Genomic DNA, 57,671 nt, shown 5'->3' on the forward strand with positions numbered 1-57,671 from the left:
TTTGTGGCACCATATAACGTGGTAACTGCTTTATTAATGCTTCACGTATAATTTCTTTTTCTAAATCTCCTTCAACAACAACAAGAGCACACAACATCTCACTTTCATGCTCAAGAGACTTATAATCAAAGACTACGGTTCGCACTACCCCTTCAATTCCACGAATAGCTGTCTCTATCTCTTCCAACTCAATACGGTGACCAGAAATTTTCACCTGATTATCTTTTCTTCCCATAAATTCGATTGTTCTGTCAGTTTTAAGTACACCCAGATCACCCGTTCTAAAAAAATCCCCTTCGCCAGGAATAGAACTAGATAAAGGAATAAACTTTTCCTTAGTCATATTCTCTTTGTTCAAATATCCTCTAGCAACACCAAAACCTGCAATTACAATTTCTCCTGGGACATACGGCGGTAAAGGTCGGAGCTTTTTATCTACCACATAGATGCATTCCCCGATTAATGGTTTCCCAATTGGTATTGGCCCTACTTCATGACTGTCAACATCGAAAAGTGCAGACCAAATCGTTGTCTCCGTTGGTCCATATGCGTTGATAATCCTAGCATCGGTACGTTTGCGAAGCTGATGAAATAATTCCACGGGAAAAGATTCCCCACCGACAATAATTGTCTTTAAAGATTTCAAAAAATGATTAGAAGCTGCTTCATCTAAGATATGTTTCAGACGAGATGGTGTAGTTTGAAACATAGTAACAGGTCTAATCTGTTGTTCATGTTGCCGAAAAATCTCTTTTCTCTGAGTAATAATAATCTTCAATTGATTTAATCTTTCCAGACTCTCCTTGACTCGGACAGAATCAATTCCAAAATCTATTAAGCTGGCAATTTCGTTAATTCCAACTTCATACAATTCATTCACCATGACTTGACAAGTTTCTATGGTCCCAAACATAGCAGATGTATTCCAATATCTCTCGAAAGCAAGTTCAAAAATATCATCTTCTGATTCTATGTCAATTTCTTCATTTATCTGATCGATAAATCTTTGAATCAGTCCGGCACTTGAACGCAAATAGTTACAGAATGGACCTTTTACAACATCTCTAACCTCATCAATATTTTCACCCAAGTAGGTATGGATCATTAAAGTTACTTTACCGTGAGTTGAAGGATAACCACTATCATTCAAAGCCTTTCTATAAATTGAAATATTGCTTTTTAATGTTTCCAGATCTTGCCCTAATAAATGTGTAAGTACGTTTGCACCAATTTTACCTGCTTTCTCAAACGTCTCAGGATTACCAGCTGACGTTACCCAGATTGGTATATTTTGAATAGGTTTTGGATATGAACGTAGTGATGTTGTTAGACCCATTCCATTTCTTCTTTCCACCTCTCCTCCCTTCCACAACGTTTGTACTTCTTCGATCTGTTTATACATGATATCTTCTTTTTCATGAAAACGATCTGGTGCCAAACTAAAATCTTGTACATGCCAGCCGGATGCGAAGGATACTCCAGCACGTCCGTGCGAAAGATTATCAATCATAGCCCAATCTTCAGCTATGCGTAAGCTATCATGTAAAGGCGATACCACGCTTCCAGCCCGAATCTTAACATTTTTTGTTATTGAAGATAGAGCAGCACCTGTAACTGCAGGATTAGGATAGATTCCGCCGAATTCATGAAAATGGCGCTCCGGAGTCCACACTGCTTCAAAACCATTTTCGTCCGCGAAAATCGCAGAATCAAGAAGCAAATTATAAATCTCATTAGTACCGTTCTCTCGACTATCATTTCCGAAAAAATATAAACTGAAACTGAGTTCATCTGACGATTGTAAGTATCCGCGATGAGCATCTAATTGTTCCTGATTTTCTGCTTGTAATACAACTTGAATACCATTACACAGGGTCCAGAGCAATTCCAAAATGGATATATCAAAAGAAACCGTTGTAATGGATAGCAGCGCCTCTTTTGATGAAGGTTTTATATGCTCGTTTAGACTATTAAAGAAATGAACGACGTTTCGATGTTCAATCATTACTCCTTTGGGTTGACCTGTCGAACCCGAAGTATAAATCACATAGGCGAGTGAATTCGCATCATGATTTCTCATCGGAATCTTAGAGTGCGCTTTCTCGAAATCCCACCCCGTCAAAGCAATTAATTTTAATGAAAGCTTATAATCTTCCGGAATTTCTTCAACAATCAGTGCGATCATGTCGCTATCTTCTATTAAATAACGAATGCGCTCTTCAGGTAATTCCGGATCTATTGGTATATATGCAGCACCTGACTTCAAAACACCTAGGATTGCTATAATTAATTCCAATGAACGAGGTAGACAAATTCCAATTTTATCATCCTGTTGAACCTTCAAGTGGGTGGTCAGATAGTTGGAAAACGAGTCTACCTTCTTCTGGAGGTCTCCATAAGTGATAAAATCATCTCTAAATACCACTGCCACTTCATCATGGAACTTAAGAGCCATTTTATCAAAAATCATATCAATTGTAGCTTCTTGACCCTCATCAATAATTTGAAAAGGTCTTTCTAAGGAATAGTACACTTTGGAAATTTCCTCAATGGGCAAGAGTGAAATCTCTTCCAACTTAACTGTTGGATTACTAACTATTCGATTTAACATACATACAAATTGACGTGAGAATTCTTCGATAAAGTCTTTATCGAAGATTCCAGAATTATAGCTAAAAGTAAACTCCAAATTATTTTCCATCGGGGTCACTGTTAGAGTCATATCATATGGTGTTGTCTCATGCACTTCATAATTTATGACTGAAATATTATAATTCTTTTCCAGTCTTGCAATATCCATTGGATAGTTTTCAATCACAACCAGTGTATCGAATAGACGGTCTATCTTCCCTAAACCTGCATATTCATGTATTTTAGTTAGCGGCGTATGCTCAAACTCAACGATCTCATGAAACCGGGTACCACATTGCTTGATTACTTCTTCTATGGTCTTTTGGTCATCAAAATTAAATCTAAATGGAATTGTATTAATGAACAGTCCCATTGCTTCTTCAATTTTTTCTAGTGCTATACTCCTACCTGACACAGCAATACCGAATAATACATCTTCACTCTGACTATAGTTTTGCAACAATATCCCCCATGCCGTGTAAACTGCCATGGCCAACGTGGATTTATGGGTATTAATTGCATTCACTAGTAGCTTTGTATCACTTTCTCCGACGAGGAGTTTATGACTTAAAAATGAAGTGGAACTTGAATTATACTTTTTAAATAAAGATGATTTTGTATACCCACTTAAGAAACGTTCCCAGTATTTCTTCTCAGCCTCTGTGTTTGTATTTCTTAAAAAATTTATAAATTGGCTATATTTAATGACTTCATGATTACTTTTGATATCTTTGGAAAAAATTAAGTTTTGATAGCTTTTTAACCAACGTTCCATAAAAATCATATTAGACCATCCATCCATCAACATGTGATGAAATGCAATGATGATATGCCATTCACTCTTCTGGACTTTTAATAACCCTACATGAAAGGGATGATTCTGCAGATCAATTTTACTACGTAACAACTCTAGCTGGTCAGATATATCATATGTTTGTTCGCTTTTAGATTTGCTTGAAACTAAGTCAACAAAATGAAAAGGTACTTTATGTTCCTTTAAAATAATTCGAACAGGCCTTTCGATGTTTTCCCACCGGAAAATAGTCCGTAATGTTTCGTTGTTACATGTTGTATTATCTAGCGCTTGCTTCAATAATTCCTCATTTAAGTTTGCTTGAATGTGATAATGGTAGACCACATGATGTTGCTCTTGGTTAATCATATGTTCAAAGAGCATCCCCTCCTGCAAAGGAGACAAATCAGTGACGGCTTCTACATTTTGCTTAGCAATTGTCATATTCATGTCGATGTACCTGAGTTGACCCTCACCCTAGGCTGAATTAGCCTTGAATCGGCACTATTTCTACTATCTCTAGATTTGCGGATATCCCGAGTTATATTAATACGTTTTAGCCAGCGGTCTTTCCCCTCATATTTGGCTGTGAATGGCTTTCTGCCATGAACAGCACGGAAATTATCAACAAAAAGGACTTCTCCTGGCTGTAGCGAAATATCGATAATAGCTTTGTCTATTTGACTTACAATATGTTCTAAGGCTTTTTTGGCTTCATCATCCTCTTCATCTACTACCCCCATAAAGAAAGGATCAAGTCGTATATATGGCGATTCATAATCACCAAATAGCACAGACAAATTTTTCTTTTGGGAATATACGGACTCTAACTGTTCAAATATCTCTAAATTACTATGTCCAGTATTATTTTTACTGAGGTGTGACTCGTCAGGTAAAATATAAAACCTAGGTTCAAACAAAATATCTTTATATCGTGTATCTAAATGAACCATGTCTATGGAAGCATATGTTGTAGCAATTGCATCAGGGTTACGCAGACAGAGCAATCCCAGATAGTCAGCTCGATAATCATGGAAAGCTTCCTCGGTGTGCCACCAAAGCAGGCTGTTACTTCCCGAACCCAGTTGTTCGTTCTCATCTCCTTTAACAGGGAGTATGTTGTGAATATAGAACCCCTTCTGCTGAGTGCTCCAACCAAAGAGGTCGCCTAAAAGTGAACCGCATAATGAAAAAAAGATCTCTTCTTTTTTAGTAAGTATCGAGTCGGGTCTTTCCATCCAATGAGTAGGAGTAAAGCCAATACCATCTTCATCTACTGGAAAACCTGAAATGACTAAGTGAGCTTTGTCTTCTAAATACTTGAACTCGACCAATTTTCTCTTTAAGCTGCTAGGCAAGCCATGTCCTAAAAAAGAAGCATCAATTAAGTAGCGATCTGTTTCTAAATCATAGTTAGACGATATACTCCCAATCAATTCCATAATTTCTTTTACCTCGTCATGTGACAAAACATATTTGTTGACCATAACAGATCTCCTTTCTCATGTTTTATTTGTTTATCTGCTGTTTCCATGTGGCTGAGCCATCGCGACCACGATTTTCCTATTTCCTTTATATGTATTTCTGCCATGGGCCATTAACATATTATCCAGCATTAAGACATCCCCCTCTTCCCAAGGAAACGCTTTGCTTAACTCTTTATACCGATCTTGTATTTCATCAATTATAGAGTCAGGTATGATACTACCGTCACCGAAGTAAGTATTTCGCGGAAGATTTTCGTACCCTCTTTCCTCGATAAGCCATTCTCTTGCTTCTATAGGAAGGCTAGAGACATGAAACAAATTTGCTTGATTAAACCAAACTGTTTCCTTGGTAACAGGATGGACAGCCACTGCTTCTCTTATGGTTCGTGTACGCAAATGATCCTTCGAAATCCATTCATATTCGATTTCATTGTTTGTACAATATCTCTCAACCTGCTTGGGGTCTTCTGTTTGAAAAACATTTTGCCACGACAGATCGAGGACACCGTCATAATTTCTTACATACATCACCTTTTTATCAATAAATTCTTTCTTTAATGTTGAATCTAGTGTTCGAAACATTTCTCTACTGTCAGCAATCGGGGTTTCACCACCCTGCTCAGCGTTTAGTTGACATGAAAACCATATTTTCATAGGCCAAACTTTGGAATAAGAGCTTTCATTGTGCATAGGAATACATTGGTCTTTTGGGTATTCAGTTGAAGTATAAATATTGTCTTGAACTTCCGTTCTTGGAGTTGATCTTTCACTGTACTTAAGCAATTCTGAACTAAATATGCTCGTGACTTTTCCAAACTCAGCTATACTTGATTTATCGTATCCCCGAAGCAAAATGCTACCTTTCTTTAATAATAATTCTTCAAGCTTTAATTTATTTGTTGATAGCCATTGATTCAGTTTGATCCCGTTTTCTATGGGGCTAAAAGTACATATAGATTCAGCTATTTCGCTTGTAATTGAGTCTTTTATTTTAATCATTTGTAAATTCCTCCTAGTATTTTTCGTCATATCCTAGATTTCATATGCTTTTCTGAGGGAAAGAGTATGGAAAACGAAAGATAAATCATTAAAACGCTTAGAGCAACAACCAATGCGATGGCTCCAATAGTCAAACTTGATGGTGCCCAGACCCACAGAAATGTCCATGAATAGCCTTGATAGATTTTTGGTAAGAAATAAGTCGCAAATACAATCAACGCAAAACTAGTTATAATTAGTAATAGTTTAATCCAACCCGCAGGCGAAGGAACTTGGAACACTCTTTGTTTCTGATTGTACATTCTAACTAAAAGAAAACTTACAATAACTACAGAGCACGTGCTAATTAAAATAATCCCTTGCATTATCTTGTGTAATATCGTGAACATACCAGTTCTTGACGGTTCAGGGCTGTTTCCTAATAACAACTGTTCGATACCCATTGCCATAGAAAAAGCTGCTTCCGTATTCATATTTGCCATTACCGTAACCCCTAATTTCTTACCCTTGTTAATCAATACGTAGGATGAAAAACCGGGATTTGCTCCAGAATGTTCAAGTTGCTCACCTTCAAAACTGTAAACTTCCCATCCACTTGCATAATAAGGATCACCTTTGAATTGTACAATTGATTTATCCGGAATATGAGATTGCTCAATAATTCCCTTAAATTCAGAAATTGATATCAGATCAAGTTGAATTTTCATCCATCGGATCATATCCTCAGCATTAGAAACAATATATCCAGCCGGTGTGTTCCCGCGATATGTTGGTCCGTTATATAAGATTGTGCCGAAGAGCCCTAGTTTATGACCTGGAGATTGATTTTCTGCTTTTGGAATCTTGGCTAACGGAAAGGTGTTGTACAAACCTAAAGGTTTGAATACATTTTCAATCATATAGTCTTCATAACTCATTCCTGAAACCTCTTGAACAATCAATCCGATGATATCGTAATTTAATGTTGCATACTCATAGTTTTCTCCCGGATTGTGGACTAATTCTATCGGAATCACACTCCTTACCGTCTCTTTTAAAGCATCCGGACCAGTGCTAACAGGGATTTGAGTAATTGAATTGTTAGCTATTCCACTTGAATGATAGAGCAGCTGCTGGATTTTGATATCTTTTTCCACAGCTTGCAAGTGGGCTTGGAACCACGGCAGATACGATTTAATGTTTTCATTTAAGTTAAGCTTTCCTTGTTTAGCTAATTGCAACAATGCAATGCCAGTAAAGGCTTTAGAATTGGAACCCAATTCAAAAAATGTCTGTTTATCAATTGGAAGGTCTTGGTTACCATTGTCTCTAACTCCATATCCTCTGCTGTATTCAAATTGATCGTGAACAACTGCTATTGATATTCCTGGAATATTTGATTCTTTCAATTCTTCTGTAATATAAGAATTGATTGCATCTTCGAGATTTCTTGGACTGGAACTAGCAAACCCTACACTATTTAAGAGAAAAAAGAACACTAGTGTTAACATCCAACTTTTAGATCGACTTTTCATAATAAACCTCTCTCATAAAATTAGGAGAATAATATATCCATATCTTCTTGATTCAACTTATGTTCTGTGAGATCTACAATATCTTCACTACTTGCTGTTACACCAATTTGGGAAATTTCGGTTAACTTACAATTAAAAACTCTAAAAAATTGATCTATTGTCTCCTTGGAAAAAAGTTCTCGATTATATGTTAGATTTACAACAAACCGCCTTTTTTCTATATAAATGTTTATGTCCATTAGACAATTCAAGTCGTTGGAGGGACAGACGTCAGGACTATAGTTCATATTTGAGATTGAAAAGAACGTGTTTTCTAATCCATTATCCATTTCCCCCAAATAATTCAGCCTGATTAACTTATTTTCATCCACTCCACTCAAATTTTGTAAATAATATTGCATACCATATCCTATACCATTGAGAGGAATTGTTCTTAATTGTTTAGATACTGAAACAACCTGTTCTTCCAGAACATCTGATTCAATTGAGAAACTTGCTGGATAAATACTCGTGAACCAGCCAACAGTATGAGAAATATCAAATGTCTCGTCGAACTGTTCTCTACCATGCCCTTCTAACAATAACGATACATATTTTTCTTGCGACATCTCTACAAGCGTCAATACAATCGCTGCTACAACAAGCTCCTTTGACTCTGTCTTCATACCCTCGTTAACCTTCGTTAGAATACGTCCCGTTACATCTGCCTCAATTATTTGTTGTTCAAGCACTAAAGATGAAGGGGTTAAAGTATTATATTTCTTTTGTTCGCTTATCTTTACATAGTGGATTTCTGATACTACATTTGCCCAGTACTTTTTATCTGCATGTAAAGAGGCACTTTGAGCATATTTTAACAATTCAGTTATCCATAGTTTATAAGAACTACTTTTTGAAGCTTCGTGAATTTGATGTTGAATTATACCGCTAAGGAACAGATTTAAATCCTCTAAAATAATCCTCCAAGAAACACCATCCATAATTAAATGGTGAGCAATCAAGGAAATCAGCGCGCCATCAGAAGTATCATAATATATTGGATAAAATAGCGATGTTCCGCTCATGGAAATATTCTTTTTTACTTGCTTGTCAACTTGATAGATTTCCTCAGCGATTTCGCTCATGTTCTTTTCTCTCAAATCAACATACTTGATCGTAGAACGTACTGATTTGTCTTGATACTTTAATAACAATCTTTTTTCATCAAAAGTAATTCTTAAAGAGTCATGAGAATCTATTAAATAAGACATTGCAAGACATAACTGTTCATAAGTAATTTCCCGTTTAAGTTTTAAATGAACTGATTGCAAATAATGATTTTTATTTTTCAAATTCCTTTTCAAAAACCAGTTAATGATTGGAGAGTTTGGTATATAGCCTTCGGAAAAAATAGGATCTTCGATTCTTGTCGTAGGTTGATTCTTTGTAACCATGCCAGAAAACTCTCTAATAATAGGAAAAAGCAGTATATCCCTTGCTTTAAGTTCTATTCCCTGCAATTTTAATATTGAGGAAATCTGTATTGCTTTAATTGAATCTCCACCTATAAAAAAGAAATTGTCATTTAAAGAAATTTCCTCTACTCTGAGCACTTCTTTTACAGCCAAAAGAACTTCGTTCACTGTAAATGAGTTAAAGTTTTCTTCTTCCGGTATCAGAAACACAGGTTCCGGCAATTTTAAGCGGTCTATTTTCCCATTCAAAGTAACTGGAAATTGGTCTAAAATTTCAAAATGAGAAGGAACCATATAATTTGGCAACAGGAGTGAAAGGGATTTCTTCATTTGCATTACAGAAATCTCCTCCGATAGTTCCACGTAAGCAATTAACATATCCATCCCATTAGGAGCTGAGTATTTTACAACTACAGAGTCTCGCACTCCAGCGAGCTTGCAAAGTACATTTTCAATTTCTAAAGTTTCAATTCGATATCCATTGATCTTGATCTGGTCGTCAGCTCTGCCTACATAAAACATGTTTCCTTTTTCATCGAGATATGCTATGTCTCCCGTTTTATACATAAGACTATCATGTATGAAGGGATTTTCCACAAACTTCTCCTGAGTCATATCTCTACGATTAAGATATCCTCTGGCCACTCCAGCACCAGATATATACAGCTCTCCTTTGGACATAAATGGAACTGTATGTAAATTCTCATCTAAAACATAGACTTTCATATTTTGTATAGGTCTACCTATACTTACAGAACCAGAGGGATGATTAACTTCGTCTTCCTTATACAAATGAATCATGCATCCTACCACTGTTTCGGTAGGTCCATATTCATTGAATATCTGAATCATTCCCTTATAGTGTTCCAATGCATCCTGTGCAAGCTGAGCCTTTAAATCTTCTCCGCCAACAATCAAAGTATTCACGGAGCTGTTTGAGATCTTATTTTCAATCATCAACTTTAGATGTGACGGAGTTAGTTTAATTACTGTTGAATAGTTCTCAGTGAGAATTTTATCGAGCACGAATTCATCAGATGACTCAGGGTATATCATAGCCTTGCTTCCACAAACCAAAGGTGTAAATATGGATGTCAGGGTTAGATCAAATGAGAAGGACGAATATACCGGGAAGACCTCACGACCTTTTACATAAGTTGAACATGCCCAAGAAATATAATTTAGTAATCCGCCATGTTCAATCATGACTCCTTTGGGAGATCCCGTTGAGCCTGATGTATAAATAATATAAGCAAGTTGACTTTTTTCTGGTAAGCATTCTAAATTTTCAATGTCTTTAGTAAAGAAATCTTCTGAACTAATTTTAATAATTTCAATTTCATTCTCATAAATCGAAATATTGTCTAAATTAGTAATAATAGCGTTAACATTACTATCTTTAATCATGAACTTTATTCTTTCCGAGGGTAGCCCTGGATCTATTGGCAAAAAGGCCGCTCCAGCTTTTAGCACCGCCCACATGGCCATAATGGCTTCTAGAGAATGAACAGCATTTATAGCTATAATATCCTCTGGCCCTAATCCTTTACGTTGCAATAAACGGGCCAAGGCATTCGATCTTTGATTCAGCTCATCATATGTCCAAAACTCTCCATCCTTTTCCAAAGCAATTTGGTCAGGCTCAAGTGCTGCTTGTCTATAAAATAATTCTACTATACTGCTGCTTTTTTCAGTTATATCTTCTGTTCTATTCCATTCGTACAGTATTTTATCTTCATATTTCGGTTCTACTAATCTGACATCCTTGACGATTTTATCTGGCTCAAGTGTAATTTGATCTATCAAGTAATTGAACGTTTGCTCTAACTGTTGTATTTGAAAAGCAGTATAATCTCTAATTTTATATTCAAAATCAAGTCGAATGCTTCCATCCTCGTACCAATCTTTAACAAAAACTTGCAATGAATAAATTTGGTGCCCTGAGAAAAAATCCAAAGTTTCTATATCTATATCATGGCAACGCTCGGGGAGTGCAGCGTTACTATAATTGATGCAGTATTGAAATAGTTGGTCTAATCCCTGCTTCTTTAACATGATATCATCGACCAAAGTATCATAAGGATACTTTTGATGTGAATAATATTGTGATAGTTCTTTATTAACTTGAAGCATAAATTCCATGTTCGTTAACTCTTGACTCACATTTATTTTAAGAGGCATCGTGCTTGTAAACATACCAAAAGTAGCTTTTTCTTTATGTCCAAAGCGATTGAAAATGGGTGTTCCTACTACTATCTCATCACTTTTATTCATTTTTGATAAATATATGAACATAACCGATGTAAAAAAAGCAGCAATTGTAATTGAATACTCCTGTGTGTAGTTTCTTATACGTTGAGAACGTTCTGGAATTATTATGGATGTCAGCCTCTTTGCTTCAGTCCTGTCACTGCTTTTAGAATATGTAATATGTGACAAATCTGAAAAACGCTCTAACCAAAATTCTTTATCTTTAAGAAACCTTGATGAGTTCTCATATTTTCTTTCTTTATCTAAGTAATACGAATAATCCAATTGCTCATATTTGATTTCTTTCCCAAAAATCTTACTCTGATACGTTTCAACGACCTTCTCAGCAACTAGCTTGATGGACCAACCGTCGCATATTATATGATGTGCCTTAAAATAACAACCCATTTGGCCATTTCGATCAATAAACACCATAAAATCAAAAAGGGGATGTTCTAACATTTCAAAAGGCTTGTTAAAATGGTTTCTGAACCACTCTCTAGATTCAATATCCATTTTCATAAAATCCAAAAGAGGTACCTTATGCTCAGACTCATCAACATATTGAAATATCTCCCCAGAGTGTTCTTTCAAACGAATTCGCATATTGGCATTATTAAAAATGATTTGCTCAATACTTTCCTCAAGTAAAACAAGATCCATAACTTGAGTAAAATAAAAAGCGCCACCTATGTTATACAAGGAACTTTTAGGATAAAGATTTTCAATAACCCATACTCTTTTCTGTGGATGAGATAAGGGAAGTAACAACAAGACCACTCCTTATGTATGTTCATAATATAAGCACCAACCATGCTTTTTGTTCTCTAGCAGGGCTAGATGATATGGAAAATAGTTCTTTACCAGGAAATAACACAATAAAACCTCTGTAAAAATATTATAATCCAACTTTTTTTAAATAAAATATTTATTTTCGTTTTATGTAAAATTGGATACAGACTTTAAAATATGGTATTTTAAATCATGGTTAATTAATAATATAATTTTCTTAATCTATTAAAAAATTTATATTGTATAAATTACAATAAAAGGAGGCTATTCATATGGAACATATTACACTTTCTTCTTATGGCATTGAATATATCCTGCCTGGAGTCGATTTCTCATTATCTACAACTAACCAAAGTATACTTCTTATCACCACTTCTCAAACAACTATTATTTCTAAAAATGGGATCGAAAGGGAATTAAGTGGTGGATGCATCCTCATTGATCAAAACTTCACTCTAAAGAATACCAATAACTCTCCTGTTGAAATTCATAAAATTTCCTTTAGTCATTCCATTCCTTTAACGGAAGATTCACCATTAATTATTCATTTACCCTCAAAAATACAGATTGTTTTAAAGAGAATATTCACGGATTTGAGCCACTCCCAAGTCATTAAACATCTGTTCAACGAAATTGAAAAAGAGATTGAATACCTATTGATATCAAAACTTCAAAACCCACATACTTGTCATTTTGAGACTCCTGCAACACAACAAGAATCTCAAAAAAAAATTGACAAAAGACTAATTGTGGTTCATCGGTATATCCGTAAGCACTTTGCAGAACCGTTAACCCTTCAAATACTAGCGGATTTAATCGAATGTAATCCAGTATACTTAAGCAATAGTTTTTCAAAAATATTTGACGTATCCCCAATGAAGTATCTGCAACAAGTACGGATGCAAAGAGCTTGTACACTATTAAAAGAATCATCAATGAATATAAAAGAACTTACGACTGTTATCGGGTACATATCCAATTCCCAGTTCTCAAGTATATTTAAAAAATACTTTTCATGTACTCCAGCAGAATACCGTAGAAATGCTCATACTAAACTTTACGAAACGGAGCCTGTAACTAGATGAGTACGTATTCAGAAAAGGAAATTGTTAGTTTAATCGGAAGTTTTTTAGAGTTGATTGCAGTTAATGAGATTAGACCCACCGATGAATTAAGTAAACACGGGGTTGATTCTGTTAAAATAATTAGATTGGTAGTTAAGCTAGAGGAACATTTCGACATCAGCTTTGAAGACGATGATTTAATGATGGAAAACTTTAAAACCGTATTAGATATCGTAAAAATGATTAAGCCTAAACTATTGAATAAATAGTTTTACCGTGGTTTAGAATACAAAGAAATTAGCTCAAAAATAAATGGTTTATATTTCTAAACCTTTGTCCACATGTGTATAAAACACCTTTCAAGTTCTAATAACCAGTTGTCGGAAATGAACCGGCGACTGGTTATTTAGTTTTGTTTGAATGCGAATTGAGTTATAGTAACTCATGTAGTCTCGAACGACTTGTACTACGATAGCCGTCATTATAATGGTTAACGGTTCGAGATAGAATGTTTCAGACTTTAGCGTGGAATGAAACGATTCAATGGGGGCATTATCAGCGGGCGTACCCTTGCGGGACGTGCTAATGCCTCTTCCCTTTACAGCTTCTTGATATGCTTGTGAAGTATACACACTGCCCTGGTCGCTATGAAGCACTGTGCCTAGTAAATTCGGTAACTGGCTGAGAATGTCCAGCATAAATGCAGTATCTTGCTTGTCAGCTATACTGTAGGTCACAATCTCGCCGTTAAACAAGTCCAAAATACTCGATAGGTATAACATTTTTCTACCAAAAGAAAAATACGTGATATCGGTTACAAGTTATTGCATGGGAGTCTCGGCTTTGAATTGACGCTTTAACACGTGTTCTGCGATGTAGGCCGGTTGCCCCGTAGGTCTACGTTTCTTCATTCTGACAAGGCACTGTAACCCTTCCCGCTGCACACGTTTGTGATTCATCTGATGCTCTCTCCGAAGCAATGCCGTGATACAGAGTTCTCGAATGATTTTTACGATGATGTGATCTTTGCAATGATTCCCATAGGCTGCTTCCAGCGACAGTAGGTGGCACGAGAAAATCCAATCCATGCACATCCTGGCTCACACTGACCTCTCCACGGATGGACTCGATCCATTCGACGATGTTTTGAGGAGACACCCCTTTCCAAAACCTTGTGCTTTTTTAGTACGTCAATTTGTTGCTTCAAAAAACGATTCTCTGCCTTAACTGTCTCTAGTTCCGACGCATATTCGCCCCTTTAACATAGCGATACTGTTTCACGTTACCAAGAAGCTGAGTCGTCTTTCTTTTGAAAACATAAAAAAGAAACCCCTTATGTATCAAGGAGTTTCCTTTTCTGTAAGATGCCGAGGACCGGGATCGAACCGGTACGGTAGTCACCTACCGCAGGATTTTAAGTCCTGTGCGTCTGCCAATTCCGCCACCCCGGCGTATGTAATATTTTCTTGGCGACAAGAAATATCTTACCATGAATAAATTAATAATGCAACCCTTTTTCCTAAAAAAATGAAACAGGCACTGCAAGCGCCAGCTCACAGTGCCTAGAAAGTCCGAGTTGCGGTCCCGGACTTCCGGTAAACCATCTATATTAAGGGAGGTGTGAGATAAGAATACCTCTCCAACATTAAAGGAACCTAAAATCAGCATTAAATTAAACTAAAAAAGCAAAATAGGCTTCACACGCTCCACCTGCTCCTCACTACACTCTACAAAAATTAGCATATGACCTTGCAATAGCCAGTCCTCGTAATGACGTGCGTCAACTTCCGGAATGCCTGCTTCTGTCAGCGTTAGGACCAGATCATCCGTCTCACTTCCGATCTCATTGCCCGCTAATCTTCGCACTGCCTTCCCGATGGATGCGGTCTGATCCATTCGTTTTCCGAGCCCTGCTAATATGCCCTTCAACGCTCCAAACGCTCCGTCCGTTCCAGCACCTTTTAGCGGTTTGGGTAACCCTGTCCTCTCACTGATCATCTCCAAATCCAGCTGTTCCTTGCCTACAGCCCCCAAATATTGATCTTGGATGCCTTCCTTCTTTAAGGCATTCAACATAATAATTGCTTCGTGCTCCGAATGAGCAAGCCCAACAAACAGTTTCGTCATGCGGTTCCCCTCCTCTTCCTGATACCTTATATAACCCTGTAGTTTATGTTTAGTAACGTATCTTCACTTGCTAAGTCAATTCACCTACATCAGCTTAATCATTTCTCTACTGGAAATCTATACCTAGTTCTGATAGACTAGATAAAGAAGACAAATTAACCATTGAAAATATCGACATATCGATGAACATCTTATAAATCAGGAGCAATGACTTATGAAAAAAGAGGTAGAAATTGCCATTCGCCGCAATCAACAGATCATGGTTCGGAATACAAGCGGACAGACCGTAACCGGTTTTCCAGAGCGCTCAGCAGACAGCTCTATTCTCTCCTTACGAACTGTACAGGGAAATGTGTGGATTCCGTTTGATGAAGTCGAACAAGTCACTCGCCTGTTAACCCTTCGTTCTCACCATCTGGGCACGATGCAACTCGTTTAGGCACTTGTGCGCAAGCACATTCAATTCATTTGCTCTCCTTACAGAGAACTTAGACAGACACTAATAGATAAAGATACACTGTAGGTGAGAACCTCGGTGTTTCTACTACAGCCAACTTATATTTAAAAACCAGACGCCTCCAACGTCTGGTTTTTCTTATGGTAACTAATGATGCGGATTACTTCACTACAAATTTAACACGCGTACCATCCGGATATGTACTTAGTTGATTGCCTACCCATGAGCCTGCACCGCGATTATCCTTTGGCGTAATGTACTGGATATCTGCATCTTTACCACCCTCCGCACACATCGCCATAGGCCACTCATCCCGATCCTTGCCTTTTTTGACCGGTACACCTTTCAGTGACAGTTCCCTGTTTCCTTCAGCACCTTTCCGGTCAATTGTACAGACATCGGAATGCCCCGCTTGAATCGCCTTTCGGATATGGTTTGCTGTTTCGGGATACCGCTCTGCCGGAAAAGTAATCGTATGATCTACACTCTTGTCGGTTGTTTTGAACGGAGAAGGAATATCCAGCGGCCACTCTCCTCCTGCCAAGGCATATAGAGCAATCACAACCATGCCGACTAAGGTCAGTATTTTACTTTTGAATCCCCGGCTTCCTCTCTTGCTTCTTCTGCTACGTCTCTTACTCATGATGCGCCTCCCCCATGTAACACTAACATCCATAGCATTATAACAGAACGCCAGTTCGTAAAACAATCTATTCCACAACAAAATTCAACATAAAAAAAACAGCCGGATCCATCCGGCCGCTCACTGCATATCTTATCCTGCGTTAAAAATACTCTGTGTACTTAGAAAAGGCACTGTCACCTGAAACTCTGTTCCTTTTCCTTCAGCACTATCTACAGTAATACTACCGTTCATTAATTCTAATAGTTCTTTGCAGATTGTTAATCCAAGCCCGCTGCCTCCGAACCTTCTTGCATGTGAAATATCCGATTGCGTAAAGGCATCAAACAGTTGGTCCATCTGATGAGACGGAATGCCGATCCCTGTATCCCGTACAGAGAAAGCCAACGTGGTCATCTCATGCGATTGCTGCTTGACATCCACGAGAAGCTGCACTTCCCCTTGCTCCGTAAACTTGATGGCATTGCTCAGCAAATTATCCAATACCTGCCTTAATCGCAGTGGATCGCCCCAAAGCACATCAGGAACATTCAGATCAGCATGGCAAACTAAACGAATTTGTTTATTCATGGCCGCCAGCTCATGTGTCTTCACGATTTGCTGAATCAGCTTCAATGGCTGGAATTCAATATGCTCCACTCCCATTTTGCCTCTGCCAAGCTTCGCCATATCCAGACTGTTGTTTACGATGTTCAGGAGCGCCTCCCCGGACTGACGTGCCAGATCCAGGTATTCTTTTTGCTCTTCGGTAACCTTGCCCATTCCCGCAAGCTCGATCATGCCCATGATGCCGTTTAACGGTGTACGAAGCTCATGATTCAACTTGCCGATGAATTCCAGCTGCCCTCTGCTTGTTTTCTCAGCCATAGAAGCTGCCGTCTTCAGCTGCTGCTCCGCATATTTCCGTTCAGTGATGTCATATTGAATACCAACAAAATAAATACACTCACCAGATTCATTGAAAATGGGATCGATGTTCAGCTCATTCCAGAATTTCTGACCACTTTTGGTATAGTTTAAAATTTCAACCTTAATGGATTGTTTTTTACTTATTGCTTCCCGAATGCTTGAAACGGTTTCGGGATCTGTATCTGTACCCTGTAGAAATCGGCAATTCCGCCCGATCGACTCATCGTGCGTATATCCGGTCAGACGGGTAAAATGTTCGTTAACATACATGAGCGGAAGCTCAGGCGAGGTAGCGTCAACTACGGTAACGGAGGATTTTAATTTCGAGATAATAAATTCCCATTGCAAGGGAAGTTGATTATATAAACTCATGCCTGTGTCTCCCCCATCTCACATCCTTAACTCCAGATGGTATGTGTTGATATTAAACAATCTATTTTATTGTACCACAGTTATTCAAACAATGTAGTTCTTGGGTAATAGTTCTTAATCATATCAATCTTTATCCATTTACAATAACTTGCCTACACTCAAAAACACATAGATAAAGTTTATTCATCATCGTCCGGCGTTGATTGTCTACATTTTTTCCAGGCGCAGACCTTAAAGGCGGGGTCGTTAATAGCCCGACGAGGAAGGAAGATCGACGATGAAAACTCTCTTTTTTATATTTATGATGTTGTGTATCATCAATCTGTGTTTCCCCAAATTTGGCTGGTATCTTCGTTATGGCTGGATTGCGCAAGGTGAGACGGAACCCAGCAAATCTTACATGACGATGGTGCGAATGTCTAGTCTGTTTATGCTGCTTACTGCTTTTACTCTTGCTATGGCGTAATACAACAATACATTTGTAAAAAGACCAGTTGCCTCCTGCGCAGCTGGTTTTTCGTATGCACTGACGGGAATATGATAACTTTGTTTGTGGTGTTACTACAGTGTGCGCCGTAAGATAAATGATATAGATGTATCGTTGCAGAAAGGACACATTGGTATGAACATCGCATTTTATCCGTTCTGGGCGGCCAGAACACTGCTCTCACTTATACAAGTGATCTCAATCACAACCTTGACCTGCCTAATCTACAAACAAACGGAATCGATTGGATTTGCACTGCTACTCCTGTGCGTTTACTTGCTAGCTTATGCGGTAGCAAAATTCACATTCCATAAGTTGATGAAACACTGTATATTTTCAAGACTCCTGATCGGTATTCCTGTGACCAAAACATTGTTGCTCATCGGCATCGCGTCCTCTCTTCCCTACCTGAGATTACATATTGCAGTTATGTTTCTGGGGGCTGCACTTCTCGCTATAGTCAACTGCTGGGAAGCCTTGGTTCTGAAGAAACTCCAGTCAAGACTGATGAGAGGCGAAGATATAGCTAAGGCGAGTAGCCTGCTCTCATTTTCAAACTATACAGTGGCTGGTATTGGACTCGTCATGACGATCATCGCGATCCTATATTTAGGGCGAGCACAGGTGCTTTGGGCGGCTGTGGCCCTTTCACTCGTTGCACTCGCTCTTACCGTGACCGTTCATCACTTAACTCATAAACGCTCCAATACTTCCATAAGTCTGGACATCAGACGCCCCTTGCATAAATAAAAAAGACGAGCATGGTCAAAACTGCTCGTCTTAGGGTTACCAGGCTGCTTCTCTTTCGAGCAGCTTATTCGTTTTCTTTTTCCGAAATGGATCCTGAACTTCTCACATCTCACCCGCTGTCTAATCCAATCGGTAATCTGTTAGCGGTTTGCCTTTCTTATAATACAAATTAGGGGATAATATATTGAAAAAAATATGCACATCCGGCAGTTCAGCCTTCTCTAGAATAGACTGCATGGATGCTGCAATTCGATCATGTATCTCCTGATCACGCTGAAACATCAAAATCTCTATGGATGCCGGGGAAGGTGTCAAAGCTTGTACATCATGACGTTCTGCTTTCATTCGTTCCTGCGGAATATGAGTGATTAAGGCCATTTGTTCGGTAATTTGAGGCACAACTTCCTCCAGCTCTGAACCCGTAAATCCTTTAAATCGTATAAACGGCATTGCTATCCCTTCAATCTCTGTTAGTAGTCTCCTTATGTGATTTTAAGCACATTGTTTTCAGTTGTCAAATGTCATTCATGTCATATTGGACTGTAAAACAAGAGCAAAGCCCCACCAAAGTCTTGGTGGAGCTGATGCACGCGCGTCTGACCGTTATCTTACAGCCAGAAAGATTTGGTGATGATGACGAGCAAAATGAAGAGAACGAGAATTGCGCTAGTCGAAGTCCACGCTCCGCCAAATCCACCAACATTGCCACAACCGTATCCAACATGACTCATTTGATTGGCCTCCTTTGAATTTCAAGGTATGCCATAACATATGCGTATTTCCCTCCAGTGACCGGGCGAATGTCCAAGTCTCATGGCCCAATCCTTGGGAGTGTATCATCTTCAATGATAAGGGCTTTTCTGCCGGGCCTGTACGTTGAATCTAGAACAAAAGCAGAATCACCTCATCGGTTCAGGTACGACTTGGCCTATAGTCCAAATCGTCTTATGTAACTAACCTTTAATTCCTTCGATTTGATCAAAAATGGCTTGTCCATCATAACTAGAGTCTCGTTCTATATCTTTCTTAAGTAATACGAGATCAGTCATACTGGTGCTATTTCCACCAAGAATACTAAATGCCCCCAGAATCCATAAAAACGAATAAAACACTAAGAATAGGCCTTTTTTCATTGCTCTCTCTCCCCTCTAATCATTACTTAAACTTGGAATTAATTCCTTTTAGGAATACGTAAAAAAATGGATAATGGTTTCACTTGAATTCAACTAATATAGCTGGTTGTGAAATGGGATTCATTCCAAACCGTCCAGAAGTGCCGCCGCCTCTTCATGGTTCGGATCTATTTGAATTACACGGCGAGCGTAGACAAGTGCCTCCTGTTCCAGTTCCAACTCATAACAACACACAGCCAGATCATACAATACCGTTATGTGTTGTGCATCAGATTCAGCAGTCAGTGCGTCAAGGTCACCAGTCAGCAATTCCTCCAGGAACATTTTAGCCTCTTCATACATAAACATCTCCAATAGTAACTGACCTGATACGAAAGCAACCTGACTCCGATGGTCCATTGGATAATAGGAGGACCACATTCGTCTGATGCCAGAGTGAAGGTCAAACATCTCCTCATCGCTCGCGTCCGCCAAAAGATCTTTGAACCGAGGGAACGCAACCATCAGAAACTCGGTGTCGTTCCCGCCCAATCTCCAGAAAGCCAGAAGTTGCTTTAGCTCCATCTGTTCCACCTTAAGGTCTGCCCATTCTTTTAGACTAAAGAAATCATCTGGGCCAAAGCGTTCAACAAAACGATGGTAAGCCAGCCTTGTATTCACATAGCTAATTGAATCTTCCAGCATTAAAATCATGCCAACGTTCAGATCCTTATAATGATGTGCCGTAAAATACGTAGAAGCACCCTGCTGTTCCATTACAGCCTTTATCGCATGATAATTAGCTGAGAGCGAGAAACTGCCATGAAACGCGAATTCAGGCGGCTCTGCATATTTCCAGTAATCCAGCCGATGATCCCCTTTATCCGCCGTAATTAACACATAACCTGACCGGGAAAGCTTGCTTAATCGTTCGAGACATCCTAGTCCTGTGGAGGGAAGCAGAATATGCGAATCTTCTAGCTCAGCACGGTACAGCGAAATCAGCTCGGCGTATGGGTAAGTCTCTTCCATATACTCGGGTGCGGGACGATAGTTATATTTCAGTGTCATATTTTCCAGGATCTCGGCAGGGTTCTGTTCTGCTACATGCTGTGGAAGTTCTACAAGTAGATCACACTCAAACACTTGCCCCTCCCCAATGTAAATCAAGTCCTGCGGAATGCTATCAAAGAAGTAATTGGCAATGAGTAGCAGCGGTTGTTGTAGATCCCCTTGCCTTATTGTTTTTTCGGACATAACCAGATTCAACGCTGTATCGTGCACCGCATCAAAACGTGCAAAATCCAGTACTCCCTGCTCTATGTATGTTTGCATCGAAGGATGCTCTTTCCAGGCAATCACATTCTCCATAGCCAGGTCTGTCATCACATAACGGAAAGGCGGTAGCTCCATACCCGCAATTTCCTTCAAAGCACACAGCTTGTTGAGCACCTGGTGAGCCAGTCTTCCTGCTCCTGCACCAAGTTCAACGATGGTAACCATCTCATGCTGTTCACCTTTGAACGTCAGATCCTGTAAAAAGCTGAAAATCATTTCAGCATAGGCTGTTGCAATGAATGGATTGCTCGTAATATACTGTGGCACCTGGTGATTCTCCCAAGCTTCCAATCCCATCTGTTCATAATAAGCTCTCTGCCAATCCCAAACCGGCGCTTCACTAAACCGCACATACCGGCCTTCGTTCTTCATCATCACTTATATCAAACTCGCTTTCTATCTATTTATTAGGACCACGTCATCTAATTCTATGAAGAAAAACAATTATATCATATCCTTCTTATTTTACTTTCTATACTCTATTTATTCTTCCCCGAATACAGAGCGTCATTCCTTTCTGCCCTCTCTACAAAAAAAGCCTGCTCCGTATGGAAACAGGCACAACGCCAAATAAAATTGAAATCCATAAACTTCGTAGCAAATCAAAAAAGATTGGATTCGCATTTATATTTCTTACAAGCGAGTAACCATTAGTCAGAGTACAAGACACCGTCGAAGTTCTCTGGACCTACACGAACGGTACCCAGCAAGTTCGTGCTGATAAAAGCCGTATACGTTAATTGTGGTGTAATTGGTGGGTTGTAATCGTCCGCAGAGAATGTAATAACTTGTGGTGCCAGAACGCTCAAGTTAAACGTGGACGTTGCAGAATAAATGACAGGATCTGTGGAGACGGTTCCCCGAACTACCGTGATCGTTACACCAACGAGTGCCAAAGGAAGCTGCAGAGTCACGGTTCCTTTGAATTGAACCCGAGGGTTCGCTCCGATTGTGGCTGTTGTCACCAATCCAATCTGTCCAAACAACTGTGGTGTGTTAATGACGAGAATCGGAATAGCGATGGAGTTAGCCAAACTCGCATTTTGCGAGGTTCTTGCATCAATTAACTGAGTCATGAAATCTACCTCCTATAGGTGGAATTGAGATAGTATATGCGAGAATGATCATCTGGCATGGACATCCATCCCATCATTGAAAAAAAGTCGTATAGAAGCCAATAAAAAAATAGAATCGTACCGTTTTTATTCCTTAGCTAAACTATACGTCGTTCCCATCTATGAAAATAGAAGTCTATGAAAACAGAAAAAAACCCTTGCATCGCAAGGGTTCTAAAATATGGGCCCTACAGGACTCGAACCTGTGACCAATCGGTTATGAGCCGACCGCTCTAACCAACTGAGCTAAGGGCCCTGAACAAATAATATATAACAGTGTAGATGGTCGCTGTAAACCATCCAGTAAAGCTATATTGCGGGGGCAGGATTTGAACCTGCGGCCTTCGGGTTATGAGCCCGACGAGCTACCGGGCTGCTCCACCCCGCGTCGTTAAAATTAATAAACAGCGACTTAATTAATATACACTATTACTCCATCATAAGTCAAGGGGTAATCTCAGGGAATAAATCGCACACCATACCGACCTTTACGTGAACGATACACTTCAACTTCTTCAGGCTCATTGTGTCCGTAAATCCAGCCATCCTGCTCCAGTCTTTTTGCTAGGCAACCTGCTTGAAATTTCGTTGCATACAGCTTGCTGAAATATATCCATTTCATCCTGCTCGTCCTTTCCAAAGGGTTCATATACTGCTGTTAATTGTAGAATACCCCAAATTCCTAAAAATAGCCGCCAGAGATGATAAAATCTCCAGCGGCCATTATTTTTTTGTAATAGACGAAGGTTACTTGGATGTTACTGGTGCATAACTTATTGGAATGTTGCTTTAGGATCTTTTTTCAACTTCGCAAGCATCTCATTCCCTTTGGCTGCCCATTCACCCAGTGCTTCTTTTGGTGTCTTTTTATTTTCTAACACTTGATTAAAGTACTCCATACCTTTGTCACTTACCTGCCACAGTCCAGGCATTTTCTGATACATTTTATCCAGATTCGTGTTGGTTGGCGGCACCGGCTTCAACGTGTAGAACGCCTGAATATTGTAATCAAGTCCGTCTTTTGGTTTAATGAAGCTTTTCCGGGATACCAATTCATAGCTGCTACGTGCCTTGATCTTAGCCCAATCCTCGCTATTCATATACTTGATCAGTTCCCAGGCATCATCCGGGTTCTGAGCGGAGCTGTTGATTGCCATCAAACTGCTAAGATAGATGTTGCCTCCGACCTCAGGAGCTTCTGGATGAACGGGAGGTGTAACTACATCCCAATCTATTTTCGTAAAATCTTTCATTTTATCTGCATTTTTATTCGCATCAATTAATTGATTGATGTAATTGTAATCCCCGATCGCCATTGCTGTTTTGCCACTAAGGAACAAGTCGCCCTGAACAGGATTGTAGCGTCCTTCTGTTTGCTGATCTTGTGGCTCGTCACCTTTCGGGATGACTTTATCAATCGCCAGCTTGCTGACCGTACTCCACACTTTCTCCCATTGCGGAGAATCTACGGTCATCTTTTCTGCCTTGTCGTCAAAGACTTTCAACTGCAGCGAATTATAATACTGTTGCATAGAGTAGTACGGAGAGCCGCCGTTATATGTGCTGAACGACATTCCGAAGACATGATCTTTACCTTCGCCTTTAGTAAGGCGAGTCGCCAGATTAAAGATATCGTCCCACGTCATGTTGTCCGTTGGTGGTTCAACACCCGCTTTTTCAAACATTCCCTTGTTATAAAACAGAGCAGAAGAAGAGAAGGTTGGTGTCAGCGCATAGATGTTCTGGTCACCCAGATCTTTGATCCCTTCAAGCACACTTGGCACAATGTCGCTGGTGTCAAATTTGTCTTCCTGCATTAACGGATCAAGTTGCTTAACCATGTTCTCCTGAATCAACGACTTGATCGTAGCCGTATCTGCTACAACGACATCCACCGGATTATCTCCTGTCATAATTTTCTTCAAACTCTCCATGGTATCTGGCATTTCGTTTGCTTGTTCGGAATTCCCAAAGCCATACATACTGCCCTGATCAACCGCAGGCACGATTTCTACCGTGACATTTTTGTGTGTGAGTTCGAAAGCATCCGTAAATTGCTGACGGAAATAGCTGTCATCCTGTCCTCCCCAGAGTGTCGCTACACGCAGCACACGCTGTTCATTATCTGTATTCTCACTCGCTGTACATCCTGCGATAAGTGGCAATGCCAGTGTTGCTGTTGCCATGATGGCCAGCACACGTTTTCCCCACAACCTGTTTTTCATCTCCCAGTTCCCCCTCTTAAATTATCTTGGCGGTGTAATAACAATACGTTCACCGTCAAACTCCAATGTCGCTCGGCTATCAATGGACAAGGCTTCCAGATACTCTTTTGGCACCTGAAGCCGCCCCGCACGATCAATAATGACAAAAGCTTCATGAACGTCAGGCGCGCCTGCTTCAGACAGCCCCTGATCGTCATCCAGATTCGGATTACGTTTCACAAATTCAGTACTGGTCAGGCCATCCCGAATCGCAACGATCCGATCAACCTTGCCAGCAAGCGTCAAGTCATGGGTAACAATGACAATGGTGACGCCAAGTTCCTTATTCATTTTGCGAAAAATGTTCATGATTGTATCACACGTCTCGGAATCGACGGAACCTGTAGGCTCATCTGCCAGCAAAATTTTTGGCCGATTGGACAAGGAGATCGCAATCGCTACACGCTGTTGCTCCCCGCCCGACAGTTGATGCAGTTTGTTATGCATACGATCCTTCAGACCAACCCATTCAAGTAACTGCATAGCGTACTTACGATCACGTTTGCCACCCAAAATCATCGGTGTTTCCACATTTTCCAGTGCGGTGAGATAGGGCAGCAGATTACGACCGTTATTTTGCCAGATGAATCCAACCGTGTGACGTTTGTATTCCACGAGTTGAGCATCCGTCATTTTAAGCAGATCCCAGTCCCCAACCACCGCCGTGCCAGCGGTAGGGCGGTCCAGGCCGCCAAGGATGTTAAGCAGCGTTGATTTACCACTACCGCTGTTGCCAATAATCGCCATCATTTCGCCTTGATTGACGGTCAGATTGAGACCTTGAAGGGCAACGACTTCCACATCGCTGGATTTAAAAATTTTGACAAGTCCTTCGCATTGGATCACGTTTACCTCTCCTCTCCCATTTTGACCGCCTGATGAACTCTGAGCCTGCGAATCTGCCAGAGCAACATCGATGCTCCGATAATCAGCATAACTACGGTTACGCCGTACAGTTGCAACATATCCTGCTGTTCAAAGACGATGCGGAATGGCGGAACTTGCGCAGACACATTATCGGTCGTTTGCAAGAATGGCAGGAAGAGCCTGCTTGAAACCTGACCGATACTAATCCCCAGCAAGATCGAAAGCCCAGCGGTGAACACCTGCTCCAGCAATAACATACCGCTAAGCTGTGCTCTGGATAGACCCATAGCCCTCAGGACACCAAACTGTACCACGCGTCCCGAGAGGTTGAAGAACCAATAGAGCACGTAACCGATTAACGAGATGATCACCGATACAAGGAATCCCAGACTCAGAATGCCGAATACCCCGCCCCTGGATGGATGTTTTCCCTGAGTGACCAGTTCAGTCCGCACATCACGGACAGAGGATAGCTCAATGCCTTCTGCCGCGAGTTTCTCCATTAATGGAGCTACCTTGGCATCCGGTTTCATTTTTAACCATACCTCGTAGGGCATTAGCGGAACCTGATCATAAATATAATCCAGATTAGCCACGAAGAATGGCATCTGATCCGGGTATTGTGAAGGCCAGTATGGAATAATGCCAAAAACTACAAATTCTATCGCTTGACCTTGTATCCCCATGGAGACCATGTCTCCCGTTTTGAGCTTGAACTTGTCAGCAAATTTCGAAGAGATCAGTACAGCCCCTTCATATTTACCAAGCAAATCAAGATATTTGTAAGGATGTGCAGGGAATAGATCGTTACGGAACCAAGCTACTTTGGCAAAGTCTACATTATCGATACCAACGAGCATCCCTTGTCCGCCGGATTTCCCTGAGACAATAATGTTGCCCTTCGTTTGCAGTACCCGTGCAGCATGCTCCACACCGTTTAATTGGCGGAACACTTCAAATGGGGGCTCGGAGTATATGATTTTGGTTGGTTGCGATGAACCGCCACCGCCACCGCCGCCACCTCCTGGAGCTCCACCACCGCCATTTCCTCCACCAGCGCCACCACCGGCCCCTCCGTTGCCTCCACCTTGCTGACCGCCGCCTGATCCGCCGCCTTGTCCAGAACCTCCTGGCTTCACCTCGGGAGTTCCTTCCCATACCGTTTGTATAATAACATCCGAGCCATAACGGTAAAGCGTACGTTCTGTTGAATTCAAATCAATGGTTCGCGCTGCGGCCGAGTTATACACTCCAAGGCCGAGCGTCAGCACTAATAGAATCATGAGCGGATAATAGGATGAAGATGAACGGGATAACTGTGTCAACGTCAGATACATTGGAACTGGTAATAACTTGCGTCCGATCAACTGTATCAGTTTCAAAATCCATGGGAACAAACGCAGGAAAAACAGGCCAAGCGCAAAGATCGCTAGTGCAGGTACAAAGAACAGAAACGGCTGCACCTGTAACTGATCTGTCGTCATCCCCGTCTGGAACGTCAGCATCTGACGTTCATAAAACAGATAGTATCCGTATCCCGCTAGACCGAGCAGCCCCACATCGAGGAACCATCGTTGCCACAGCGGCGCACGATCGGTACGTGCCTGGCGCCTTTTAGCGGATACAATCGTTGCCCGTGCGTACGTAATTGCCGGAATCAGTGATGCAATAATAGCAACCAGTACCGCTGCCACGCCAAGCAGAATCGCTTCTTTGGATACGCCAATCGGAATGGATTTTCGATCTACAAAGGATAAGAATCCACTTGCCGAGCCGATACTCTTCGCCATGAACCATCCGAGTAGCGGCCCAACAACCAGTGCAATCGCGCCCAGGAAGATGCCTTCAAGCAGATAGAGCGAGAAGATCTGACGAGCCGAGGCTCCACGGCTACGTAGCACAGCGATGTCACTTTCCTGCTTTTGCAGGGATTGTCTGGCATTCATTGCGATGAAATAAAAGACCATCGCAATCATCGGTGCAGCAAGTGTAAACAGCATCGTCTGCAGCTGCAGACTCTGGCTACGGAATTGTTTGAGCAGATCGCCGAAGGTAATATCAACCTTGGTATCTTTCAGCCGCTGATAGAGATCAATATCCAGCCGTTCCAGCACAGAGCTGAGGCCAGATAACTGGCTGGTTTGAACCTCTTTAAGATCAAATGCATAGTACCAGCGTGAATTCTGTAGTGGAATACCCTTTTCTTTGAGTAATACGTCATTAAAAACCGATTCATTCACATAAAGTCCATTCATCATACCGTCGAAGCCTTGAACCCAATACGGACTATTCGGATTGTCGGCCTTGAAGGAACCCGTAATTTTCACACGCAACGTAATATTCAGACCGCTGTAGATCGGGTATTCCAGAATATCCCCCACATGAAGATCATTCCGGTACATCCCTTCTTCCAGCATCACAGCTTCGATGATGTCGTCCTTGACCTGATTCCCAGGTTTGACACCCGCCGAGTAATTCACCTGATCATCCAGTCCACTCATCGTACCCAGTGTCATACTCCGCACACGGCTTGCATCCACTTTGGTCGGATCTTCAGGACTGACCTCTGTACTGCGAATGGATCTCGAATTCACATACGTATGAAATGGAAATCCAATGTCGCGAGGAACATCCTCGCGAATGTAGCGATTCACCTCATCCAGTCCTCTGGTATCGGTCTTTGCACCGCCGGGTGCTTGGTAACTCATCAACAGCGATCCTGCTGGTAAACCTTCACTGTTATCCTGCAGCGTCTGCGCGACAACCCGTTTCAACGCACCATCGGCATACATTGGAATACTGACGGTGAACGCTACCGCCACAATCAAGCCGATTAATGTGCTGAAAGTCATCCAGCGTGTGTTCCACATTTTGCGGAACAGCAGCCGAAGCAATGGCAGCCCCATTAGCGTCCCACAACTTTCTGACCAACCGTCAGACCTTTCAGAATCTCGACATCGGTTGATGTCTGCTGTCCAACCTCAACGTCCACTTCACGCTTGCTTCCATCATTCTCGATCACCTGTACATAGGTTCTGGAACCGATGGAGCGCAAAGCAGATACAGGAATGACAATCGCGTTCTCGGTGCGCTGAGTTACGATCGAAACCGTTAAAGGCGTACCGCGTTCTACATTTTTAGGCATCTTCGCCAGAGTAACAAGGACATATTGATCCAGCGTTTCCTTCGCCGGAGGTGAGCCTCCTTGGCCCTGACCTGATCCATTGCTATTATTGTTACTTGAAGCTTCAGCCGTAGGCATTGCTTTGATCTTGCCGGCCACTTTGCCAGCACCGTTGATGTCAACTTCAGCCTTCATGCCAGACGTAAATTTCTCTAGATCCTCCTTGGCAAATGTAGCCGCCACAACCAGGTTGGACGTATCCGCAATGGTCGCAATAGGATCATACGCTTTGACCGATGCGCCCTTCTCCACTTGAACCGCAATCACGGTACCTCCAAAGGGAGCCGTCAACGTGGATTGTCCCAGCTTTTCTTCCAGATCAGCAAGCTCCTGACGAAGTTCTTCAAAAGCAATGGTCGCTTCTTCAAACTCCACCGGGTCCATCTCGTCCTTCTTGCGCAGCGTTTCCTTCATCTGTACTTCCGATTTGCGAATCTGAAGCCGCTTGCCGCGAATTTCCTTTTCCACACTTGTTACGTCAAGGACAGCGAGAACCTGTCCTTTCTTCACTTTATCCCCCGTTTTTACATTCAATTCCTTAATGTGCATGCCATCCAGCGTAAAATATACTTTTTCTTCACGCTGACTCATCATCTTGCCACTACCGCTCACCTTTTTCTCCAGCGTCTCCGTACGGACTTCATATTCCGGTTTTTTGGAGATCGTTGGCGGTGTTATTGGTGGGAGCACCTCTTCCTCCGACTCAGATGGTAGCAATGAACAGCCTGACATCGTTGCAGCGAGTATTGCACCAAGTACAATAAGCGCTGTGCGTTTCCCCCTCTTCGGAACGGCACCTTTACGTGAGAAATCTGCCGTCCGCCATTTCATAAACATGGTCCGCAACCTCCAAAATTGTAGGATCGTGTGTAGTCATACATATCGTTACTTGTTCTACTTCAATGATATTGCGGAACACAGCCATAACCTGTGCACCCATTTTGGAATCCAGCTCCGCCGTTGGTTCATCCGCAAGCAGCAACCGAGGCCTGTGTGCAATCGCTTTAGCGATGGCCACCCGCTGCTGTTCCCCCCCGGACATCTCAAAAGGCCGGTGCTTGACACGTTTGCTCAGTCCAACTAGATCCAGACAGTGACCTACTCTGTCTTTCCATTCCGACCGCGGTACATCCGCCATACGGAGCGACAGCTCTACATTTTCCCAAGCAGATAATAAAGGCATGAGTGCATACGCTTGAAAAATAAATCCAATCTCTCTGCGCCGCAAAGCGGTTCGCCGTTGATCTCCCCAATCCTGAAGAGGCTGTCCGGAGAATAGAATCTCTCCACTAGAAGGCTGGTCAAGTCCGCCGAGCATGTTCAGCAATGTTGTTTTACCTGAGCCAGACCGTCCTTTCAGCATAACAAGCTGCTGCGGCTTTACTTCCATATCAATGCCTTTGAGCACATGAATGATACGACTGCCTGTCTGAAAGCTACGATGAACGTTGCGTACCTCCAACACGGGTCCATCATACGGAGGCAACAGTTCCTTTCTCGGCTTCGCTTTGGTCTTCTGCGGTTTTTCCTCTATGGCTATAGCCGTTGCTGACTCCTCCATAGCAGATACCTCATCTGACGTGAGCGCTTCCGCGCTTAGAGGCTCGGGCTCCGTTATGTACGAAGGTTCTTCCGATGTAGCCCTTTTCTCCAGCTTAGGTTGTTCCTGTTCGCGTTTATCACCCGATTGGCTCTTGGCAGTTCTTTTCCTTGAAAATAACTTTTTCATGCCAGCAATCACGCTCATCCTCTCTTGTTATGCCGCGCATTTCCTTCATGCGCCCTAAATCTAGAAATCTGTTCCATGCTACACTGAATTATAAACGACTGCTCTCCACTAAAAGTTACAAGCTTTTTACATCGTCAGTGTGAAAAAGTTAATATTTTGATGAACATAACAAAAAAGCACCCCAAGTTACGGGATGCCTCTTGATTATTCGATAGTTTTGCCGTCATTACGGGAATCATTACAATTTTGATACCGTTTGCTGAGCAACAGTTTATTGTTGATGGGATGATATTATTTACCAAATGAAGAAGGATCTTCACGCCACGATTGAAGCAGTGCAAAATCGCTCTCTTGAATGGTTCCTTGAGCCAACGCAACATCCATCAGCGCTGTATAATTGGACAGCGTTTGTAGAGGTATGCCGGCTTCCTCGAACGCTTTCACACCTTTATCCAGCTGATAGCTGAAAATCGCAAGAACTGCGAGTGGTGTCGCTCCTGCTACGCGTACAGCTTCTGCCGCTTTAATCGAACTTCCTCCGGTTGAAATCAAATCCTCGATCACGACTACTTTCTGTCCTTCGCTGATTAAACCTTCAATCAGATTTTCCTTGCCGTGACCTTTCGCTTTATCTCGAATATAGGCCATCGGCAGATTCAGCTTCTGAGCTACCCATGCAGCGTGTGGAATGCCCGCGGTCGCTGTACCTGCAATCACTTCAGCATCTGGATATTGATCACGAATGATTGCGGCAAAAGCTTCGGCAATATCGTTACGAATCTCAGGATAAGACATCGTCAGACGATTATCACAATAAATTGGTGATTTGATGCCGGATGTCCATGTGAATGGTTGCTGTGGACGCAGTGCCACCGCCTTTATTTTTAGCAACTGAGAAGCGATATGGTTTGGAATTTGGCTAAGTTCGATCATACGTTCAACATCTCCTTCAAAATGGTCTCTGCCGCTTCACGCGGGTTTGGTGCACCGGTAATGGGTCTGCCCACAACGATGTAATGACTGCCTCTGCTAATAGCTTCACCTGGTGTCAGGACACGTGTCTGGTCGCCAAGACCACTGCCTGCAGGACGAATACCGGGGGTTACCGTGCGAAAATTACTGCCACATGCTACCCGGATTGCTGGCACTTCGAGCGGAGAAGCCACCACACCATCCAGCCCGGCCTCCTGAGCCAGCCCGGCATAACGAACTACCGCTTGCTCTACACTCCCAGGGATACCGATCTCGTTATTCATCGTTTCCAGACTGGTGCTGGTCAATTGTGTCACAGCGATAATCTCAGGTCTTTTCAGCGAAGGATCTGCAGCAAGGGCAGCTTCCGCGCCTTCACGTGCTGCACGCATCATGCTGGCCCCACCCGCCGCATGTACATTAAACATGTCCACTCCAAGACGTGTGATGCTTTCGGCTCCGCCACGCACGGTGTTTGGAATATCATGCATTTTCACGTCAAGAAACACGGAGTACCCTCTCGCTTTCAATTCCCGAATAAAGTCCGGACCCGCTGCATAGAACAACTGCATGCCAACCTTGAGATAACAAGGAATACCCTCAAGAGCCTGTACCAGTTTCTGTGCCTCATCTGCCCCCGGATAATCGAGTGCAACCATCAGACGTCCAGCCATTTCATTGAAATTCGGGTGATTCATATCCCAGCGCCCCTTCCGCGTGCTCATTTTTTCCGTTTTTGCCCGATATAAAGGACATCCCGCCAGCCCGCAGGCTGACTGATGTCCTTCATCAAGTGACTATTCATTATACAAAGGCTGGCATAGCCTCCGAGGAGAAGTTGATCGTTTGTAGCATAATCAGCAACGCACGAATGGTATCCAGGGAAGTCATACATACCACACCATTCTCAACCGCTTCACGGCGGATACGGAATCCGTCACGTTGTGGCGTTTTACCTTTAGTCAAGGTATTGAACACAAAGTTCGCTTCACCACTGCGGATCATATCGAGAATGTTAGGTGAGCCTTCGCTCAATTTGTTCACAACGGTTACTGGAATGTTAGCCGCTTGAAGCGCAGCTGCCGTTCCGCCAGTTGCCATGATTTTGTATCCCAGTCTGTAGAAACCTTCGAGCAAAGGTACTGCTTCGTCCTTGTCTTTGTCTGCGACAGTGACCACAATGGCTCCAGTTGCTGGAATTTTCATTCCCGCACCGATCAGACCTTTGAACAGAGCTTTCGCATAGTTCGGGTCACGTCCCATAACCTCACCTGTTGATTTCATCTCAGGTCCGAGAGTCGGTTCAACACGGCGCAACTTCGCGAAGGAGAACACAGGTACTTTTACCGATACGTGATCCGCTTCCGGCCACAGACCATCTACATAACCCAGGTCTTTCAGTTTCACACCCAAGATCGCTTGTGTTGCCAGGTTCGCCATTGGAATGTTGGTTACTTTACTCAGGAAAGGAACCGTCCGGGAAGAACGCGGGTTAACCTCGATAACATAAACCTGACCCTCGTGGATAACAAACTGAATGTTAACCAGACCGATGGTTTTCAGTTCCTTGGCAATTTTGATCGTGATCTCTACAATTTTTTCTTTCAGATCTGCCGACAGATGCTGCGGTGGGTATACCGCAATCGAGTCACCGGAGTGTACCCCTGCGCGTTCGATATGCTCCATGATGCCTGGAACCAGTACCGTTTCACCGTCACAGATGGCGTCTACTTCCACCTCTTTACCCAGCATGTAACGGTCGATCAGAACCGGATGCTCTGGATTGATTTTTACCGCTTGCTCCATGTAAGTCAAGAGTTCCGCATCGGAGTATACAATCTCCATTGCACGACCGCCCAGGACATACGAAGGACGAACGAGTACAGGGTATCCAAGTGATTGAGCTGTTTCCACAGCATCGTCTACGGAAGTGACCGTTTTACCTTTTGGCTGTGCAATCTCCAGACGGGAGAGCAGGCGTTCGAACTTCTTACGATCCTCTGCTTCATCAATGCTTTCCAGATCCGTTCCGAGGATCGTTACTCCTGCATTGCGCAGCGGTGCTGCCAGGTTGATTGCCGTTTGCCCACCGAACTGCACGATAACGCCTACCGGTTGCTCTTGTTCAATGACGTTCATGACATCCTCGAAGAACAGCGGTTCGAAGTACAAGCGGTCAGAAGTGTTAAAGTCTGTGGATACAGTCTCCGGGTTATTATTGATAATAACCGCCTCGTATCCTGCTTTCTGCAAAGCCCATACTGCATGTACTGTGGAGTAGTCGAACTCAATACCTTGACCGATCCGGATCGGGCCGGAACCAAGCACCACCACTTTTTTCTTGTCCGAAGGCAACACTTCATTTTCTGTCTCATATGTCGAATAGTAATAAGGTGTTGTCGCTTCGAACTCAGCCGCACAGGTATCTACCATTTTGTAAACCGGACGAAGGTTCTCCTCTTCACGACGTGCTCTGACTTCTGCTTCAGTCGTCAATGTACCTCCAGGTTGACCTTCGGCACGCAATTCAGCGATAGCACGGTCCGTAAAACCAAGACGTTTCGCTTGATAGAGCGTTTCGGAAGTCAATTCGGATTCTGCGCGAACACGGTCTTCGAACTTAATGAGCCCTTCGATTTTATCCAGGAACCACCAGTCGATCTTGGTCAGATCCTGCAGTTGTTGCAGCGTATAACCTCTACGGAATGCTTCCGCGATCAGGAACATGCGCTCATCGTCTGCTTTCATCAGACGTTCGTTCAGCGTCGTTTCATCCAGTGTTTCTGCACCTTTCAGGTACAGACGGTGTACACCGATCTCCAGGGAACGAACCGCTTTGTGAATGGACTCTTCAAACGTACGTCCAATCGCCATCACTTCGCCTGTTGCTTTCATCTGTGTACCCAGTTTCCGGTTCGCCGATGTGAACTTGTCGAACGGCCAGCGTGGAATTTTACTTACGATATAGTCAAGTGTTGGCTCAAAGCAAGCGTACGTTTGACCTGTAACCGGGTTAATGATCTCATCCAGCGTATAACCCATTGCGATTTTGGCAGCCATTTTCGCAATCGGATAACCTGTTGCTTTGGAAGCCAGCGCCGATGAACGGCTTACACGCGGGTTAACCTCGATTACGTAATATTGGAAGCTGTGCGGATCGAGCGCGAACTGAACGTTACATCCTCCCTCAATATTCAGGGCACGGATGATTTTCAGGGAAGCGGAACGCAGCATTTGGTATTCACGGTCAGACAACGTTTGGCTTGGAGCCACAACGATACTGTCACCTGTATGAACGCCTACCGGGTCAAAGTTTTCCATGTTGCAAACTACGATGCAGTTATCGTTTTTGTCACGCATAACCTCGTACTCGACTTCTTTCATACCGGCGATGCTCTTCTCTACCAGACATTGACCAATCGGGCTGTAACGAATTCCGGCTGCTACGGTTTCGCGCAGTTCTTCTTCGTTTGCACAGATTCCGCCGCCTGTTCCGCCAAGGGTATAGGCCGGACGTACGATGATTGGATAACCGATCTCACCAGCAAATTCCAGCGATTCTTCCAGCGTTGTAACGATGACACTTTCTGGTACGGGTTGTTCTAGTTCGCGCATCAGATCACGGAACAGATCGCGGTCTTCCGCTTTCTCGATGGACGTCAGTTGTGTTCCGAGCAATTTCACGTTTTCACGTTCAAGCACACCCGCACGTGCGAGTTCAACAGCCATGTTCAGACCTGTTTGGCCGCCCAGTGTTGGCAACAAGCCGTCCGGACGTTCCTGACGAATGATTTGGGTTACAAAATCCAGCGTAATTGGCTCAATGTACACTTTGTCAGCCATATTGGTGTCCGTCATGATTGTTGCAGGGTTACTGTTAATGAGTACAACTTCCACGCCTTCTTCTTTCAGAGCCTGGCAAGCTTGCGTACCGGCATAGTCGAACTCGGCTGCTTGACCGATGACGATTGGACCGGAACCAATCACCAGGATTTTTTTGAGATCTTTGTTAATCGGCATGTTATTGCGCTCCTTTCACTGCGGCTGCCAATACGGCTTGACGCGGCTTTTGCGGGTTAGTGATCTTGTGCTCACGAATCATCTCGATGAAACGATCAAACAGGTAGCTGTTATCATAAGGTCCTGGCGCTGCCTCCGGGTGATATTGTACGGAGAAGGCAGGATATTTTTTATGTTTCAGACCTTCGATGGTCTTGTCATTATTGTTGATATGTGTAACTTCAAGATCTGTGCTCTTCACAGACTCTTCGTTTACCGTGTAACCGTGGTTTTGGGATGTGATGAAGCAACGTCCACTCTCCAGTTCTTTAACCGGGTGATTGCCTCCGCGGTGTCCAAACTTGAGTTTTTCCGTGTCTGCGCCTGCTGCCAGGGCGAACAACTGGTGACCCAGGCAGATACCGAAGATCGGATATTCACCGAGCAACTCGCTGATCATGTTCACGGCATGAGGTACGTCTTTCGGGTCCCCAGGGCCGTTGGACAATTGAATGCCATCCGGGTTCAGGCGACGAATCTCGTCAGCCGTTACGTCATGAGGCACGACAACAACATCACAGTTACGTTTGCTGAGTTCACGCAAAATCCCTGTTTTTGCGCCGTAGTCGACCAGAACGATACGTTCTGCTGTTCCCGGACTGTTGTACACATGCTCTGTAGACGTCATAGGCACCTGATTACGCAATTGCTCAATCGTAGTGTCCCCCATCATCTCCAGCAGTTCTTCGACAGGTTTCGATCCTGTTGTGAGAATTCCCTTCATTGTACCGTGGTGACGAATCCGGCGAGTCAACATCCGTGTATCAATCTCGCTGATCCCTACGATGCCGTATTCTTTCAGCAGATTATCCACGCTGTACTCTGCACGCCAGTTGCTCGGCGTTGGCTCATGGCGTCGTACCACGAAACCGTGCACGTAAGGACGAATCGACTCAAAGTCATCTCGGGTAATTCCGTAGTTACCGATCAATGGATACGTCATCGTTACGATCTGGCCACAGTATGAAGGATCTGAAAGTACCTCTTGATAGCCTGTAATTCCCGTATTAAAAACGACCTCTCCTGTCGTTTCACCTTCCGCACCAAATGCTTTTCCGGTGAACAGCGTGCCGTCTTCCAACAATAATCTTGCCTGTCCCTGCATCCCATTTCACTCCCTCTGTGTTTATCCAAGTTGAATTCTTGGAGTTGAACATAAGTGATGTACGTTAGCTGTAGCTTCATGGTCAGAAAACCCTGCGATCGCTGTTATCCCCGAATTACTTTAATTCCATTTTTCAAATGGAGTAATTCGTTGATAAAGGCGGGCGCTTCGCTTCTTCGGGTTCTTTCTGCCCACTCCGCAGTTACGTCCCGCGTCTATGTTCAAAAGCAGGATTCAACTTTTCTTTGTTGCGTCTATTTTGACTCAAGGCTTGACTTGCCTTGAGTTTGTTCATAAAAAGTGTTTACTGATCAAGCTTTTAGTTCGTTAAAAAATAGTTGTTATGAGTGCCATTGTATCTTTTTAACGATGTGTTACGTCAGCATGTTGCTGTTTTATTGCTCTAACGTGTTATTCCATACACTTTTCCCATCCACCCATGTTTGTACCGGCCAGCCTTTCAGCTTCCAGCCTGTGAACGGTGTGTTTCTGCCTTTTGTTGCGAACGTTGCCGGGTCAACAGCCTTTTCCTGATTCAGATCAATCATCGTCAGGTCGGCAGGTGCTCCTGCTTCCAGCTTGCCCGTATCCAGTCTGAATACGCGAGCCGGATCAGCCGTCATACGTTTTACCAGGAAGTCTAACGTCCATAATCCTGTTTCAACAAACTTCGTGTAGAGTAACGGGAAGGCCGTTTCGAATCCAACGATACCAAATGGCGCGAGCTCCATGCCTTTGGCTTTCTCTTCTTCGCTATGCGGTGCATGGTCAGTCACGATCATGTCGAGGGTTCCATCCTGCAAACCTTCGATACAAGCCTGCACATCACGTGGCGAGCGTAGCGGTGGGTTCATTTTCCAATTGGCATCCATGCCTGGGATGTCTTCATCGGATAGAACGAGGTGGTGCGGACATACCTCGGCAGTCACCTTGATGCCGATCGATTTCGCCAGACGAATCAGACGAACCGATTGTTCTGTACTGACATGGCACACATGGTAGTGTACCCCTGTTGCTTCTGCTAGCAGGATGTCGCGGCCTACGTGAATGGCTTCGGACTCGTTCGGGATGCCTTTGATGCCATGGCGTTTGGAGAATTCACCTTCAGTGACATACCCGCCAACTACCAGAGAATCATCCTCACAATGGGCAATCACGGGCATATCCATGCTGGCTGCGAGGCTCATAGCATCCTTCATCATTTGCGCATTCTGTACACCTACGCCGTCGTCCGTGAAGCCAATCGCACCCGCTTCTTTTAATGCGGCAAAGTCGGTCAATTCACGGCCTAGTTCGTTTTTGGTAATCGCCGCATAGGGCAACACTTTAACCAGATCTGCTTCCTTAGCTTTGTTCAGTACCAGTTCTACAACCTCAGGTGTGTCGGTTACCGGTCTTGTATTTGGCATGCAGGCAATGGTTGTAAACCCGCCTTGTGCAGCGGAGAGAGCTCCTGTTTCGATCGTCTCTTTATGTTCGAATCCAGGCTCGCGTAGATGCACGTGCATATCGATTAATCCAGGGATCACCAGCTTGCCTGATGCATCGGTTACCTGCTCTGCTGACTTCTCGGCGTTCCGTACGATTTCATCTTCCGGGCCAGCGATCGTTTTAATTTTACCTTCTTCTATAAGAATGGTTTTCCGTTCAAGTTCCCCTTGTTGATTCAAGACGTTTGCGTTTTTTATCACCTGTACCATAATTGCCCTCCGCTTCGGTTCTGTCCAGCAGGGTAGATCCGCTAGATGAATGTTTTATCGTCTACTCTCTCTTCATTGGTGTGCAAGAACATCGTCTCGCCAGCCTATGACTCTATGCTAGGCCCTGTTACAGCTTCATCGCACGTTCCATAACCGCCATGCGGATCGGAACTCCGTTTGCCATCTGTGGGAAAATTCGTGAAGCTTCGCTCTCTACAACCGCATCATCCACTTCAACGTTACGGTTCACAGGAGCAGGGTGCATAATAATCGTACTTGGCTTCAGGCGTGATGCCCGTTCTTCCGTCAATCCGTAGTGTTCGCGATAATCCTCAGCTGAAGTGATCAGGCCATGTTGATGACGTTCCAGTTGAACCCTGAGCATCATGACTACATCAGCATTCAGCGCTTCTTCAAGACCTACATAAGGTGCGTGCTCTGCAAGCTCTGGCGCCTGCATTGTTTGCGGTGCGCAGAAACGTACATCTGCACCAAACTTTTGCAGTGCCCACAAGTTAGAGCGTGCTACCCGGCTATGCATGATATCTCCGATGATTGAGACACGTAAACCTTTCAGCTCACCAAATGCCTTCCGCATCGTGTAGAGATCAAGGAGCGCCTGCGTCGGATGCTCATTATTACCATCTCCCGCATTCACTAGCGGCACACTGACCTTCTGAGCCAGTTGTTGCAAGACACCGGCCGGTTTCAAGCGAATGACCCCTGCATCGATCCCCATGGATTCAAGTGTTCGAACCGTGTCGTAGATCGACTCGCCCTTTTCTACACTTGACGCAGCTGCTGTGAAGTTCAACACTTGAGCTCCCAGTCGCTTCTCTGCCATTTCAAATGAAAATCGGGTGCGGGTACTGTTCTCGAAGAACATGTTCGCTACAAAGCGGGACTCAAGGACCGGAACGAGTTTTTCCTTCTGTGCTTCCCAGTGGGCTGCACGATTCAGAATCGACTCGATCTCGTCACGGCTAATGTCTTTTAATCCAAGCAAGCTTCGGTCTTTCAGCGCTGTCTGTGTAATCATCATGCCTGCTCCCCTCGGTTCTGTATGATTTTGACCTCATCCTGTCCGTCTGTCTCCATGAGTGCAACCTCGATCTCTTCTGATTTGGATGTCGGCACGTTTTTGCCAATAAAATCAGGTCTGATCGGTAGTTCCCGGTGTCCACGGTCTGCAAGTACTGCCAGCTGTATGTTCTGTGGTCTTCCACAGTCCATCAGCGCATCCATCGCAGCTCGTATTGTGCGTCCGGTATATAGCACATCATCGAACAAAATCACTTTTTTGTTATGAATGGAAAGTGATTCAGGTGTCATAATCAACAGTTCCTTGCGATTCGCCTGGTTATCATCCAGTCGGTCATCACGATAGAGGGTTACATCAAGTTCTCCCCAGGGAACTTTGGCGCCTTCAATCTCTTCGATCTTGGCGGCGATTCGTTCGGCCAGATACACTCCGCGGGTGCGGATTCCAACCAGCACGCAATCGTCGATGCCTTTGTTCTTCTCCAATATTTCATGGGCAATCCTTGTCAATGCGCGGCGAATCGCCGTTTCATCCATAATGACATGTGTCTCTGTGCTCATGCGTTCAGCCTCCTCAGGATTTTCCTTCGAAACCATGGCCCCGTGACGAGGAGAACAAAAAAGACTCCTTGCCGTGTTTATTGGCAAGGAGTCTCCGAACTTCAGACGTCGCTGAAGAAAGTTTACTCTCGGGATGCATCATTATATCTGCCGCAGCAAATAAATGATGAATCGTTCACGTTACCTTGCCAGTCTCACGGGACTGATTTAAAGGTGCTATTCATGTCGTGCATATGAGGAACCTCACAGAGTTCTATCTCAATATGCCCGTTTGTCTTCATGAATTATGACAGAAAGACAACCCTCTGTCAACACCTCACCTCGCAGGTGCAAATCCTCTGCTTCGTCTTATTAGAATCAGCATTTAGGCGACAAAACATCCATGTCACATCACATGTCATTCGTCATTTATAATTATACAACAAACCTGCATATTTATCCATAGACAATTACAACCTGTTTCTAATCCAAATAACACCACCTGTCCCCTATTTTCAAACACTTCTCCTGAATCTATGAAGTTGATGAATCAGTCTCCTTTCAATTGGGGAAGTTTATACACACGTTCATTTAATAAATCCGCCTTTTTTCCGATATACATATAGCTTAGGGAGTAACAACGTAAGGAAGGTGACCTTATCCCTCCACTGTTATAGCTCCCTTCATTATTTTGAAGGAGGACACCATGCGTCACATATGGCAAATTTACAAGACAGACTGGCTACATATTTTCAAAGTACCCACAGGTGTATTTCTGATCGTCGCAATCATATTACTGCCAGGTGTATACGACTGGGTAAATGTCAAATCCGTTTGGGACCCGTACAGTAATACACAAGGCATCAAAATCGCCGTAACTAGTGAAGACAAGGGTGCCACGGTTACGGGTACTGCCATTAATATTGGCGATGAGTTAATGTATAGTTTAAGTCACAACCACAAGCTGGGATGGACATTTGTGAATCAAGCCGAAGCTAACCGAGGTGTTCAGACCGGTGAGTATTATGCCAGCCTGCTCATTCCTGCTGATTTTTCATCACGGATCACGGGCATTGTGGATGGAAAACTGGATCGACCGGAAGTCATATACACAGTCAATGAAAAAGTCAATGCCATCGCTCCCAAAATAACCGGTTCGGGTGTATCCGCCATTACAACGCAGATTAATGAGAATTTTACTGAAGCCGTCAGTGAAGCAGTGCTTACCAAGCTGAAGGAAGCTGGCGTAGAGATTAATGCACAGTTGCCAACGCTACGCAAAATGGAAAGTGGCATCTTTTTGCTGGAGAAAAATCTGCCTGAAATCCAGACAGCTGGTCAGAAAGTGCTCGAAGTTGACCAAGCCATGCCGGAGATTGTAAAACAGGCTCAAAAAATTGTTGAATTAGAGAAAAGACTGCCTGAAATTAATGAAGCTGCTGGATATGTACTAAAAGTACAGCAATATTGGCCTCAGATTAAAGCGGCTGCTTCAGAGGTGGTAGCCTTACAAGATCGAATACCGGAAATAGAGCAAGCCGTCGCCCGCATTCAAGAGGTTGATGCCAACTTCGGACAAGTTTCTGGAGTAATTCAAACCGCCCTGGATAAGACCAATCAAGCTCTTGCTATCGTTTCTGATGCTGAGCAGGATTTGGATAAGGTGTCCGAAATTTCTGATAACGCAGTGCAGTTTGCTAATGGATTAAATCAATTTGCAAGTTCCAGTCAGGAAGCCTTCCAATCGATTACGCCAACGATTCGGCAAAATCTGATGTTCGTGCAGCAAATAACAAACGTAGCTGGCGATATGTTTGAACAATTAAAAGGAACCGATTGGAGTAAGTTGCCAAGCGCTGATGACATCGACCGTCTTACTTCTCGTCTAGGCACTGCAGTAAAAATCATGGATAGTATGTCTGATCTGTTAGGCAAAATCGATGCTCTATTGCCCTCTCATCCACTGGCAACAAGGATACAGCAATTACAAACGATATTCGAACAACTTCAGCAACAAATAAAACTGGCCGGAATCATCAGTACAGCCTTGCGCGAGAATACAATCCCTCCCGCAGATGTTGTTGCCCGATTAAATGAAATGAATAGAAACATTAACACCGGGATCGATCGCTTCCTAAGCACCTTTGATAGCCAGATTGTTCCTGCGCTTACGGATGCAACCGATCAGCTAAAGTCTGTTCTCTCTACGTCAGCTAATACGTTGCAAGCAGCAAAGGAGCGTCTTCCCGACATTGCAGCAATTCTCGCTACAGCGAAGGAGGGCATTCAATTTGGTCAAACGGAGCTGGAAAAAATTCAGGGTGATCTACCCGACATTCAGGCTAAGGTGCATGAGATTTCACAAACCGTTGGCACTAAGAGTGAATCCTTTATCCGTGCTTGGAATGTGGTGTCTTCCCTTATTCAACGTGATCTGCCCAAGCTGGAGGATAAATTAAATGCGGCTGCCGATTTTGTTCGTAATGATCTGCCTCAGGCTGAGAAGCAAATTAGCAAAGCGTCCAGCTTTGTGCAGCATCAACTGCCCGATGTGCAACAAGGAGTACATCGCGTAGCTACTCTTGTTCGTAAGGACTTGCCAGAGTTGGAAAGTGCAATCCGCAAGGCTGCCGAGAAATTAAGAGAAGTCGAGGGCAATAATCAATTTGCCGAGCTCGCCAAATTGTTGCGGGGGGATATTGAGGAGGAAAGTGCATTCCTCGCGAGTCCAGTACAGATTAAGGAACAACACCTGTACCCCATTCCGAATTACGGTTCAGCCATGTCACCATTCTATGCCGTATTATCACTATGGGTAGGTTCAACATTGTTAATATCCCTGTTGCGTGCGGAAGCAGAAAACCCGGAGGGCGCATACCGCGGATATGAACTGTATCTCGGTCGCCTAGCTACTTTCCTAACCGTTGGTTTATTGCAGGCGATATGCGTTACAGCGGGAGACATCTGGATTCTGGGAACGTATGTCGCAGATCAATGGTTGTTTATTGTATTTGCCATGCTAGTGAGTGCAGTGTTTGTCACGATCACATATACGCTTTTATCTGTATTCGGTAATATTGGCAAAGGCATCGCTATTATCTTCATGGTGTTTCAGTTCTCCAGTTCGGGTGGTACTTTCCCGATCAGCATGACTTCGCCCTTTTTTCAAGCGTTAAATCCGTTCATGCCGTTCACTTATGCTATCAGTCTGCTACGTGAAGCTGTCGGTGGTATTCTATGGTCAACAGCCATAAAGGACATCCTGTGGTTATGTCTGTTCATAGCGCTTAGTCTTATTCTTGCTCTCTTGTTAAAACGACCATTAAGCAGCTTAACGAAACGTTCTGCTGAAAATGCGAAAAAAACGAAAATCATTGCTTGATTTGTGTATTTAGCAGTACCTGAGTTTCGCAAAAAAGGCCTCTTGAACGTAAGTTCAAGAAGCCTTTTTCTTTTTGTATTACTACACAGGATATCATCATGTGCTGTGCCACGCTGTTCTTTCAATTCTTTCCCGATCTGCTCATCGCTGTGCTGAACGTTGCTGTTCCAGCTGTTCATAAGATTGTTTAATCGTCGACAGGGTTTCGAAATGACGATAGATGTTGTTGCCAACCGTGACGAGCAAGGATGCTACGAGCAGTCCAATCAGTACTTTTTTACCCAACCCGGAGCGCAGACTGCTGATAAACATACCACCAAGCAGATAAAAAGCAAACAAATAATGTCCGGCATACAGGTACATATCATACTGATACACAGCCAGCCCGAATCCTACAACAAGGTGAAGCAGGAAAGCAAATATAATGTACGGCATTAACGTCCACACACTACGCTCGCGTATACCACGAATGAAACCTGCTAGCGCAAGGAACAAAAGAAATATACCCGTAATTTGAACATAAAGCGGATTAGAGCGGGTAAGGTCTGTGACAAATGCGACCATACCCGGATCAAGCAAGTATACTTGGGGAGATAACATCGGATTGATGGTCAGCAATACCAACGCTTTATAATGTGCCGCCCACTGGAAAGGTGTCGCATAACTGGTGCCCCCATTTTGAATACCTAACAACCAGTTGCTTATCCAGCTTCGGCCGCCAAATGCAACATACTGAATGGCTGTTAACACCAGAATCATCAGTACGGCGAGTGACATAATGCCGATATATTTTTTCCAACCTGCCTTACTACGCCATGCCTGCATATTAAAGAAGACAGCTCCGGCAAACGGTACGATATTAGTCGAAGTTAATCCAAAGTTAATTGTCGCAAGTAGTGCATTCGGGACATAACGGACGTCCTGCTGTGCCCGCGAATACTGCAAGTACAGAACAGACAGAAGAATAACAAACTGCACATACGGATACGAGTCCGGGATAAAGGCCGTAAACATTAAATACGAGCTGAACCCAAACAGCAACGCGAACAACAACGGTGTATGTGTAGATTTCTTTTCATTTTGGCTAAGAAAAATAAAAACCAGAACAACTGAACCTGCATTCACAAGGGATTGTAAAATCAGAAAAAACCAATTGCCCCCCAGCAGCTTGGAAATAGCTCCGAGCGTAACCGCCAAATAAGATATTAAGGGGTGAATAACCGAAGAACTGTTATCTCCGTAATACATCGAAGGATCAAAATTAAACAGGTTAAGTGGAAATACCGCTGTATTAAACGGTGTATATTTTCCCAGCATCTCTGCGTTTTGACTGATATACATAATATAAGAACCATTCATCAAACCATAAAAAAGAGCAAAACCGGCGAACAAAACAAAAGCAGTCCAAGTCACTCTACGGTCATAAAATATGTAATCTAGAAATTTCATGCGTTCACATCCAATAGTTAATGATAAAGATTAGAAATATAAAATCCGGTCTAGAGTACCAGCAAGCATAGCCCGCCCATTATACAGATAACGCCGATCCATCTCATTGGTCCTACCGTCTCCTTAAAAGCCCACCTTGCAATAATAAGGGTCCAGACGTAGGTTAAAGCGTTCGCAGGCAACACCACGGTTAAAGGCAGAAACTTCAGTAACACAATGTTAAGCAGTGCACCCGTTCCATAAAAACCAAGTCCGATCAGCACATGTAGTCGTTTACGACTCGTTGCGTAAAATTTCAACCCAGCCCCGCCCATCGCTCCGCATAGGGTCATCACGATTAACACAGCAATCATCCAACTATCGATCCACACTGGTTAACGTCACCCCGATTCCCAGGAGCACAACAGCCGCAAGCTTTTGTACCGTAATTTCTTCACCAAGCAAGAAATATCCATAGATTAAAGCAAAAACATAACTGGCACACATGAGCGGATAGGCTACCGAGAGCTTTTCGCGCGCGAATGCCTTAATCATCAAAATGGCTCCCATGCCGTAACATAGAAAACCCACACCCATGTAGATCCACTCCGTCAATCCCCACTTCCAGAACAATTGCCCTGTCGCCGTCAGGAAAGCAGAAGCCAGCATCAACCATTTGCCGGTGTGACGTGAACCTATTTCCCCCACGTCAACGCCTCCATCTCAGGAACACGTTTATTTACAAAATACCGCTGACGCACAAGCTGCATGACGGGAAGATCAGATAAAGAATCGGAGTAGGAGCAGGATTGCTCATAATCAATTTCCATGTTTTTCTCGGCCAAATAAGCTTGAATCCGGCGTACCTTTTCTTCTCCCTTACAATTGGCACCTTCAATGATGCAGGTATAACCATTCTCATGTCGAACAAGTTCGGTTCCGATCACATGATCGACCCAAGGGAAATTTTTGAAATACTTCATATACGCATGCGGAGAAGCCGTTACGAGCAACACGTGATATCCAGCTTCCTTCCGATGTTGCATCTCTACACTCGCCTCCGTAAATATGGAAGTTCGGAGGTGGGTATCGAAAAAATGCTCCAGGTCTTTTTCAGACATACGTTTGATTTCTTGAAAATAGGAACGTTTAACTCGTTCAACCGTCATAATACCCGCTTTGAATAGGAAGGTATGAAATGCAATGACAGGCAGACGCCATACTTGCCAAGGATAACGTCGCACACTATAAAATACAAATTGAAACATGGAGTCACTGCGTATAATCGTTTTATCGATATCAAAGATCGCAACCTTCGTTCGTTTCACCCTGATCCCCCTCTATACTAAATCTCTCTATGATCATTCGAAAATGGCAAAAATCGTAATCACACTCACTACATACAAAATAACCGTAATCAGGATAGGCTTGTCCTCAAATAAAACCCGGTCCGGTGATCCGCCCTGATTTTTCATATGGATCAGATACAAATACCGGAACATGCCATAAATCACCAGTGGAATGGTCCACATCAGATGAATAGTGCGATCTGACGTAAAGGTGAACAGTGAATAACTGATGATGGTTGCTGTCGTGACGATCGTGTTGAACTGATCCAGTAACGTTATCGAGTAATTATCCAGCACTTTACGATGTGATCCTGTGTTGCCTTCGAGCAATGTAAGTTCATTTCTCCGTTTACCAATCGCAAGGAACAGCGATAACAACATCGTGCAAATCAGAAACCAAGGGGTGAACGGCACATGAATCAATACACCACCAGCAATTGCACGAAGCACAAAACCTGCCGCAATGGTCATCATATCCAGAATAACGAGATGTTTCAGTACAAAAGAATAAGATACGTTCAGTAGGAAATACACAATGCACAATACACCGAACAACGGATTCATCACAAAAGCAGCTCCCAAGGAAAACACAAGGAGAGCCATTCCGAATACTATTGCATGTGTAGGATTAACCTGCCCTGAAGCGATTGGACGGAATTGCTTAGTCGGATGTTGCCTATCCCGTTCCCGATCTACATAGTCGTTCAGTATATACACACATCCTGCAACAAGGCTAAATAACAGAAAGCCAATCACTGTTGAAACAATGGTCTCCGTTCGGATTTCCTCAAATGAAAATAACAATGCTGCAAATAACAGCAAATTTTTTGTCCACTGTTTAGGCCTTAGCAATTTAAATAAACCAGAAACGGTTCCAGCATTACCTACAGCAGAAGACGCGGTATCTTGCCGTGATGAAAACAATAGCAATAACTCCCTTCAACAACAATTCTAACGGATTAGTCTATACAAATAACGTAAAGACTTAATCATAAGTTGCTTGGTTATTTTTGTAAAGAGGATAAAGGATATATTTTGACATAAAAAAGAGACCGTTTCCGGTCTCTTTTTACTCTTTATAGTCTATATTAACGCATGTTTGAATTAAAATTCAAACTCTACGTCACTCAGACGACGTTTGATTTCAGCAATAACACGTTTCTCTTCTTCTTCGCCACTCGCAATGAATGTAACGGAGAAACGAACAAAGTTACCTGCATCATCCCAAGGCACGGATGAAATCAGCTTCTCACGAATCAGGAATTGGGAGAAGTCTTCTCCTGACTCGAAGCGACGTCCACCGACCACACCTTTTGGTGCTTCAACATAAAGGAAGAAAGAACCTTTTGGTTTCTCTGCTTGGAAGCCCAGCTCGTTGAGTGCTGCAACCAGCATATCGTGACGGCGGGAATACTTTTCTGCAATTTTCTCCGTAATTTCAGGATGATTCAATCCGTAAGCCGCTGCCTTCTGAATCGCGATGAATTGACCGGAATCGTTGTTGTCCTTCACATCACTGAATGCTTTGACAACGAGAGGATTACCGGCTACGAAGCCAATTCTCCAACCTGTCATGTTGTAAGATTTGGAGAGAGAGTGCAGTTCTACACCTACATCTTTGGCTCCTGGTACAGAAAGGAAACTGAAAGGCTTTTTGCCATCATACGTCAATGCTGCATATGGAGCATCGTGCACAACAACGACATTGTATTTTTTCGCCCATTCAACGACCTCTGTAAAGAACTCCACTGTTGCACTAGCACCAGTCGGGTTATTTGGATAGTTCAGATAAAGCAATTTTGCACGTTTAGCGATATCTTCAGGAATAGCTGTCAGATCAGGCAAGAAGTTGTTCTCTTTGGTCAATTGAATATTGAATACTTCTCCACCCAAATATTTCGTGTGTGTGCCCATTACAGGATAACCAGGCACAGTCATAATCGTTACATCACCTGGATTAATGAAGCAAGAAGGTAACATTGCCAAAGCCGGTTTGGAACCGATGGAATGTACGATTTCTGTATCCGCATCAATACCATCCACGTTAAATACGTTTTTCAGGTAAGCAGCTGCGGCTGTTTTGAATTCAGGAATACCATTATCGGCGTACCCGCGGTTCTCTGGTTTAGCCGCTTCTGCAGCAAGTGCAGCAACGATGCCTGCGTCAGCCATCTCGTCGGGTTCACCAACCCCAAGGTCAATCAGTTCGACATCGGGAAAGTCTTTTTTGGCCGAAGCTTTCGCACGTTTGATTTTTTCGAATTTATAGATGTTCGTGTCTTTACCATAGTTGGAGCCGCCGATACGGTCGGCAAAATTAGTTTGGATATACGTTTCCTGATATTTATCGATACTCATAATGTGTTCATCTCCTCATTTTGACGCAAATTTCTCATGTTTTAATATGAAGCATTTGAGCATTCAACACCATGGACAAAATATCCGAACATTTGTACTTTCTTCAAAGGTCAGCGGCTTCTCAGCGAAGCGAGTACATCTTCCATATCCTGCGGAATCGGTGCACTGAATTCCATGTATTCTCCTGTGGAAGGATGCACAAAACCAAGTGTTGCCGCATGCAGAGCCTGTCCATTCATTTTGATACCTTTGTTCCGCCCGTACGTCGGATCACCAACAAGAGGATGACCGATAAATTTCATATGCACCCGGATCTGATGGGTACGCCCTGTTTCGAGCTTTAACTCGAGCAAGGTATAATCGTTGATGCGCTCCGTCACTGTAAAATGAGTCACTGCATGTTTGCTGTTACGTTCGGTGACTGTGTACATTTTACGATCATTCGTGTCCCTTCCGATCGGTGCATCGATGGTACCTTGATCATGACTGAGATGCCCATGAACGAGTGCAATATAACGCCTGTTCACACTGTGCTCCTTCAACTGGGCAGCTAGTGAAGCATGCGCCCGGTCGTTTTTGGCCGCCATAATCAAGCCTGACGTATCCTTGTCAATCCGATGTACGATCCCTGGACGCAGTTCTCCGTTAATACCGGAAAGATCCTTGCAATGGTACATTAGAGCGTTCACAAGTGTTCCTGATGTATGTCCCGGTGCAGGATGTACGACCAGTCCACGTTGTTTGTTAATGACAATCAGATCACTGTCTTCATAAACCACTTCAAGCGGGATATCTTCCGCAATAATCTCCACCGCAGCAGGCTCGGGAATCTGTAATACGATCTGATCTCCTTCTGACAGCTTCGCATTGGACTTCACCAGAGTACCATTGACTGTAACTGCCCCATCTGCAATCCATAGTTGCACTTGCGAGCGAGACACGTTATCTACAGCATCTGTAATATATTTATCCACACGTTCCTTCTTATGTTCAGCGGCAACGATCCATTCCATACGTTCCTCGCCATTAAATTGCTCATCGTTATTGCGTTGTTCCTCATTCAAATTACTCATGATGCTCATTCCCTTCAATCTTCGCGGCCGCTTTTTCACGACGTCCTTCCAATAATGTCTCCACAATAATCAAAGCTACCCCGATACAGATGGCCGAGTCAGCAATGTTGAAAATCGGAAACGTGTAACTCCCAAAATTAAGCTGCACAAAGTCTACAACTTCCCCCGTCAACGCACGGTCAAGGAAGTTACCAATCGCTCCTCCAAGCACTAGGCTAAGCGCTACTGGTAGCAATTTGTGCGGGGTATCTTTTACTTTTTGCAAATACCAAATCAAGGCGACAACCACAATAATGGTCACCACAATAAAGAACCAGCGTTGATCCTGCAGGATACCAAACGCTGCACCTGAATTTCGATGGGAAGTGATGACAAAAAAATTACCAATGACCGGAATTTCTTCTCTAAGCTCCATCCGGGTAGCAATCAGATACTTTGTTCCCTGATCCACTAGAAATACGATAAAAGCAAGGATATAATACACCACGTTTGTTGTCACTCCGTTCTTGTCTTTTCCAGCGATACCAAGCATTCGCCAGACTTATTTATTGTAGCACAGCTATTCAGAGATCGTCCATGACGTGGCAACCTTGCGAAGCAATATTGGCTTAGGCGGATTGGAAAAACCGATAACATTTGCCTTCTGTAATCCTGCTCCAAAAGGCACATCCTAGAATGGAGAAAAAACCGGATTCCAAATGGAATAGAAAGGGGAAAGCCATGTCACATTTTACAACCGAGCAAATGCAATCATTGCGTTCCCAGCTATTGTCAGATAAACGGGATATCGAACACCGGTTGTCAGAGAACGAACACTACGGCCTTGGAGACTCATTAAAACTACAAACAGGTGAACTGTCACCGATTGATAATCATCCTGGTGATCTTGCCACAGAGGTATATGAACGAGAAAAAGACATCTCCTTGCTGGAGCATGATGAATTTCAACTCGAACGTATTGATTCCGCCTTGCACTCGATTGAAGAAGGTCATTACGGTACATGCGCTGTCTGCCAGCAACCGATCCCTTATGAGCGTATGGAGGCCGTTCCATACACAAAGTACTGTAAAAAGCATCAACCGGAAACCATCGTTTCCGAGAATCGGCCTGTGGAAGAAGAGTTCCTCGCCCCATCATTTGGACGTACCAGTCTGGACGAGCGGGATGATCAGAATGGTTTTGACGGCGAAGACGCTTGGCAGATCGTGGAGAGTTGGGGCAACTCGAATTCCCCGGCAATGGCGGAAAACGGTAATATCGACAGCTATGATGTGATGGCTATTGAAGCTACGGAAGAGCTGGACGGCTTTGTGGAGGCTTACGAAAGCTTTGTCGCAACGGATATTTACGGTCACGATGTTTCGATTGTACGTAATCGTCAGTACCGACAATACCTGGAGAAGGGTGAGGGCTTAGGATTACTTGAACCCGACTCAGATGATGATGACACGTATTGAGTTTACAGGTGAGCCATCTACAGGCCTTATTTTTCAATACGTGTTCATATCAAGCTGCCTTTGTACGATTCGTACAATATCAGCAATATAATCTCCGACGATAGGGAGGTTTAATGCACCAAGAACCTGTAACACATAGATAATGGTGGCCGCGAAAAAAGTAAATCCGATGGCAATTCCTACACCTCTGGCTGCACCGGACAAGAGATTCAGCCCAATTAGCTTCCACGGCCGATTTAGCAATTCCGTATATTGGGCAATACGTGAACGCTCCAGCTCACTCGCAAGACGGTTGGTTAACGTATGTAATTCTTCAATTTTATCATGCGGTGTGTCCACCTTAGCTATTTCCGCTGTTTCTGTTGCACTGGACTCAGCTGACTTATCCTGTTTGCTCATGTTTCGCTCCAATCCTTGCATCAATATAGATCAAACGAACTGTTACTTTTTTAAAAAGAACTGCACAATTTAATCATTGCCCGATCTGTGGAAAAACAAACAAAAACAAATGAGCCCAGCTTCAGGAATTGCCCCTTAGCTGTGGCTCATTTATTTTAATCTTACTTATTCTTGTTCACTACGCTTCAATAAAGATTCCGATGCCTTTGCCTCCGGCTTCTACTTGCTCCATGCCATCCACCTTACCAAATGTCACGTCAGTCACCAGTACATTTTCACGCAGAACATCGTCAAATGCTTCAATAGCTGCTTGAAGATCGGCATCCACATCCAGCGTCAGGCGCACTCTTTTCTCGATTGGCAGATCCAGACGTTTACGAGTATCCTGTACCGCACGAACCACTTCACGAACCCAGCCTTCTTGCTCCAGCGCCGTTGTGATCTCTGTGTTGAGGGCTACCGTCAAACCATAACCGGATGCAGAAGCAAAGCCCGATTTAGCCTGTTTCTCAACCAGCAACTCCTCATCCGTCACCTGTAGTTCCTCGCCTTCCGGAGAAACGACGTTAAATGCACCTTCCGCTACCACTTTACGGGTCTCATCTGCCGTCATGCCTTTGAACAAGTTTTGCAGGAAACCTACGTTTTTGCCGTATTTTTTACCCGCGACTTTAAGGTTCAGCTTGAGTGTAAAATCAACAAACTCGGCATCGTTATGCTCTGTACGAATTCCTTTGACGTTGATCTCTTCCTTGATGATCTCTTCATAACTTGCCAGATCAAAGCCTTTGTCAAGGGATACGATCAACTCGGACAATGGCTGACGCGTTTTGATACCAGTCTCGTTACGAACGTTACGAGCAAGCTCAACAACGCGGCGAGCTGTTTCCATATCTTGCTCCAAAGCCGCATCGATTAATGCTTCATTCGCTACAGGATAGTCATCCATATGCACACTTTCGCCCGTTGTCAGGTTGAGGTAAATATCCTCAGCCAGCATTGGAGTGAATGGCGCAACCAGCTTCGCTGTAGTCACGAGCACTTCGGTAAGGGTACGATACGCATCCAGTTTATCCTCTGTCAAACCACTTCCCCAGAAGCGATCACGGGAACGGCGGATATACCAGTTACTGAGCTCATCTACAAAGGCTTCGATCGCTTTGGAAGAGTTCAGGTAGTCGTTCACGGACAATGCTTTTTCTACCACAAGGATCAGGCTGTTCAATCTGGACAGAATCCAGCGATCTAATTTGTGAGCAGACACTTGGAATGGATGCTCCTGTGGATCGAATCCATCGATCGTTGCGTACAGCGTCAGGAATGCATGAGTGTTCACCAGCGTATCCACCATTTTGGACTTCGCTTCTCCTACGATGCCTTTGGAGAAACGTTTGCTGTTCCACGGTGCACTGTCAGACAACAACGCCCAGCGGAATGCGTCCGTACCGTACTCCTCGATAACTTCCCAAGGATCGATAACATTACCTTTGGATTTGGACATCTTTTGGCCATTTTCGTCCAGTACGTGTCCTGTTGCCATAACAGCTTTATAAGGCGCTTTGCCTGTCAAAAGTGTAGATACCGCGAGCAGGCTGTAGAACCAGCCGCGCGTTTGGTCAATCCCTTCACAGATCATATCTGCAGGATATTGCTGCTCAAACACTTCTTTATTTTCAAAAGGATAATGTTGCTGCGCAAACGGCATGGAGCCGCTGTCGAACCATACATCGATGACTTCAGGTGTACGCTTCATTTCGTATTTGCCGCAAGAGCTGAGCACCTTCACTTCATCTACATACGGCTTATGCAACTCGAGGTTTTCCGGCACATCGCCTACCGCACGCGCACGTAACTCAGCAATGCTATGAGGAGCAAACTGTTCGCCTGTCTCTTCACACACCCAGATGTTAAGCGGTGTTCCCCAGTAACGGTCACGGCTGATATTCCAGTCCACGAGATCCTCAAGGAACTTCCCAAATCGTCCTTCACGCACATGACCCGGATACCATTCCACTTCACTATTGTTTGCAATCAACTGATCCTTGATTGCTGTTGTTTGGATAAACCAGCTGTCCATAGCATAGTAGAGAAGTGGAGTATCACACCGCCAGCAGAACGGGTAGCTGTGCTCATATTTCTCTTTGCTGAACAGACGGCCATGCTCAGACAAGTATCTCACAATGTCGATGTCGCAGTCCTTCACGAAACGACCTGCAAAATCAGTAACTTGTGCTACAAACTTGCCTTCCAGGTCAACCATGTTCACAAAACTGATGCCATTCTCACGGCAGACACGGTAGTCATCTTCACCATGTGCAGGAGCCATGTGAACAATACCCGTACCACTTGCGTCTGTAACAAATCCTGCCCCCAGAATGATGTTGGTTTTCTCGGCCTCTACGTAGTTAAATGGCGGGCTGTACGTTTTACCTACCAAGTCTGCACCTTTCAGTGCACCAATGATCTCATAATCGCCTTTGCTATCTTTCATAACTTTCTCCACCAAGTTCGTCGCCATGATATACACTTCATCATTTTGACGTACACGAGAGTAGTCCATTGCCGGGTTTACAGCAAGTGCAACGTGAGAAGGCAATGTCCAAGGGGTCGTCGTCCAGGCCAATACGAATTCGCCACTGTCATCCAGCTTGAATTTTGCCGTCGCACTCAAATCTTTAACGTCCTTGTATCCTTGTGCAACTTCATGCGAACTCAATGTTGTTTGGCAAGAAGGGCAGTATGGACTTACGCGGTGACCGCGGTACAACAAACCTTTCTCATGGATCGTCGCTAGGATGTTCCACACACTTTCGATGTAGTTGTTGTCGAGAGTGATGTACGGATTGTTCATATCCGTCCAGTATCCGATCCCTTCCGTCAAATCACGCCATTGCTGCTCGTATTCAAAAACACTTGCTTTACATTCGTTGATAAATTTCTCCACGCCATAATCTTCGATTTCCCACTTGTGGGAGATACCCAATTTTTTCTGAACTCCAAGCTCTACAGGTAAGCCGTGTGTATCCCATCCCGCTTTACGCACAACGCGGTAACCCTTCATCGTATTGTAACGTCCAACAAAGTCTTTAATTACACGACCAAGCACGTGACCGATATGTGGTTTACCATTGGCTGTAGGTGGGCCTTCATAAAATACGAAGTTCGGCTTGCCCTCCCGGTTCTCAATGGAGCGTTTAAACGTATTCTCCGTTTTCCATTTATCTAACACACGCAGTTCTCTTGCACGTGCTTTTTCTTTGACATCAACTCGTTGCATGCTGTTCGACTTCCTTTCTGTTGTTAAGATGAATCGATTGTAAAACATTAAACATACACCATCGTAGCTCATAGATTCCGCTCACCGTTTTAGAACACAAAAAAACCTCATCCCTGGAAAGGGACGAGGTTCATCTCGCGTTACCACCCTAATTCTGTTCATCACAAACCACATTCAGGTTACCCCGAGTATGCTCTGTCATCAACAGCGCTTAAGCCCCGCTAAACTACTGCAGGGTACCGTTATAACGTACGGCTTACGGTTCAGCTTACACACGGCAATGCATTCACCGCTTCAGCGTCACTTCTCCGGGAGGATATTCGGCTATAACTCATCCGTTGGTTTGCACCAGACACCAACTCTCTGAGGGATGAGATCATAACGTACTGAGCCCGTCATGGAATCACTATTCAATATGAATATAGTTATAGCTTCTTTACCCGCAAAAGTCAACCGGGCAGCAGACTAATAAATCTCTTTCATCTCCCGCTCACGGTCACGCACTTCCTGCTCACGGCTCTCCAGTGCTTCCCAGCCATCCTGTGTCAGCAATTCAAGCTGAGCTTCAACGAGCGTACGGAAACGCGCACGATAGATGGATGCCTGCTTCTTCAGTTCTTCCACTTCCAAAGCAATCTTACGGGACTTGCCAAGCGCTTCGTTAACGATTCGGTCTGCATTTTTCTCTGCTTCCTTCACAATTAACTGAGCTTCCTTCTTTGCGTTATTCTTCACATCGTCAGCAGCTTCCTGCGCAATGATGATCGTTTTGCTAAGAGTCTCCTCGATGGTAGCAAAATGATCCAGCTTCTCCTGAACGGACAGCAACTGATTGCTCAGCTCCTTGTTCTCGCGAATGACGCCTTCGTAATCTTTGATGACTTGATCCAGGAATTCATTGACTTCATCCTCGTCATACCCACGCAAGCGTCGGGAGAATTCCTTGTTATGTATGTCCAGCGGCGTTAATGGCATGCTGTCCACCTCCTGTAAAAATTCCTTCTCACTATAGAGAAGGTTTGCAGCATATGGGTTCCACCCAAGGGGCCGTAAGAAAGAAACCTGAACTGGTAACTTTTTACGGAATAGCAGAATCTGCTCTCACGATCTGCAGAGATCCACATCTTGTACTTTAATGTATATCGGAAACACCGGATATTTTTTTACCTTTACGTTTAACATTTCGACAAGAATTCGGATTATCCTGCAATAACATCAAGCAAATTTACCGATCTTTACCCGGCAACGTCCCTTTTTGGTCATTCCTTCCTGTTCAAGCACCTTAAAACGACCAAATCCTTGAATGGATACCACATCTCCTGCCTTAAGCGGCTTTGAGGGGTCTTCCACCACTTTCCAGTTCACTTTACAGCGTCCTGCTTTAATTGGAATCAGTATTTTGCTACGGCTTAATCGGTGCACATCTGCACAGATACCATCCAGTCGCATCGAGGCAACGGTAATATCTATAGTGTCCAATTTCGTCGCAGACCATTTCATCTGATTCAATGGCAGTAGTTCTGTAAATACGTGCAACCGATGCACCTGATTCAATTGAAGCGATAAAAAAGCGCCGGTCTCTGCTGCCACTACAGTATGGCAGCCATCCTCCAGCACTTGAATATCTCCAATCTTGCCTCGTTTCATCCCGAGACCGAGCAGGGAACCCATATAGTCCCCATGCTCCAGTTCCGAGATTTTCTGATCGTCAGACGTAATGCTGAGGACCTGCATCCCCATATCTTCTTCATCCAGATAACGATAATCAGGAGCAATCAATGCACGCTTACGTTCAGCAGCTTCATATCCGCCATCGAAACGAACCTGAACGTCTTGGCTACGATTGACCAAGGATTGCAGAATAAACACCTGTCTTGGATCAAGGAAATCGGTGAGCTTCATATCATGAACCTTGCTCGCCCGTTCAACCCAATCGTTGGCTTTATCTACAAAGTCCCGCTCATCATGGCTAAAATGTTCGTACATATCACCGCTCATCTATGTCACCCTAACTTAAAATGTCAAATACTGAACTATAGAGAGTAACCCAACCAGCGCCAGTCGAAGAACAAGCAACGCGACGATCGGGGAAATATCCAGCACACCGAACAGAGGCGGAATAAACCGGCGGAAAGGACTTAAGTAAGGCTCTACAAATTTGCCTAACAATTCACCGATGAAGCTCTCCCGTGCATTGGGAAGCCATGACATCAATATGTAGACAATAACCATGTAAAAATAAATCTGGTATAGCGTACCCAATATACCTTCAATCATCTGATACAAAAAAGGCTCACCTCATTCTGTTATAATCTTGCTCGCTGTCAGCCAGTATCTCCGTAATGGTTCCCTGAATTTCAACCGTATCTGGCGTACAGAGAAAAATGTTGCCGCCAATTTTAGATATACCGCCGCCTAATGCATATACCGTACCGCTTAGAAAATCAATAACACGTAAAGCCTGATCCTGACGGATTCGTTGCAGATTCACAACAACGGTACGATGCGACCGCAGATGGTCGGCAATCTCTTGTGCTTCGTCATAAGAACGAGGCTCATAAAGGACAACTTTTACATTTTTCTGGGAATGAATGCTAACCACATTATTACCCCTTTGGTTTCTACGTTTATCAAGTGCAGAGGTTTCATTTTCCTGCTGTTCAGGTTCGTGTTCTTCCTGTGCAGCAAGACGCTCCCGCTCTACAATCTCTTCCTCTTCCTGAAGTCCCAGGAAATTCATAAACTTATTCATTACGCCCATCGTGTTCCCTCCTCTTTTCCTACGAGAATTGATCCAAGCCGCACCCAGGTTGCTCCTTCTTCAATGGCCACTTCGAAATCGTTGGACATGCCCATAGACAACTCGGTAATGGGCTCAGCTGTCAATGCTTGTCCATTCAAATCATCTCTCAGCTCACGCAAACCTCGAAATACAGGACGCGTCAACTCTGGATCTTCCTCATGAGGCGCCATTGTCATCAGACCAATGACCTTAAGGTTGTTGAACGATTGAATATCCTTCAGAAAAGAACTTGCCTGTTCAGGTTGCAGACCATACTTGCTCTCTTCACCTGAAATGTTCACCTGCATAAACGCGTTCACCTTAATTCCAAGTGAAGCAGCTTTTTTATCCAGCTCTTTGGCAAGTGACAATCGATCCAGTGAATGGATGTACGCAAACTTGCCGATGAC

General features: G+C 43.7%; 50 protein-coding genes, 3 tRNA genes and 1 other annotated feature (2 of these 54 cut by a window edge). Of the genes, 7 read left to right on the forward strand and 46 right to left on the reverse strand.

Annotated elements, in window-relative coordinates; translation table 11 throughout:
• The 5 genes in view from ACT89M_RS19480 to ACT89M_RS19500 are tightly spaced (at most 44 nt apart) and all read right to left on the reverse strand, a layout consistent with a single transcriptional unit that may run on beyond the window.
• Positions 1 to 3,874: the 5' portion of a MupA/Atu3671 family FMN-dependent luciferase-like monooxygenase gene (locus tag ACT89M_RS19480; RefSeq protein ID WP_341181066.1), read on the reverse strand. Its footprint begins 485 nt before the window's first position; 3,874 of the gene's 4,359 nt are visible here — the first part of the coding sequence; it begins with the start codon at positions 3,872 to 3,874; the stop codon falls past the left edge of the window.
• Positions 3,871 to 4,911 carry a guanitoxin biosynthesis L-enduracididine beta-hydroxylase GntD gene (gene gntD, locus ACT89M_RS19485; protein ID WP_154888191.1) on the reverse strand — a complete coding sequence of 347 codons (1,041 nt, stop codon included), beginning with the start codon at positions 4,909 to 4,911 and terminating at the stop codon, positions 3,871 to 3,873. Before gntD ends, ACT89M_RS19480 begins: the two co-directional genes overlap by 4 nt.
• Positions 4,912 to 4,941: 30 nt before the next feature.
• Entirely contained in the window at positions 4,942 to 5,910 is a 969-nt protein-coding gene (locus ACT89M_RS19490; protein WP_186809614.1) for a TauD/TfdA family dioxygenase, read from the reverse strand.
• A 26-nt stretch (positions 5,911 to 5,936) separates the two neighbouring features.
• Entirely contained in the window at positions 5,937 to 7,400 is a 1,464-nt protein-coding gene (locus ACT89M_RS19495; RefSeq protein WP_253492694.1) for a serine hydrolase domain-containing protein, read from the reverse strand.
• A 44-nt stretch (positions 7,401 to 7,444) separates the two neighbouring features.
• On the reverse strand, positions 7,445 to 11,908 hold the full coding sequence (locus ACT89M_RS19500; RefSeq protein ID WP_487344782.1) for an amino acid adenylation domain-containing protein: 4,464 nt from the start codon (positions 11,906 to 11,908) through the stop codon (positions 7,445 to 7,447).
• Between the two features lie 284 nt (positions 11,909 to 12,192).
• Between ACT89M_RS19500 and ACT89M_RS19505 the strand changes: the two genes are divergently transcribed.
• Positions 12,193 to 13,005, forward strand: a complete 813-nt coding sequence (locus tag ACT89M_RS19505) for a helix-turn-helix transcriptional regulator (RefSeq protein ID WP_308722808.1) — start codon at positions 12,193 to 12,195, stop codon at positions 13,003 to 13,005.
• Complete coding sequence (locus ACT89M_RS19510) at positions 13,002 to 13,253, forward strand: acyl carrier protein (RefSeq protein WP_154888180.1); 252 nt, start codon at positions 13,002 to 13,004, stop codon at positions 13,251 to 13,253. Before ACT89M_RS19505 ends, ACT89M_RS19510 begins: the two co-directional genes overlap by 4 nt.
• Before the next feature lie 90 nt (positions 13,254 to 13,343).
• On the opposite strand, the gene ACT89M_RS19515 is transcribed toward ACT89M_RS19510, so the two are convergent.
• The 4 genes from ACT89M_RS19515 to ACT89M_RS19530 all read right to left on the reverse strand — a co-directional run bounded on the left by ACT89M_RS19515 (position 13,344) and on the right by ACT89M_RS19530 (position 15,111).
• Positions 13,344 to 13,793 carry a DDE-type integrase/transposase/recombinase gene (locus ACT89M_RS19515; RefSeq protein WP_261769249.1) on the reverse strand — a complete coding sequence of 150 codons (450 nt, stop codon included), beginning with the start codon at positions 13,791 to 13,793 and terminating at the stop codon, positions 13,344 to 13,346.
• A 12-nt stretch (positions 13,794 to 13,805) separates the two neighbouring features.
• Entirely contained in the window at positions 13,806 to 14,072 is a 267-nt protein-coding gene (locus tag ACT89M_RS19520) for a hypothetical protein (protein WP_154888176.1), read from the reverse strand.
• 277 nt (positions 14,073 to 14,349) lie between these two features.
• Positions 14,350 to 14,435: transfer RNA gene (locus tag ACT89M_RS19525), tRNA-Leu, on the reverse strand.
• Between the two features lie 226 nt (positions 14,436 to 14,661).
• Complete coding sequence (locus ACT89M_RS19530) at positions 14,662 to 15,111, reverse strand: general stress protein (protein ID WP_308722809.1); 450 nt, start codon at positions 15,109 to 15,111, stop codon at positions 14,662 to 14,664.
• Between the two features lie 214 nt (positions 15,112 to 15,325).
• Here ACT89M_RS19530 and ACT89M_RS19535 point away from each other — a divergent pair, with 214 nt between their 5' ends.
• Positions 15,326 to 15,550, forward strand: coding sequence for a hypothetical protein (locus tag ACT89M_RS19535; protein WP_145331980.1), 225 nt, complete (start codon positions 15,326 to 15,328; stop codon positions 15,548 to 15,550).
• A 178-nt stretch (positions 15,551 to 15,728) separates the two neighbouring features.
• On the opposite strand, the gene ACT89M_RS19540 is transcribed toward ACT89M_RS19535, so the two are convergent.
• Together ACT89M_RS19540 and ACT89M_RS19545 are read right to left on the reverse strand one after the other, a co-directional pair.
• Positions 15,729 to 16,211: a NucA/NucB deoxyribonuclease domain-containing protein gene (locus ACT89M_RS19540; RefSeq protein ID WP_090923716.1), complete on the reverse strand. Its 483-nt coding sequence runs from the start codon at positions 16,209 to 16,211 to the stop codon at positions 15,729 to 15,731.
• Between the two features lie 132 nt (positions 16,212 to 16,343).
• Positions 16,344 to 17,492, reverse strand: coding sequence for a sensor histidine kinase (locus ACT89M_RS19545; protein ID WP_308722810.1), 1,149 nt, complete (start codon positions 17,490 to 17,492; stop codon positions 16,344 to 16,346).
• Between the two features lie 301 nt (positions 17,493 to 17,793).
• On the opposite strand from ACT89M_RS19545, the gene ACT89M_RS19550 reads away from it, so the two are divergent.
• Entirely contained in the window at positions 17,794 to 17,958 is a 165-nt protein-coding gene (locus tag ACT89M_RS19550; RefSeq protein ID WP_487344783.1) for a DUF6199 family natural product biosynthesis protein, read from the forward strand.
• A gap of 156 nt (positions 17,959 to 18,114) precedes the next feature.
• On the forward strand, positions 18,115 to 18,729 hold the full coding sequence (locus tag ACT89M_RS19555) for a hypothetical protein (protein WP_308722812.1): 615 nt from the start codon (positions 18,115 to 18,117) through the stop codon (positions 18,727 to 18,729).
• A 120-nt stretch (positions 18,730 to 18,849) separates the two neighbouring features.
• On the opposite strand, the gene ACT89M_RS19560 is transcribed toward ACT89M_RS19555, so the two are convergent.
• The 20 genes from ACT89M_RS19560 to pyrR form a co-directional block, all read right to left on the reverse strand.
• On the reverse strand, positions 18,850 to 19,179 hold the full coding sequence (locus ACT89M_RS19560) for a DUF1904 family protein (protein ID WP_090923720.1): 330 nt from the start codon (positions 19,177 to 19,179) through the stop codon (positions 18,850 to 18,852).
• A gap of 158 nt (positions 19,180 to 19,337) precedes the next feature.
• Positions 19,338 to 19,460 carry a sporulation protein YjcZ gene (locus ACT89M_RS19565; protein WP_090923721.1) on the reverse strand — a complete coding sequence of 41 codons (123 nt, stop codon included), beginning with the start codon at positions 19,458 to 19,460 and terminating at the stop codon, positions 19,338 to 19,340.
• A 222-nt stretch (positions 19,461 to 19,682) separates the two neighbouring features.
• Positions 19,683 to 19,862, reverse strand: coding sequence for a hypothetical protein (locus tag ACT89M_RS19570; protein ID WP_154888164.1), 180 nt, complete (start codon positions 19,860 to 19,862; stop codon positions 19,683 to 19,685).
• A 120-nt stretch (positions 19,863 to 19,982) separates the two neighbouring features.
• Positions 19,983 to 21,554, reverse strand: a complete 1,572-nt coding sequence (locus ACT89M_RS19575) for an SAM-dependent methyltransferase (protein WP_154888162.1) — start codon at positions 21,552 to 21,554, stop codon at positions 19,983 to 19,985.
• A 275-nt stretch (positions 21,555 to 21,829) separates the two neighbouring features.
• Positions 21,830 to 22,255 (reverse strand): hypothetical protein, encoded by a 426-nt coding sequence (locus ACT89M_RS19580; protein ID WP_154888160.1) that lies wholly within the window; start codon positions 22,253 to 22,255, stop codon positions 21,830 to 21,832.
• 221 nt (positions 22,256 to 22,476) lie between these two features.
• A tRNA-Ile gene (locus tag ACT89M_RS19585) sits at positions 22,477 to 22,550 on the reverse strand.
• A 58-nt stretch (positions 22,551 to 22,608) separates the two neighbouring features.
• Positions 22,609 to 22,682 (reverse strand) — tRNA-Met (locus tag ACT89M_RS19590).
• Between the two features lie 69 nt (positions 22,683 to 22,751).
• Positions 22,752 to 22,916, reverse strand: a complete 165-nt coding sequence (locus tag ACT89M_RS19595; protein WP_167375813.1) for a hypothetical protein — start codon at positions 22,914 to 22,916, stop codon at positions 22,752 to 22,754.
• 151 nt (positions 22,917 to 23,067) lie between these two features.
• Positions 23,068 to 24,519, reverse strand: a complete 1,452-nt coding sequence (locus ACT89M_RS19600) for an ABC transporter substrate-binding protein (RefSeq protein ID WP_090923724.1) — start codon at positions 24,517 to 24,519, stop codon at positions 23,068 to 23,070.
• Between the two features lie 21 nt (positions 24,520 to 24,540).
• Entirely contained in the window at positions 24,541 to 25,404 is an 864-nt protein-coding gene (locus tag ACT89M_RS19605) for an ABC transporter ATP-binding protein (RefSeq protein ID WP_090923725.1), read from the reverse strand.
• A 2-nt stretch (positions 25,405 to 25,406) separates the two neighbouring features.
• Positions 25,407 to 28,331, reverse strand: a complete 2,925-nt coding sequence (locus ACT89M_RS19610; RefSeq protein WP_154888158.1) for an ABC transporter permease — start codon at positions 28,329 to 28,331, stop codon at positions 25,407 to 25,409.
• Positions 28,331 to 29,446 carry an efflux RND transporter periplasmic adaptor subunit gene (locus tag ACT89M_RS19615; protein ID WP_154888156.1) on the reverse strand — a complete coding sequence of 372 codons (1,116 nt, stop codon included), beginning with the start codon at positions 29,444 to 29,446 and terminating at the stop codon, positions 28,331 to 28,333. The genes ACT89M_RS19610 and ACT89M_RS19615 overlap by 1 nt, the downstream gene beginning before the upstream one ends.
• Entirely contained in the window at positions 29,409 to 30,356 is a 948-nt protein-coding gene (locus ACT89M_RS19620; protein WP_261769239.1) for an ABC transporter ATP-binding protein, read from the reverse strand. The genes ACT89M_RS19615 and ACT89M_RS19620 overlap by 38 nt, the downstream gene beginning before the upstream one ends.
• Before the next feature lie 273 nt (positions 30,357 to 30,629).
• Entirely contained in the window at positions 30,630 to 31,271 is a 642-nt protein-coding gene (gene pyrE / locus ACT89M_RS19625) for an orotate phosphoribosyltransferase (protein ID WP_090923728.1), read from the reverse strand.
• Positions 31,268 to 32,008: an orotidine-5'-phosphate decarboxylase gene (gene pyrF / locus ACT89M_RS19630; protein WP_154888154.1), complete on the reverse strand. Its 741-nt coding sequence runs from the start codon at positions 32,006 to 32,008 to the stop codon at positions 31,268 to 31,270. The genes pyrE and pyrF overlap by 4 nt, the downstream gene beginning before the upstream one ends.
• Positions 32,009 to 32,114: 106 nt before the next feature.
• Entirely contained in the window at positions 32,115 to 35,330 is a 3,216-nt protein-coding gene (gene carB, locus ACT89M_RS19635; RefSeq protein WP_253492642.1) for a carbamoyl-phosphate synthase large subunit, read from the reverse strand.
• Between the two features lies 1 nt (position 35,331).
• Positions 35,332 to 36,474 carry a glutamine-hydrolyzing carbamoyl-phosphate synthase small subunit gene (carA, locus tag ACT89M_RS19640; protein WP_090923731.1) on the reverse strand — a complete coding sequence of 381 codons (1,143 nt, stop codon included), beginning with the start codon at positions 36,472 to 36,474 and terminating at the stop codon, positions 35,332 to 35,334.
• Between the two features lie 395 nt (positions 36,475 to 36,869).
• On the reverse strand, positions 36,870 to 38,174 hold the full coding sequence (locus tag ACT89M_RS19645; RefSeq protein ID WP_154888150.1) for a dihydroorotase: 1,305 nt from the start codon (positions 38,172 to 38,174) through the stop codon (positions 36,870 to 36,872).
• 127 nt (positions 38,175 to 38,301) lie between these two features.
• Positions 38,302 to 39,213, reverse strand: a complete 912-nt coding sequence (locus ACT89M_RS19650) for an aspartate carbamoyltransferase catalytic subunit (RefSeq protein ID WP_373323254.1) — start codon at positions 39,211 to 39,213, stop codon at positions 38,302 to 38,304.
• A complete protein-coding gene (pyrR, locus tag ACT89M_RS19655) occupies positions 39,213 to 39,776 on the reverse strand; it encodes a bifunctional pyr operon transcriptional regulator/uracil phosphoribosyltransferase PyrR (RefSeq protein ID WP_090923734.1) in 564 nt (187 codons plus the stop codon). The genes ACT89M_RS19650 and pyrR overlap by 1 nt, the downstream gene beginning before the upstream one ends.
• Before the next feature lie 685 nt (positions 39,777 to 40,461).
• Here pyrR and ACT89M_RS19660 point away from each other — a divergent pair.
• Complete coding sequence (locus ACT89M_RS19660; RefSeq protein ID WP_308722814.1) at positions 40,462 to 43,137, forward strand: YhgE/Pip domain-containing protein; 2,676 nt, start codon at positions 40,462 to 40,464, stop codon at positions 43,135 to 43,137.
• Positions 43,138 to 43,278: 141 nt separating this feature from the next.
• Here the strand turns inward: ACT89M_RS19660 and ACT89M_RS19665 are convergent, their stop codons facing one another.
• The 8 genes from ACT89M_RS19665 to lspA form a co-directional block, all read right to left on the reverse strand.
• Positions 43,279 to 44,586, reverse strand: a complete 1,308-nt coding sequence (locus tag ACT89M_RS19665; protein ID WP_253492625.1) for a DUF6080 domain-containing protein — start codon at positions 44,584 to 44,586, stop codon at positions 43,279 to 43,281.
• Positions 44,587 to 44,636: 50 nt separating this feature from the next.
• The gene (locus ACT89M_RS19670; RefSeq protein ID WP_090923794.1) at positions 44,637 to 44,939 is read right to left on the reverse strand and encodes an EamA family transporter; all 303 of its coding nucleotides are present in this window, start codon (positions 44,937 to 44,939) and stop codon (positions 44,637 to 44,639) included.
• A 4-nt stretch (positions 44,940 to 44,943) separates the two neighbouring features.
• Entirely contained in the window at positions 44,944 to 45,234 is a 291-nt protein-coding gene (locus tag ACT89M_RS19675; RefSeq protein ID WP_090923793.1) for an EamA family transporter, read from the reverse strand.
• A 26-nt stretch (positions 45,235 to 45,260) separates the two neighbouring features.
• On the reverse strand, positions 45,261 to 45,893 hold the full coding sequence (locus ACT89M_RS19680; RefSeq protein ID WP_253492623.1) for an HAD family hydrolase: 633 nt from the start codon (positions 45,891 to 45,893) through the stop codon (positions 45,261 to 45,263).
• Between the two features lie 33 nt (positions 45,894 to 45,926).
• On the reverse strand, positions 45,927 to 46,838 hold the full coding sequence (locus ACT89M_RS19685; protein ID WP_154888140.1) for a decaprenyl-phosphate phosphoribosyltransferase: 912 nt from the start codon (positions 46,836 to 46,838) through the stop codon (positions 45,927 to 45,929).
• Between the two features lie 180 nt (positions 46,839 to 47,018).
• Positions 47,019 to 48,272, reverse strand: coding sequence for an LL-diaminopimelate aminotransferase (locus ACT89M_RS19690; RefSeq protein WP_090923739.1), 1,254 nt, complete (start codon positions 48,270 to 48,272; stop codon positions 47,019 to 47,021).
• Between the two features lie 110 nt (positions 48,273 to 48,382).
• Entirely contained in the window at positions 48,383 to 49,285 is a 903-nt protein-coding gene (locus ACT89M_RS19695; RefSeq protein WP_253499985.1) for an RluA family pseudouridine synthase, read from the reverse strand.
• 52 nt (positions 49,286 to 49,337) lie between these two features.
• Entirely contained in the window at positions 49,338 to 49,832 is a 495-nt protein-coding gene (lspA, locus tag ACT89M_RS19700) for a signal peptidase II (protein WP_090923795.1), read from the reverse strand.
• A 233-nt stretch (positions 49,833 to 50,065) separates the two neighbouring features.
• Between lspA and ACT89M_RS19705 the strand changes: the two genes are divergently transcribed.
• Positions 50,066 to 50,803, forward strand: a complete 738-nt coding sequence (locus ACT89M_RS19705; RefSeq protein ID WP_154888133.1) for a TraR/DksA C4-type zinc finger protein — start codon at positions 50,066 to 50,068, stop codon at positions 50,801 to 50,803.
• A 33-nt stretch (positions 50,804 to 50,836) separates the two neighbouring features.
• Here the strand turns inward: ACT89M_RS19705 and ACT89M_RS19710 are convergent, their stop codons facing one another.
• The 7 genes from ACT89M_RS19710 to ACT89M_RS19740 all read right to left on the reverse strand — a co-directional run.
• On the reverse strand, positions 50,837 to 51,202 hold the full coding sequence (locus ACT89M_RS19710; RefSeq protein WP_090923742.1) for a DUF5665 domain-containing protein: 366 nt from the start codon (positions 51,200 to 51,202) through the stop codon (positions 50,837 to 50,839).
• Between the two features lie 178 nt (positions 51,203 to 51,380).
• Entirely contained in the window at positions 51,381 to 54,479 is a 3,099-nt protein-coding gene (gene ileS / locus ACT89M_RS19715; RefSeq protein WP_154888131.1) for an isoleucine--tRNA ligase, read from the reverse strand.
• A 116-nt stretch (positions 54,480 to 54,595) separates the two neighbouring features.
• Positions 54,596 to 54,887: a binding site (T-box leader), on the reverse strand.
• Between the two features lie 57 nt (positions 54,888 to 54,944).
• The gene (locus tag ACT89M_RS19720) at positions 54,945 to 55,454 is read right to left on the reverse strand and encodes a DivIVA domain-containing protein (RefSeq protein WP_090923744.1); all 510 of its coding nucleotides are present in this window, start codon (positions 55,452 to 55,454) and stop codon (positions 54,945 to 54,947) included.
• A 240-nt stretch (positions 55,455 to 55,694) separates the two neighbouring features.
• On the reverse strand, positions 55,695 to 56,477 hold the full coding sequence (locus ACT89M_RS19725) for a YlmH family RNA-binding protein (RefSeq protein WP_154888129.1): 783 nt from the start codon (positions 56,475 to 56,477) through the stop codon (positions 55,695 to 55,697).
• Positions 56,478 to 56,492: 15 nt separating this feature from the next.
• Positions 56,493 to 56,756, reverse strand: a complete 264-nt coding sequence (locus ACT89M_RS19730; protein ID WP_090923796.1) for a YggT family protein — start codon at positions 56,754 to 56,756, stop codon at positions 56,493 to 56,495.
• 16 nt (positions 56,757 to 56,772) lie between these two features.
• Positions 56,773 to 57,240 (reverse strand): cell division protein SepF, encoded by a 468-nt coding sequence (locus ACT89M_RS19735; protein ID WP_090923746.1) that lies wholly within the window; start codon positions 57,238 to 57,240, stop codon positions 56,773 to 56,775.
• Positions 57,231 to 57,671: the 3' portion of a YggS family pyridoxal phosphate-dependent enzyme gene (locus ACT89M_RS19740; RefSeq protein ID WP_090923747.1), read on the reverse strand. The gene runs 261 nt beyond the window's last position; the window shows 441 of its 702 coding nt (coding positions 262-702); its start codon lies off the right edge, out of view; the stop codon is at positions 57,231 to 57,233. Before ACT89M_RS19740 ends, ACT89M_RS19735 begins: the two co-directional genes overlap by 10 nt.

The sequence above is a fragment of the Paenibacillus sp. NN59 genome (genome assembly GCF_057597225.1).

Excerpts from the sequence above, each read along its gene's own strand:
- ACT89M_RS19690 (WP_090923739.1), bottom strand. The coding sequence starts at position 48,272 with ATGAGTATCGATAAATATCAGGAAACGTATATCCAAACTAATTTTGCC.
- ACT89M_RS19530 (WP_308722809.1), bottom strand. The coding sequence starts at position 15,111 with ATGACGAAACTGTTTGTTGGGCTTGCTCATTCGGAGCACGAAGCAATT.
- ACT89M_RS19555 (WP_308722812.1), top strand. The coding sequence starts at position 18,115 with ATGAACATCGCATTTTATCCGTTCTGGGCGGCCAGAACACTGCTCTCA.
- ACT89M_RS19670 (WP_090923794.1), bottom strand. The coding sequence starts at position 44,939 with ATGATTGCTGTGTTAATCGTGATGACCCTATGCGGAGCGATGGGCGGG.
- ACT89M_RS19510 (WP_154888180.1), top strand. The coding sequence starts at position 13,002 with ATGAGTACGTATTCAGAAAAGGAAATTGTTAGTTTAATCGGAAGTTTT.
- ACT89M_RS19570 (WP_154888164.1), bottom strand. The coding sequence starts at position 19,862 with ATGAAAAAAGGCCTATTCTTAGTGTTTTATTCGTTTTTATGGATTCTG.
- pyrF (WP_154888154.1), bottom strand. The coding sequence starts at position 32,008 with ATGAATCACCCGAATTTCAATGAAATGGCTGGACGTCTGATGGTTGCA.
- carA (WP_090923731.1), bottom strand. The coding sequence starts at position 36,474 with ATGCAGGGACAGGCAAGATTATTGTTGGAAGACGGCACGCTGTTCACC.
- ACT89M_RS19540 (WP_090923716.1), bottom strand. The coding sequence starts at position 16,211 with ATGAGTAAGAGACGTAGCAGAAGAAGCAAGAGAGGAAGCCGGGGATTC.
- ACT89M_RS19645 (WP_154888150.1), bottom strand. The coding sequence starts at position 38,174 with ATGGTACAGGTGATAAAAAACGCAAACGTCTTGAATCAACAAGGGGAA.
- pyrR (WP_090923734.1), bottom strand. The coding sequence starts at position 39,776 with ATGAGCACAGAGACACATGTCATTATGGATGAAACGGCGATTCGCCGC.
- ACT89M_RS19705 (WP_154888133.1), top strand. The coding sequence starts at position 50,066 with ATGTCACATTTTACAACCGAGCAAATGCAATCATTGCGTTCCCAGCTA.
- ACT89M_RS19620 (WP_261769239.1), bottom strand. The coding sequence starts at position 30,356 with ATGAGCGTGATTGCTGGCATGAAAAAGTTATTTTCAAGGAAAAGAACT.
- ACT89M_RS19735 (WP_090923746.1), bottom strand. The coding sequence starts at position 57,240 with ATGGGCGTAATGAATAAGTTTATGAATTTCCTGGGACTTCAGGAAGAG.
- ACT89M_RS19495 (WP_253492694.1), bottom strand. The coding sequence starts at position 7,400 with ATGTTAACACTAGTGTTCTTTTTTCTCTTAAATAGTGTAGGGTTTGCT.
- ACT89M_RS19610 (WP_154888158.1), bottom strand. The coding sequence starts at position 28,331 with ATGGGGCTGCCATTGCTTCGGCTGCTGTTCCGCAAAATGTGGAACACA.
- ACT89M_RS19580 (WP_154888160.1), bottom strand. The coding sequence starts at position 22,255 with ATGACTCAGTTAATTGATGCAAGAACCTCGCAAAATGCGAGTTTGGCT.
- ACT89M_RS19720 (WP_090923744.1), bottom strand. The coding sequence starts at position 55,454 with ATGCCATTAACGCCGCTGGACATACATAACAAGGAATTCTCCCGACGC.
- ACT89M_RS19575 (WP_154888162.1), bottom strand. The coding sequence starts at position 21,554 with ATGATGAAGAACGAAGGCCGGTATGTGCGGTTTAGTGAAGCGCCGGTT.
- ACT89M_RS19725 (WP_154888129.1), bottom strand. The coding sequence starts at position 56,477 with ATGAGCGGTGATATGTACGAACATTTTAGCCATGATGAGCGGGACTTT.
- ACT89M_RS19550 (WP_487344783.1), top strand. The coding sequence starts at position 17,794 with ATGATGTTGTGTATCATCAATCTGTGTTTCCCCAAATTTGGCTGGTAT.
- ACT89M_RS19665 (WP_253492625.1), bottom strand. The coding sequence starts at position 44,586 with ATGAAATTTCTAGATTACATATTTTATGACCGTAGAGTGACTTGGACT.
- ACT89M_RS19650 (WP_373323254.1), bottom strand. The coding sequence starts at position 39,213 with ATGATTACACAGACAGCGCTGAAAGACCGAAGCTTGCTTGGATTAAAA.
- pyrE (WP_090923728.1), bottom strand. The coding sequence starts at position 31,271 with ATGATCGAACTTAGCCAAATTCCAAACCATATCGCTTCTCAGTTGCTA.
- ACT89M_RS19710 (WP_090923742.1), bottom strand. The coding sequence starts at position 51,202 with ATGAGCAAACAGGATAAGTCAGCTGAGTCCAGTGCAACAGAAACAGCG.
- gntD (WP_154888191.1), bottom strand. The coding sequence starts at position 4,911 with ATGGTCAACAAATATGTTTTGTCACATGACGAGGTAAAAGAAATTATG.
- ACT89M_RS19545 (WP_308722810.1), bottom strand. The coding sequence starts at position 17,492 with ATGAGTTTATATAATCAACTTCCCTTGCAATGGGAATTTATTATCTCG.
- ACT89M_RS19560 (WP_090923720.1), bottom strand. The coding sequence starts at position 19,179 with ATGCCGTTTATACGATTTAAAGGATTTACGGGTTCAGAGCTGGAGGAA.
- ACT89M_RS19730 (WP_090923796.1), bottom strand. The coding sequence starts at position 56,756 with ATGATTGAAGGTATATTGGGTACGCTATACCAGATTTATTTTTACATG.
- ACT89M_RS19695 (WP_253499985.1), bottom strand. The coding sequence starts at position 49,285 with ATGGAATGGATCGTTGCCGCTGAACATAAGAAGGAACGTGTGGATAAA.
- ACT89M_RS19675 (WP_090923793.1), bottom strand. The coding sequence starts at position 45,234 with ATGCTGGCTTCTGCTTTCCTGACGGCGACAGGGCAATTGTTCTGGAAG.
- ACT89M_RS19565 (WP_090923721.1), bottom strand. The coding sequence starts at position 19,460 with ATGAGTCATGTTGGATACGGTTGTGGCAATGTTGGTGGATTTGGCGGA.
- ACT89M_RS19600 (WP_090923724.1), bottom strand. The coding sequence starts at position 24,519 with ATGAAAAACAGGTTGTGGGGAAAACGTGTGCTGGCCATCATGGCAACA.
- ACT89M_RS19505 (WP_308722808.1), top strand. The coding sequence starts at position 12,193 with ATGGAACATATTACACTTTCTTCTTATGGCATTGAATATATCCTGCCT.
- ACT89M_RS19595 (WP_167375813.1), bottom strand. The coding sequence starts at position 22,916 with ATGAAATGGATATATTTCAGCAAGCTGTATGCAACGAAATTTCAAGCA.
- ACT89M_RS19535 (WP_145331980.1), top strand. The coding sequence starts at position 15,326 with ATGAAAAAAGAGGTAGAAATTGCCATTCGCCGCAATCAACAGATCATG.
- ACT89M_RS19660 (WP_308722814.1), top strand. The coding sequence starts at position 40,462 with ATGCGTCACATATGGCAAATTTACAAGACAGACTGGCTACATATTTTC.
- ACT89M_RS19490 (WP_186809614.1), bottom strand. The coding sequence starts at position 5,910 with ATGATTAAAATAAAAGACTCAATTACAAGCGAAATAGCTGAATCTATA.
- ACT89M_RS19520 (WP_154888176.1), bottom strand. The coding sequence starts at position 14,072 with ATGGATTGGATTTTCTCGTGCCACCTACTGTCGCTGGAAGCAGCCTAT.
- carB (WP_253492642.1), bottom strand. The coding sequence starts at position 35,330 with ATGCCGATTAACAAAGATCTCAAAAAAATCCTGGTGATTGGTTCCGGT.
- ileS (WP_154888131.1), bottom strand. The coding sequence starts at position 54,479 with ATGCAACGAGTTGATGTCAAAGAAAAAGCACGTGCAAGAGAACTGCGT.
- ACT89M_RS19615 (WP_154888156.1), bottom strand. The coding sequence starts at position 29,446 with ATGTTTATGAAATGGCGGACGGCAGATTTCTCACGTAAAGGTGCCGTT.